This is a genomic window from Aeromicrobium sp. UBA7512 (assembly GCF_002476985.1).
Classification (GTDB): domain Bacteria; phylum Actinomycetota; class Actinomycetes; order Propionibacteriales; family Nocardioidaceae; genus Aeromicrobium; species Aeromicrobium phoceense.
Map to the genome: position 1 here is coordinate 701,218 of NZ_DLNK01000007.1, position 55,299 is coordinate 756,516.

General features: G+C 70.8%; 57 protein-coding genes and 3 tRNA genes (1 of these 60 only partly in view). 32 read left to right on the top strand and 28 right to left on the bottom strand.

What is annotated here, in order from left to right; genetic code table 11:
* Positions 1-136 precede the first annotated feature (136 nt).
* The 4 genes from purL to B2363_RS14265 all read left to right on the top strand — a co-directional run bounded on the left by purL (position 137) and on the right by B2363_RS14265 (position 5,981).
* Complete coding sequence (purL, locus tag B2363_RS14250) at positions 137-3,988, top strand: phosphoribosylformylglycinamidine synthase (protein WP_286930983.1); 3,852 nt, start codon at positions 137-139, stop codon at positions 3,986-3,988.
* A gap of 57 nt (positions 3,989-4,045) precedes the next feature.
* Positions 4,046-4,261, top strand: a complete 216-nt coding sequence (locus tag B2363_RS14255; protein ID WP_286930984.1) for a hypothetical protein — start codon at positions 4,046-4,048, stop codon at positions 4,259-4,261.
* A gap of 79 nt (positions 4,262-4,340) precedes the next feature.
* Complete coding sequence (locus tag B2363_RS14260) at positions 4,341-4,958, top strand: DUF47 domain-containing protein (protein WP_181753167.1); 618 nt, start codon at positions 4,341-4,343, stop codon at positions 4,956-4,958.
* A complete protein-coding gene (locus tag B2363_RS14265; RefSeq protein WP_286930986.1) occupies positions 4,959-5,981 on the top strand; it encodes an inorganic phosphate transporter in 1,023 nt (340 codons plus the stop codon). It begins immediately after the preceding gene.
* A 181-nt stretch (positions 5,982-6,162) separates the two neighbouring features.
* On the opposite strand, the gene pstB is transcribed toward B2363_RS14265, so the two are convergent.
* The 7 genes from pstB to B2363_RS14300 all read right to left on the bottom strand — a co-directional run bounded on the left by pstB (position 6,163) and on the right by B2363_RS14300 (position 13,530).
* The gene (gene pstB / locus B2363_RS14270) at positions 6,163-6,942 is read right to left on the bottom strand and encodes a phosphate ABC transporter ATP-binding protein PstB (RefSeq protein WP_078699403.1); all 780 of its coding nucleotides are present in this window, start codon (positions 6,940-6,942) and stop codon (positions 6,163-6,165) included.
* Positions 6,943-6,962: 20 nt separating this feature from the next.
* Entirely contained in the window at positions 6,963-8,030 is a 1,068-nt protein-coding gene (gene pstA, locus B2363_RS14275; RefSeq protein ID WP_181753165.1) for a phosphate ABC transporter permease PstA, read from the bottom strand.
* A 1-nt stretch (position 8,031) separates the two neighbouring features.
* A complete protein-coding gene (gene pstC, locus B2363_RS14280; RefSeq protein ID WP_181753163.1) occupies positions 8,032-8,964 on the bottom strand; it encodes a phosphate ABC transporter permease subunit PstC in 933 nt (310 codons plus the stop codon).
* A 76-nt stretch (positions 8,965-9,040) separates the two neighbouring features.
* The gene (gene pstS / locus B2363_RS14285) at positions 9,041-10,132 is read right to left on the bottom strand and encodes a phosphate ABC transporter substrate-binding protein PstS (RefSeq protein WP_286930989.1); all 1,092 of its coding nucleotides are present in this window, start codon (positions 10,130-10,132) and stop codon (positions 9,041-9,043) included.
* A gap of 147 nt (positions 10,133-10,279) precedes the next feature.
* Positions 10,280-11,152 (bottom strand): NUDIX hydrolase, encoded by an 873-nt coding sequence (locus B2363_RS14290; RefSeq protein ID WP_286930991.1) that lies wholly within the window; start codon positions 11,150-11,152, stop codon positions 10,280-10,282.
* Between the two features lie 17 nt (positions 11,153-11,169).
* Positions 11,170-13,302 carry an RNA degradosome polyphosphate kinase gene (locus B2363_RS14295; protein WP_286930993.1) on the bottom strand — a complete coding sequence of 711 codons (2,133 nt, stop codon included), beginning with the start codon at positions 13,300-13,302 and terminating at the stop codon, positions 11,170-11,172.
* A gap of 39 nt (positions 13,303-13,341) precedes the next feature.
* A complete protein-coding gene (locus tag B2363_RS14300) occupies positions 13,342-13,530 on the bottom strand; it encodes a hypothetical protein (RefSeq protein WP_286930995.1) in 189 nt (62 codons plus the stop codon).
* Between the two features lie 131 nt (positions 13,531-13,661).
* On the opposite strand from B2363_RS14300, the gene B2363_RS14305 reads away from it, so the two are divergent.
* Positions 13,662-14,693: an alpha/beta hydrolase gene (locus B2363_RS14305; protein ID WP_286930997.1), complete on the top strand. Its 1,032-nt coding sequence runs from the start codon at positions 13,662-13,664 to the stop codon at positions 14,691-14,693.
* Position 14,694: 1 nt separating this feature from the next.
* On the opposite strand, the gene mshD is transcribed toward B2363_RS14305, so the two are convergent.
* Positions 14,695-15,489 (bottom strand): mycothiol synthase, encoded by a 795-nt coding sequence (gene mshD / locus B2363_RS14310; protein WP_286930998.1) that lies wholly within the window; start codon positions 15,487-15,489, stop codon positions 14,695-14,697.
* Positions 15,486-16,913: a carboxyl transferase domain-containing protein gene (locus B2363_RS14315; protein WP_286930999.1), complete on the bottom strand. Its 1,428-nt coding sequence runs from the start codon at positions 16,911-16,913 to the stop codon at positions 15,486-15,488. Before B2363_RS14315 ends, mshD begins: the two co-directional genes overlap by 4 nt.
* Before the next feature lie 73 nt (positions 16,914-16,986).
* On the opposite strand from B2363_RS14315, the gene B2363_RS14320 reads away from it, so the two are divergent.
* Positions 16,987-18,039, top strand: a complete 1,053-nt coding sequence (locus B2363_RS14320; RefSeq protein WP_286931001.1) for a mannose-1-phosphate guanylyltransferase — start codon at positions 16,987-16,989, stop codon at positions 18,037-18,039.
* A gap of 3 nt (positions 18,040-18,042) precedes the next feature.
* On the opposite strand, the gene manA is transcribed toward B2363_RS14320, so the two are convergent.
* Positions 18,043-19,254, bottom strand: a complete 1,212-nt coding sequence (manA, locus tag B2363_RS14325) for a mannose-6-phosphate isomerase, class I (RefSeq protein WP_241732804.1) — start codon at positions 19,252-19,254, stop codon at positions 18,043-18,045.
* Between the two features lie 24 nt (positions 19,255-19,278).
* Here manA and B2363_RS14330 point away from each other — a divergent pair, with 24 nt between their 5' ends.
* Entirely contained in the window at positions 19,279-20,037 is a 759-nt protein-coding gene (locus B2363_RS14330; RefSeq protein ID WP_286931002.1) for an HAD-IIB family hydrolase, read from the top strand.
* A 27-nt stretch (positions 20,038-20,064) separates the two neighbouring features.
* On the opposite strand, the gene B2363_RS14335 is transcribed toward B2363_RS14330, so the two are convergent.
* Complete coding sequence (locus tag B2363_RS14335; RefSeq protein ID WP_181753144.1) at positions 20,065-20,820, bottom strand: winged helix-turn-helix transcriptional regulator; 756 nt, start codon at positions 20,818-20,820, stop codon at positions 20,065-20,067.
* A gap of 171 nt (positions 20,821-20,991) precedes the next feature.
* Between B2363_RS14335 and B2363_RS14340 the strand changes: the two genes are divergently transcribed.
* From B2363_RS14340 to B2363_RS14385, 10 genes are all read left to right on the top strand, one after another.
* A complete protein-coding gene (locus tag B2363_RS14340) occupies positions 20,992-21,411 on the top strand; it encodes a TlpA family protein disulfide reductase (RefSeq protein ID WP_286931003.1) in 420 nt (139 codons plus the stop codon).
* A gap of 209 nt (positions 21,412-21,620) precedes the next feature.
* Positions 21,621-22,061 (top strand): DUF4395 domain-containing protein, encoded by a 441-nt coding sequence (locus tag B2363_RS14345; RefSeq protein ID WP_286931004.1) that lies wholly within the window; start codon positions 21,621-21,623, stop codon positions 22,059-22,061.
* 52 nt (positions 22,062-22,113) lie between these two features.
* Positions 22,114-22,962, top strand: coding sequence for a sulfurtransferase (locus B2363_RS14350; protein WP_286931005.1), 849 nt, complete (start codon positions 22,114-22,116; stop codon positions 22,960-22,962).
* A gap of 2 nt (positions 22,963-22,964) precedes the next feature.
* Positions 22,965-23,261 (top strand): DUF1416 domain-containing protein, encoded by a 297-nt coding sequence (locus B2363_RS14355; RefSeq protein ID WP_154595992.1) that lies wholly within the window; start codon positions 22,965-22,967, stop codon positions 23,259-23,261.
* Positions 23,262-23,473: 212 nt separating this feature from the next.
* Entirely contained in the window at positions 23,474-24,010 is a 537-nt protein-coding gene (locus B2363_RS14360) for a TasA family protein (protein WP_181753136.1), read from the top strand.
* A 107-nt stretch (positions 24,011-24,117) separates the two neighbouring features.
* Positions 24,118-24,756, top strand: coding sequence for a signal peptidase I (locus B2363_RS14365; protein WP_286931006.1), 639 nt, complete (start codon positions 24,118-24,120; stop codon positions 24,754-24,756).
* An 88-nt stretch (positions 24,757-24,844) separates the two neighbouring features.
* Positions 24,845-26,701 carry an Ig-like domain-containing protein gene (locus B2363_RS14370; protein ID WP_286931007.1) on the top strand — a complete coding sequence of 619 codons (1,857 nt, stop codon included), beginning with the start codon at positions 24,845-24,847 and terminating at the stop codon, positions 26,699-26,701.
* On the top strand, positions 26,701-27,093 hold the full coding sequence (locus B2363_RS14375; protein WP_286931009.1) for a hypothetical protein: 393 nt from the start codon (positions 26,701-26,703) through the stop codon (positions 27,091-27,093). The genes B2363_RS14370 and B2363_RS14375 overlap by 1 nt, the downstream gene beginning before the upstream one ends.
* A 2-nt stretch (positions 27,094-27,095) precedes the next feature.
* Complete coding sequence (locus B2363_RS14380; RefSeq protein ID WP_286931011.1) at positions 27,096-27,800, top strand: response regulator transcription factor; 705 nt, start codon at positions 27,096-27,098, stop codon at positions 27,798-27,800.
* Positions 27,793-29,064: a histidine kinase dimerization/phospho-acceptor domain-containing protein gene (locus B2363_RS14385; RefSeq protein ID WP_286931012.1), complete on the top strand. Its 1,272-nt coding sequence runs from the start codon at positions 27,793-27,795 to the stop codon at positions 29,062-29,064. The genes B2363_RS14380 and B2363_RS14385 overlap by 8 nt, the downstream gene beginning before the upstream one ends.
* On the opposite strand, the gene B2363_RS14390 is transcribed toward B2363_RS14385, so the two are convergent.
* Complete coding sequence (locus B2363_RS14390; RefSeq protein WP_181753125.1) at positions 29,029-29,496, bottom strand: adenylyltransferase/cytidyltransferase family protein; 468 nt, start codon at positions 29,494-29,496, stop codon at positions 29,029-29,031. The genes B2363_RS14385 and B2363_RS14390 overlap by 36 nt on opposite strands.
* Before the next feature lie 72 nt (positions 29,497-29,568).
* Between B2363_RS14390 and B2363_RS14395 the strand changes: the two genes are divergently transcribed.
* Complete coding sequence (locus B2363_RS14395; protein WP_286931013.1) at positions 29,569-29,982, top strand: CoA-binding protein; 414 nt, start codon at positions 29,569-29,571, stop codon at positions 29,980-29,982.
* A 1-nt stretch (position 29,983) separates the two neighbouring features.
* Here the strand turns inward: B2363_RS14395 and B2363_RS14400 are convergent, their stop codons facing one another.
* Together B2363_RS14400 and dtd are read right to left on the bottom strand one after the other, a co-directional pair.
* The gene (locus tag B2363_RS14400) at positions 29,984-31,087 is read right to left on the bottom strand and encodes an LCP family protein (RefSeq protein ID WP_286931014.1); all 1,104 of its coding nucleotides are present in this window, start codon (positions 31,085-31,087) and stop codon (positions 29,984-29,986) included.
* 61 nt (positions 31,088-31,148) lie between these two features.
* Entirely contained in the window at positions 31,149-31,574 is a 426-nt protein-coding gene (dtd, locus tag B2363_RS14405) for a D-aminoacyl-tRNA deacylase (RefSeq protein ID WP_286931015.1), read from the bottom strand.
* Positions 31,575-31,622: 48 nt separating this feature from the next.
* On the opposite strand from dtd, the gene B2363_RS14410 reads away from it, so the two are divergent.
* Genes B2363_RS14410 through B2363_RS14420 form a run of 3 tightly spaced genes read left to right on the top strand, consistent with a single transcriptional unit; the run spans position 31,623 to position 34,760 of the window.
* Complete coding sequence (locus tag B2363_RS14410) at positions 31,623-32,117, top strand: FABP family protein (RefSeq protein ID WP_286931016.1); 495 nt, start codon at positions 31,623-31,625, stop codon at positions 32,115-32,117.
* The gene (locus tag B2363_RS14415; protein WP_286931018.1) at positions 32,110-33,036 is read left to right on the top strand and encodes a YgfZ/GcvT domain-containing protein; all 927 of its coding nucleotides are present in this window, start codon (positions 32,110-32,112) and stop codon (positions 33,034-33,036) included. The genes B2363_RS14410 and B2363_RS14415 overlap by 8 nt, the downstream gene beginning before the upstream one ends.
* A complete protein-coding gene (locus tag B2363_RS14420) occupies positions 33,036-34,760 on the top strand; it encodes a DEAD/DEAH box helicase (protein WP_286931019.1) in 1,725 nt (574 codons plus the stop codon). The genes B2363_RS14415 and B2363_RS14420 overlap by 1 nt, the downstream gene beginning before the upstream one ends.
* Positions 34,761-34,776: 16 nt before the next feature.
* Here the strand turns inward: B2363_RS14420 and B2363_RS14425 are convergent, their stop codons facing one another.
* From B2363_RS14425 to B2363_RS14435, 3 genes are all read right to left on the bottom strand, one after another.
* On the bottom strand, positions 34,777-36,054 hold the full coding sequence (locus tag B2363_RS14425; RefSeq protein ID WP_286931020.1) for an endonuclease/exonuclease/phosphatase family protein: 1,278 nt from the start codon (positions 36,052-36,054) through the stop codon (positions 34,777-34,779).
* Between the two features lie 68 nt (positions 36,055-36,122).
* Complete coding sequence (locus B2363_RS14430; RefSeq protein ID WP_286931021.1) at positions 36,123-37,631, bottom strand: endonuclease/exonuclease/phosphatase family protein; 1,509 nt, start codon at positions 37,629-37,631, stop codon at positions 36,123-36,125.
* Between the two features lie 9 nt (positions 37,632-37,640).
* Positions 37,641-39,158, bottom strand: a complete 1,518-nt coding sequence (locus B2363_RS14435; protein WP_286931022.1) for a hypothetical protein — start codon at positions 39,156-39,158, stop codon at positions 37,641-37,643.
* Positions 39,159-39,262: 104 nt separating this feature from the next.
* On the opposite strand from B2363_RS14435, the gene B2363_RS14440 reads away from it, so the two are divergent.
* The 3 genes from B2363_RS14440 to B2363_RS14450 all read left to right on the top strand — a co-directional run bounded on the left by B2363_RS14440 (position 39,263) and on the right by B2363_RS14450 (position 40,857).
* Positions 39,263-39,646, top strand: a complete 384-nt coding sequence (locus tag B2363_RS14440; protein WP_181753106.1) for a helix-turn-helix domain-containing protein — start codon at positions 39,263-39,265, stop codon at positions 39,644-39,646.
* Positions 39,643-40,539: a hypothetical protein gene (locus B2363_RS14445; RefSeq protein WP_286931023.1), complete on the top strand. Its 897-nt coding sequence runs from the start codon at positions 39,643-39,645 to the stop codon at positions 40,537-40,539. The genes B2363_RS14440 and B2363_RS14445 overlap by 4 nt, the downstream gene beginning before the upstream one ends.
* Before the next feature lie 66 nt (positions 40,540-40,605).
* Complete coding sequence (locus tag B2363_RS14450) at positions 40,606-40,857, top strand: DUF2516 family protein (RefSeq protein ID WP_181753104.1); 252 nt, start codon at positions 40,606-40,608, stop codon at positions 40,855-40,857.
* A gap of 18 nt (positions 40,858-40,875) precedes the next feature.
* Here the strand turns inward: B2363_RS14450 and B2363_RS14455 are convergent, their stop codons facing one another.
* From B2363_RS14455 to typA, 3 genes are all read right to left on the bottom strand, one after another.
* Positions 40,876-41,802, bottom strand: coding sequence for an HAAS signaling domain-containing protein (locus B2363_RS14455; RefSeq protein ID WP_286931024.1), 927 nt, complete (start codon positions 41,800-41,802; stop codon positions 40,876-40,878).
* Positions 41,802-42,134: a PadR family transcriptional regulator gene (locus B2363_RS14460; RefSeq protein WP_286931025.1), complete on the bottom strand. Its 333-nt coding sequence runs from the start codon at positions 42,132-42,134 to the stop codon at positions 41,802-41,804. The genes B2363_RS14455 and B2363_RS14460 overlap by 1 nt, the downstream gene beginning before the upstream one ends.
* Positions 42,135-42,256: 122 nt before the next feature.
* The gene (typA, locus tag B2363_RS14465; protein ID WP_181753098.1) at positions 42,257-44,134 is read right to left on the bottom strand and encodes a translational GTPase TypA; all 1,878 of its coding nucleotides are present in this window, start codon (positions 44,132-44,134) and stop codon (positions 42,257-42,259) included.
* Positions 44,135-44,235: 101 nt separating this feature from the next.
* Between typA and B2363_RS14470 the strand changes: the two genes are divergently transcribed.
* The 3 genes from B2363_RS14470 to B2363_RS14480 all read left to right on the top strand — a co-directional run bounded on the left by B2363_RS14470 (position 44,236) and on the right by B2363_RS14480 (position 47,012).
* The gene (locus tag B2363_RS14470; RefSeq protein ID WP_181753097.1) at positions 44,236-44,694 is read left to right on the top strand and encodes a MarR family winged helix-turn-helix transcriptional regulator; all 459 of its coding nucleotides are present in this window, start codon (positions 44,236-44,238) and stop codon (positions 44,692-44,694) included.
* Complete coding sequence (locus B2363_RS14475; protein ID WP_286931026.1) at positions 44,675-46,288, top strand: DHA2 family efflux MFS transporter permease subunit; 1,614 nt, start codon at positions 44,675-44,677, stop codon at positions 46,286-46,288. The genes B2363_RS14470 and B2363_RS14475 overlap by 20 nt, the downstream gene beginning before the upstream one ends.
* An 88-nt stretch (positions 46,289-46,376) precedes the next feature.
* Positions 46,377-47,012, top strand: a complete 636-nt coding sequence (locus B2363_RS14480) for a LysE family translocator (RefSeq protein WP_286931027.1) — start codon at positions 46,377-46,379, stop codon at positions 47,010-47,012.
* 4 nt (positions 47,013-47,016) lie between these two features.
* Here B2363_RS14480 and B2363_RS14485 read toward each other — a convergent pair whose 3' ends face one another.
* Together B2363_RS14485 and B2363_RS14490 are read right to left on the bottom strand one after the other, a co-directional pair.
* Complete coding sequence (locus B2363_RS14485; RefSeq protein WP_286931028.1) at positions 47,017-48,321, bottom strand: glycoside hydrolase domain-containing protein; 1,305 nt, start codon at positions 48,319-48,321, stop codon at positions 47,017-47,019.
* An 87-nt stretch (positions 48,322-48,408) separates the two neighbouring features.
* Positions 48,409-48,485 (bottom strand) — tRNA-Phe (locus B2363_RS14490).
* A 159-nt stretch (positions 48,486-48,644) separates the two neighbouring features.
* On the opposite strand from B2363_RS14490, the gene B2363_RS14495 reads away from it, so the two are divergent.
* Positions 48,645-49,355, top strand: a complete 711-nt coding sequence (locus B2363_RS14495; protein WP_286931029.1) for a hemerythrin domain-containing protein — start codon at positions 48,645-48,647, stop codon at positions 49,353-49,355.
* A gap of 54 nt (positions 49,356-49,409) precedes the next feature.
* Here B2363_RS14495 and B2363_RS14500 read toward each other — a convergent pair.
* The 3 genes from B2363_RS14500 to B2363_RS14510 form a co-directional block, all read right to left on the bottom strand.
* Positions 49,410-49,486, bottom strand: a tRNA-Asp gene (locus B2363_RS14500).
* A 70-nt stretch (positions 49,487-49,556) separates the two neighbouring features.
* Positions 49,557-50,423, bottom strand: coding sequence for a tRNA glutamyl-Q(34) synthetase GluQRS (gene gluQRS, locus B2363_RS14505; protein ID WP_286931030.1), 867 nt, complete (start codon positions 50,421-50,423; stop codon positions 49,557-49,559).
* A 9-nt stretch (positions 50,424-50,432) separates the two neighbouring features.
* Entirely contained in the window at positions 50,433-51,638 is a 1,206-nt protein-coding gene (locus tag B2363_RS14510; protein WP_286931031.1) for a cation:proton antiporter, read from the bottom strand.
* 170 nt (positions 51,639-51,808) lie between these two features.
* Between B2363_RS14510 and B2363_RS14515 the strand changes: the two genes are divergently transcribed.
* Positions 51,809-52,798, top strand: coding sequence for an MDR family oxidoreductase (locus B2363_RS14515; protein WP_286931032.1), 990 nt, complete (start codon positions 51,809-51,811; stop codon positions 52,796-52,798).
* 16 nt (positions 52,799-52,814) lie between these two features.
* On the opposite strand, the gene B2363_RS14520 is transcribed toward B2363_RS14515, so the two are convergent.
* From B2363_RS14520 to B2363_RS14530, 3 genes are all read right to left on the bottom strand, one after another.
* On the bottom strand, positions 52,815-53,288 hold the full coding sequence (locus B2363_RS14520; protein ID WP_286931033.1) for a nitroreductase/quinone reductase family protein: 474 nt from the start codon (positions 53,286-53,288) through the stop codon (positions 52,815-52,817).
* A 33-nt stretch (positions 53,289-53,321) separates the two neighbouring features.
* On the bottom strand, positions 53,322-53,933 hold the full coding sequence (locus B2363_RS14525; RefSeq protein ID WP_286931034.1) for a hypothetical protein: 612 nt from the start codon (positions 53,931-53,933) through the stop codon (positions 53,322-53,324).
* A 35-nt stretch (positions 53,934-53,968) separates the two neighbouring features.
* Positions 53,969-54,041: transfer RNA gene (locus B2363_RS14530), tRNA-Glu, on the bottom strand.
* A gap of 137 nt (positions 54,042-54,178) precedes the next feature.
* Here B2363_RS14530 and B2363_RS14535 point away from each other — a divergent pair.
* The 3 genes in view from B2363_RS14535 to B2363_RS14545 are tightly spaced (at most 9 nt apart) and all read left to right on the top strand, a layout consistent with a single transcriptional unit that may run on beyond the window.
* Positions 54,179-54,529 (top strand): metallopeptidase family protein, encoded by a 351-nt coding sequence (locus B2363_RS14535; RefSeq protein ID WP_078699288.1) that lies wholly within the window; start codon positions 54,179-54,181, stop codon positions 54,527-54,529.
* Complete coding sequence (locus B2363_RS14540; RefSeq protein WP_286931035.1) at positions 54,522-55,187, top strand: pirin family protein; 666 nt, start codon at positions 54,522-54,524, stop codon at positions 55,185-55,187. The genes B2363_RS14535 and B2363_RS14540 overlap by 8 nt, the downstream gene beginning before the upstream one ends.
* Before the next feature lie 9 nt (positions 55,188-55,196).
* On the top strand, positions 55,197-55,299 hold the 5' portion of the coding sequence (locus B2363_RS14545) for an FAD-binding oxidoreductase (protein WP_286931036.1). The gene runs 1,256 nt beyond the window's last position; the window shows 103 of its 1,359 coding nt (coding positions 1-103); its start codon is at positions 55,197-55,199; the stop codon falls past the right edge of the window.

A 55,299-nucleotide genomic window follows, 5' to 3' on the forward strand; every position in this document is an offset into this window, starting at 1 on the left:
CCCGCCACTCGCGACCCCGGAATGCGCCACTCGACGACCGCGGAGGTGCCCACCGCGGCGCCGTGCGGTCCCGGGTGCGGTCCCAGGGCTGATCCGCCCGGAAGACCGGGCCGGACGGGTCGTTAGGCTGGGGCGCGTGTCGCGCGACGTCGAACTCACCGTGGTCGAGGGCGGCAACGCCCTCTCGGCCTTCCGCTCCCGAGCCCTGCTGGCCCGCCTCCAGGAGGTGGCGCCCGGGCTGACCGACGTCCGTGCGCGGCACGTGCACTGGGTCGCCAGCGAACGACCCCTCGATGCCGCCACGACCGACACGGTGACCCGGATCCTCGACTACGGTGACCCGGCCCAGGACGGACCCGACGGCGCGCTCGTCGTGGTCGGGCCCCGGCTCGGCACGATCTCGCCGTGGTCGAGCAAGGCCACCGACATCGTCCACAACTGCGGGCTCGACGTGCGGCGGGTCGAGCGGGTCACCGAGTACACCCTCGTCGGCGCCGAGCCCACCCCCGAGCAGCTGGCCGCCTGCGCCGACGTGCTGCACGACCGCATGACCGAGGCCGCGCTCTACTCCCGTGAAGCGGCCGCCGACCTCTTCGACGAGCGCGAGGCCGAGCCGATGCAGCGGATCGACGTCCTCGGCGGTGGCCGCGAGGCGCTCGTCGCGGCCGACACCGAGTTCGGCCTGGCGCTGTCCCCGGACGAGATCGACTACCTCGTCAACGCCTTTACGGACCTGGACCGCAACCCCACCGACGTCGAGCTGATGATGTTCGCCCAGGCGAACTCCGAGCACTGCCGCCACAAGATCTTCAACGCCGACTTCGTGGTCGACGGCGAGCCGCAGGACCGGTCGCTGTTCGCGATGATCCGGCACACCGAGGCGATCGCGGGCCACGGCACCGTCGTGGCCTACAAGGACAACGCCTCGATCATGGAGGGCGGCCCGGCCACGCGCTGGCTGCCCGAGGCGGCCGACGGCCCCAGCCGCTACGCCCCCCGCGACGGCGAGGTGCACGTGCTGATGAAGGTCGAGACGCACAACCACCCCACGGCGATCTCGCCCTTCCCGGGCGCCGCCACCGGCGCCGGTGGCGAGATCCGCGACGAGGGCGCCACGGGCCGCGGCTCGCAGCCCAAGGCCGGCCTGACGGGCTTCGTCGTGTCGAACCTCCACCTGCCCGGCACCGACGAGCCGTGGGAGACCGAGCAGTACGGCCGCCCGGCCCACATCGCCAGCCCGCTGGACATCATGACCGAGGGCCCGATCGGCGCCGCGGCGTTCAACAACGAGTTCGGGCGTCCGGGCCTCGGTGGCTTCTTCCGCGTCTACGAGCAGACCGTCGACGGCGTCCGGCGCGGCTACCACAAGCCGATCATGAGCGCGGGCGGCCTGGGCTCGATCAGCGCTGAGATGACCGAGAAGATCCCCTTCCCCGCCGGCAGCCTGCTGGTGCAGCTGGGCGGTCCCGGCATGCGCATCGGCATGGGCGGCAGTGCGGCCTCGTCGCAGGCGGCCGGCGCCAACGCCGCCGAGCTCGACTTCGACTCGGTGCAGCGCGGCAACCCCGAGATCGAACGGCGCGCGCAGGAGGTCATCAACCACTGCTGGTCCCTCGGCGAGGAGAACCCGATCCTGTCGATCCACGACGTGGGAGCGGGCGGACTCTCGAACGCGTTCCCCGAGCTCGTCGACGACGCCGGGGTCGGTGCCACGTTCGAGCTGGGTGCGGTGCCGCTCGAGGAGAGCGGCCTGGCGCCCAAGGAGGCGTGGTGCAACGAGAGCCAGGAGCGCTACGTCCTGGCGATCGCGCCGGAGTCGCTGGAGCGGTTCGCCGCGCTGGCCGACCGCGAGCGCTGCCCGTTCGCCGTCGTGGGCGTGGCCCGTGACGACGCGCAGCTCGTGCTCGAGCCGGTCGACCCCGCCGACGAGACGCCGATCGACATGCCGCTGGAGGTCCTGCTCGGCAAGCCGCCGAAGATGACCCGCGACGCCACCCGCGTGGCCCGGTCGACGAGCGAGCTCGACCTCGCGGACGTCGACGTGGCCGAGGTGGCCCACGACGTCCTGCGTCACCCCTCGGTGGCTTCGAAGCGCTTCCTCGTCACGATCGGCGACCGCACGGTTGGGGGCCTCACCCACCGCGACCAGATGGTCGGTCCGTGGCAGGTGCCGGTGGCCGACGTCGCCGTGACGCTCTCGGACCACGTGGGATTCGCCGGTCAGGCGATGGCCAGCGGCGAGCGCACGCCGTTGGCCGCGGTCGACGGCCCGGCCTCCGGCCGGATGGCCGTGGGCGAGGCGATCACGAACCTGCTGGCCGCGCCGATCCACCTGCCGGGCGTCAAGCTCTCGTGCAACTGGATGGCTGCGTGCGGAGAGGACGGCGAGGACGCCGCCCTCTACGACACCGTGCACGCCGTCGCGATGGAGCTGTGCCCGGCCCTGGGGATCTCGGTCCCGGTGGGCAAGGACTCGCTGTCGATGCGCACGCGCTGGACCGAGGAGGACGGCACCGAGAAGCAGGTGACCGCGCCGGTGTCTCTCGTCGTCACGGCGTTCGCGTCGCTGCCCGACGTGCGCGGCACGGCCACTCCCGAGCTGCCCGCCGGAGCGGCGCTGCTGCTGGCCGACCTCGGTGCCGGCCGCAACCGCCTCGGCGGCTCGATGCTGGCCCAGGTGCGCGGGGAGTTCGGTGGCACGGTGCCCGACCTCGACGACCCGGCGCGCCTCGTCGCCCTGGTCGACGGCGTCAACGCGCTGCGCGACGCCGGCCTGCTGCTGGGGTACCACGATCGCTCCGACGGCGGCCTGTGGGCCGCGGTGTGCGAGATGGCGTTCGCCGGGGGTGTGGGCGTCGACCTCGACGTCGACGACCTGGCCGCCCTGTTCACCGAGGAGCTCGGCACCGTCCTGGCCGTGCCCGCCGAGCAGGCCGACGACGCCCTGGCGCTGCTGCGGCAGCACGGCCTGGCCGACCTTGTGCACCGTGTGGGAGCGTCCACGCCGGTCCGTCACGTCCGGGTGCCCGCCCTCGGGCTCGACGAGCCGCTCGAGGGCCTGGCCCAGACGTGGGACGAGGTCTCGTGGCGGATCTCGCGCCTGCGCGACAACCCCGAGTGCGCCGACGCCGAGCATGCCGCGATCGGCGCCGCCGTCCCGACGCTCACGGTGGAGCCCACCTTCGACCCCACCGACGACGTCGCCGCGCCGTACCTCGTGGGTCGCCGGCCGAAGGTGGCGATCCTGCGCGAGCAGGGCGTCAACTCCCACGTCGAGACCGCCTTCGGCTTCGACCGCGCCGGCTTCGACACGTACGACGTGCACATGACCGACCTGCAGTCGGGCCGCTTCGACCTCGCCGACGTGGTGGGCCTGGCGGCCTGCGGCGGGTTCTCCTATGGCGACACGCTGGGCGCCGGGGAGGGTTGGGCGCGATCGGTGCTGTTCAACCCCGCGCTCACCGACGCGTTCGCCGGGTTCTTCTCCCGCCCCGACACGTTCGGCATCGGCATCTGCAACGGCTGCCAGATGTTCGCCTCGCTGGCCGACATCATCCCGGGCGCCGAGGCATGGCCGCGGTTCACGCGCAACGCCTCGGAGCAGTACGAGGCGCGCCTGTCCCTCGTCGAGGTGCTCGACTCACCCTCGGTCTTCTTCTCCGGCATGGCCGGCTCGAAGGTGCCGATCGCGGTGGCCCACGGTGAGGGCTTCGCGAACTTCTCGGTGCGCGGCGACGCGGCCACCGTGCAGCGGACGGCGCGCTTCGTGGACGTGAGCGGTCAGGTGGCCACGGACTATCCGGCGAACCCCAACGGCTCACCCGACGGCCTCACCGCCGTCACGACGACCGACGGCCGGTTCACCGCGATGATGCCGCACGCCGAGCGCGTGCAGCGCAACGCGCAGCTGTCGTGGACCTCGGCCGACCCGTCGGTGGAGAGCCCGTGGCTGCGGATGTTCCGCAACGCCCGGGTCTGGGTCGGCTGACAAGACCCGCAGCGGCCATCGGCGTCTAGTCACAACGGACGGTTTTCGCTTCCGGGCTTGGGTGAGGGGCCCCTCACCCGCGTACTCTCGGTATGTGGCCCTGTACCCCCCGGCGAACGCACGAGCGAGCCGCTCGACGATCGGCTGCGCGACGATGCCGCGCTGGCCGAGATCGAGCTGACCTCTCGGCTGATGATCGCCGCCTCGGGAGCCGCCGAGCCACTCTCCCAGGAGGAGATCGACGGACTCCTGGGCATCGCCCCCGACGCCTGAACGGCCTCGGTTGGCGGCTGCGCTCGCCCAACACCTACCATGGGCAGAGTCTGCCCGCCCCATGCCGAGGAGTACCCGCGTGCGTTTTCGCATCCGACCGGTCGAGGCTTCGTTCTACGACCTCTTCACCGAGATGGCCAACCACCTGGTCATCGGGTCGGGCATCGTCGCCCGGCTGCTGGACCCCGAGGCGGACAAGGCTGCTCTCGCCGACCAGATGAGCGACGCCGAGCACGCGGCCGACGACACGACCCACGCGATCATCAAGCTGGTGAACAGCACGTTCATCACGCCGTTCGACCGTGAGGACATCTACGCGCTGGCCAGCAGCCTCGACGACGTCATGGACTACATGGAGGAGGTCGTTGACTGCGCGGCCCTCTACGGCATCACCGAGTTCCCCGAGGACTTCGCCGCCCAGGTGCAGGTGCTGCAGCGCGCGTCGAACCTCACCGCCGAGGCCATGCCGCGGCTGCGCACGATGAAGGACCTCGACGACTTCTGGATCGAGATCAACCGCCTCGAGAACGAGGGCGACCGCAACCACCGCCGCCTGCTCGCCGACCTGTTCGACGGCAACTACAAGGCGATGCAGGTGCTGAAGCTCAAGGACATCGTCGAGGCCGTCGAGTCGGCCATCGACGCGCTGGAGTCGGTGGCGAACACCGTCGAGCAGATCGCCGTCAAGGAGTCCTGAGTGGACTTGGTGATGGTCATGGTGGTCACGGTCGTCGTGATCGCCCTCGTCTTCGACTACACGAACGGCTTCCACGACGCCGCCAACGCCATCGCCACCTCGGTGTCGACGCGTGCCCTCACGCCTCGCGTCGCCCTCGCGATGGCCGCGATCCTGAACTTCGTGGGCGCGTGGCTGGGCGTCGAGGTCGCCAAGACCATCCAGGGCATCATCGACATCGACGGAGCCACCGGATCCAGTGCGGCCGACCGGGCCCACGCGCTGACGATCGTGCTGGCGGCCCTCGTCGGCGCGATCACCTGGAACCTCATCACGTGGTACTTCGGCATCCCGTCGTCGTCGTCGCACGCCCTGATCGGCGGCATCGTCGGCGCCGGCATCGCCTCGGCCACCACGGTCGAGTGGAGCACGCTCGTCGACAAGGTCGCGATCCCGATGGTGCTGAGCCCGGCGTTGGGCTTCTTCCTCGCGTTCGGGTTGATGACTGCCATCATGTGGATCTTCCGCCGCGCCAAGCCGGCCCGCGTGCAGCGCGGCTTCCGTGCGTCGCAGACCGTCTCGGCGGCCGCTATGGCGCTGGGCCACGGCCTGCAGGACGCGCAGAAGACGATGGGCATCATCGTCTTGGCGCTCACGGCCGGCGGCCTGCACACCACCGACGACGTCCCTCTGTGGGTCATCGTCGCCTCCGCCAGCGCGATCGCGGCTGGCACGTACTCCGGCGGCTTCCGGATCATGCGCACCCTCGGGCGCCGCATCATCGAGCTCGATCCGCCGAAGGGCTTCGCCGCCGAGGCCACCGCGGCCAGCGTCCTCTACGTCATGGCGATCGGCCTGCACGCGCCGGTCTCGACCACCCACACGATCACCTCGGCGATCATGGGCGCCGGCGCCACGAAGCGCTTCAGCGCCGTGCGCTGGGGTGTCGCGAAGGGCATCGTCATCGCGTGGATCATCACGATGCCGGCGGCCGCCGCCGTCGCCGCGGCCTTCTACTTCGTCGCCCGCCCGTTCCTGCCCTGAGTGGTCACGGCCGGTGATCGAGTGCCGGCGAGCTTGCGAGACGGTGTACCGAGATCAGGTGGCTGAGGAGATCCCGTGGCTGGGGCGGCCCGTCCGCCGACCGGGTCTCGATACGGTCGGCCGCTGAGCGGCCTCCCTGCTCGACCTGGGTTCGCACCTCGCTCGCAGAGCGAGCTCGGGCTCACCCGAACCGGCCCTGGATGTAGGCCTCGGTGGCCGGGTCCTCGGGGTTGGCGAACATCTTCTCGGTGGGACCGAGCTCCACGAGGCGTCCGGGCTGACCCACGCCGGCGAGGTTGAAGAACGCCGTCTGGTCCGAGACGCGCGCGGCCTGCTGCATGTTGTGGGTGACGATCACGATCGTGTAGTCGTTCTTGAGCTCGTGGATCAGGTCCTCGATGACGCTCGTCGAGATCGGGTCGAGCGCCGAGCACGGCTCGTCCATCAGCAGCACCTCGGGCTCCACGGCCACGGCGCGCGCGATGCACAGACGCTGCTGCTGCCCGCCGGACAGGCTCGAGCCGGGACGCTCGAGGCGGTCCTTGACCTCGGCCCACAGGCCAGCGCGGCGCAGCGAGCGCTCCACCACGTCGTCGGCCTCGGACTTCTTCATGCGCTTGCTGTTGAGGCGCTGGCCCGCGAGGACGTTCTCGGCGATCGACATCGTCGGGAACGGGTTGGGGCGCTGGAAGACCATGCCGATCTTGCGGCGAACGTTCACCGGGTCCATGTCGGAGGCGTAGAGATCCTGGCCGTCGACCAGCACCTTGCCCTCGACGCGGGCGCCGCGGATCACCTCGTGCATGCGGTTCAGCGACCGCAGGAACGTGGACTTGCCGCAGCCCGACGGGCCGATGAAGGCCGTCACGGCGCGGGCGGGGACGGCGATGTTCACGCCTTCGACGGCGAGGAAGTCGCCGTAGTAGATGTTCAGGTCCGAGACGTCGATGCTCTTGGCCATGGGGGTTTCCTTCCGGGAGGTCAGCGCTCGCCCTGGGGCGAGAAGAAGTGGGAGACGAGGCGGGCGACGAGGTTCAGCAGCATCACGATGAGCAGCAGCACGAGTGCCGCGCCCCAGGCCCGCTCGATGCTCGGCTCCGGCGGGACGCCGGGCTGCATGATGGAGGAGTAGGTGAAGACCGGCAGGGTCGCCATGCGGCCGTCGAACAGGTTGAAGTTCACCGAGTCGGTGGCTCCGGCGATCACCAGCAGGGGAGCGGTCTCGCCGATGACGCGGGCGATCGCCAGGGTGATGCCGGTGACGATGCCGGCCAGCGCGGTGGGCAGCACGACCTTCACGATGGTGCGCCACTTCGGCACCCCGAGCGCGTAGGAGGCCTCGCGCAGCTCGTTCGGGACGAGCTTGAGCATCTCCTCGCAGGAGCGCACCACGACCGGGACCATCAGCACCGAGAGCGCCACGGCGCCGCCGATGCCCATCCGGACGCCGTCGCCGAAGAACACCACGAACAGCGCGTAGGCGAACAGGCCGGCGACGATCGAGGGGATGCCGGTCATGACGTCCACCAGGAACCGGATCGAGCTCGAGAGCCGGCCGTCCTCGCCGTACTCGATCAGGTAGATCGCGGTGAACAGGCCGATCGGGACCGAGATGACGGTGGCGGCCGCCGTGATCAGCAGGGTGCCGACGATCGCGTGGTAGATGCCGCCGCCCTCGCCCACGACGTTGCGCATCGAGTAGGTGAAGAACTCGCTGCTCAGGACGGGCAGGCCACGCTCGAGAACGCTCCACATGATGCTGCCGAGCGGGATCAGCGCCAGCCCGAACGCGGAGGTGACCAGCAGGGTCACGAGCCGGTCGGTGGCCTTGCGGCGGCCCTCGACGAGCCACGACCAGATCGGGACGATCCACGCGAGGGCGTAGCCGACGAAGGCCAGGCGCAGGTCCACGAGGCCGAAGATGCCCGCGAGGACCAGCAGGAGCGCGGCAGCGTGAATCACCCGGGGTGCCGCGGTCGGCAGCGCGTGCGTGCGCAGCGAGTCGGCGAGGTCGCCGGACGGCGGGGCGGGGGAGAGAGTCGTGGTCATGTCAGTTCGCTCCGGAGAATTCCTTGTTGCGCTCGACGATGGCGCGGGCGGCGAAGTTCACGGCGAAGGTGATGACGAACAGCACCAGTCCGGTGGCGATCAGCACGTTCACGTTCAGGCCGCTGGCCTCGGGGAACGACTGCGCGATGTTCGCCGCGATCGTGTTGGGGTTGCTCGAGCTGATGACGTTGAAGCTGACGACGCCCGAGGCGCTCAGCACCATGGCGACGGCCATGGTCTCGCCCAGGGCCCGGCCCAGGGCGAGCATCGCCGCCGACACCATGCCGGAGCGGGCGTACGGGAAGACGGCCATCTTCGTCATCTCCCAGCGGGTGGCGCCGAGCGCCAGGGCGGCCTCCTCGTGCAGGCGCGGCGTCTGCAGGAAGATCTCGCGGCAGATCGCGGTCATGATCGGCAGCACCATGATCGCGAGCACGAGGGCGGCGGTCAGCAGCGTGCGCCCGGTGGCCGAGGCCGGCCCGGCGAACAGCGGGATGAAGCCGAGGTTCTCCTCGAGCCACACGTACAGCGGCTGGATCGCCGACGAGAGCGTGATGATCCCCCACGTGCCGTAGACGACGCTCGGCACGGCGGCGAGCAGGTCGATGAGGTAGCCGATCGGCTGCGCCAGGCGGCGCGGCGCGTAGTGCGAGATGAACAGCGCGACGCCGATGGCGACCGGCGTGGCGATCAGCAGCGCGATGAACGCGGCCCACAGCGTGCCGAAGACCAGCGGACCGACGTACTGCAGGAACGACTCGCCGCTCTTGACCTCGTCGGGCGACGCGGTGATGCCGGGGATCCCCTCGGCGGTCAGGAAGATGCCGACGCCGGCGAGCGTCGCCAGGATGACGACGGCCGCGCCCAGCGAGATGCCGCGGAAGACGCGATCTCCCGGGCGGGTCGCCGTGCGCGGTTCGGTGGAGGTGCTCACATGGTGTCCTTGATGGAGTTCGTCTGGTGCCCATGACCCGGGCGAGGGGTCAGCCCCCTCGCCCGGACCGAAGGCATCAGCTGATGGTGTCGATCGCGGCCTGCGCCTTGGCGGAGAAGTCCTCCGACAGGGGCGCGGAGCCGGCGGCCTCGGCGGAGGCGTCCTGGCCCTCGCTGCCGGCGACGTAGGTCAGCCACTCCTTGACGAGCTCGGCCTCGGCGGCGTCCTCGTACTTCTGGCAGGCGATCTGGTACGAGACCAGGACGATCGGGTAGACACCCGCGGCCTCGGTCTTGCGGTCGATCTCCAGGGCCAGGTCGGTCTCGGCGCGACCCTCCACCTGCGTGGCGGCGTCGAGGACCTTGGCGGCGGCCTCGGGGGTCGGCGCGACGAACTCCTCGCCGACCTTGACTGCGACGGTGCTCAGCTCGCCGGCCTGGCTGGCGTCGGCGTAGCCGATCGTGCCCTGGCCGCCGGAGACGGCCTGGATCACGCCGGAGGTCTGCTGGGCAGCCTCGCCACCCTTGACCGGCCACTCCTCGACCTCACCGTGCGTCCACGAGCCACCCGAGGCGGCGTCGAGGTAGGCGGTGAAGTTCTCGGTGGTGCCCGAGGCGTCGCCGCGGTGGACGGGCGTGATCGTGGAGTCGGGCAGCTCGGCGTCCGGGTTGTCCTCGGCGATCGCGTCGTCGTTCCACTTCGTGACGTCGCCGGCGAAGATCGCGCCGATGGTCTCCGGCGAGAGCTGGAGGCCGTCGACACCGTCGAGGTTGTAGACGACGGCGACGGGGCTGACGTAGACCGGCACGGTCACGACGTCGGAGCCGCAGCGCTCCTTCGCGGAGGTGACCTCCGCGTCGTCGAGGTAGGCGTCGGAGCCGGCGAACGAGACGCCACCGGCGATGAACTGCTCACGACCGCCGCCGGAGCCGATGGCGTCGTAGTTGACCGTGACATCGGCGTTGGCGGTCTGGAAGCCCTGCTTCCAGGCGTCGACTGCCGACTGCTGCGAGCTGGCGCCGGCGCCGTTGAGCGTGCCGCTGAGCGAGCTGTCGGAGGAATCGTCCGCGTTGGCGGACTCGTTGGCGGCACCACAGGCCGACAGGCCGAACAGCAGCGCGGAACCCGCCGCGGTGGCGGCCAGGGTGCGCATGGACTTGCGGTTCACGTGTGTTCCCTCTCTGGAGCGTGTGTGAGGCGACTGCCTCGAACACCGCCACGCTAGGAACCGCAGGTGTAGGGAACCCGCGACGAGGGTGAACGGAAGGTGAACCCTGGCGGAAGGCTGGGAGATCGATGCCGGGAATCCGGGGAATCAGACCAGCTCGGAGGCCAGCACCTTGCCCTTGCGGTGGTGGATCACCAGGGCGTGGCCGGGGGCGAGCACGGGTCCGCTGACGCCGAGCGCGGCGTAGACGTCGCGCAGCGTGGGCCGGTGCGTGCAGGCCACGGTGGGCCGCTTGGTGCCCAGCAGGGCCTCGACGGCCCGCTCGACCTTGGCCGGGGACGCGCCCTCCACGAGTCGGTCGTCGAGCTCGAGCAGCTCGTCGGTGGCGGCGACGTAGGGGTCCACCGTCTGCACCGTGCGGGTGGCCGGGCTGCTGACGATGCGCCGCACGCCGAAGGCACTGAGCAGCGGCACGAGCTCCTTCGCGCGGTCGTGACCTGCCGCGGCGAGGGGGCGGTCGCGGTCGCCACCGTCGAACGCGTCGCGGGGGACCGCCTTGGCGTGGCGCAGGACCACGAGCGTGCGCGCCTTGTGCGACTTCCTCGCCACGAGGTCCTCGAAGGACTCCAGCAGCCGGCGGTCGTGCTCGTAGGTGAGCTTCTTGCGGGCCGCGCGGGGCGCGAACCACCTCACGTCGTCGACCTCGCGGTTGGGGCGGAAGTCGCTCTGGTCGTCCAGCGGGCGGGCGACCCAGTAGGCGACCTGCTTGAGGCCGCCGCGGACGCGGTAGGTCACCTCAGGCAGGGGATGGATCAGCCGGACGCGGTAGCCGGTCTCCTCGAGGATCTCGCGGACGGCCGTGACGGGCAGCGGCTCCTCCGGGTCGGCCTTGCCCTTGGGGAAGGTCCAGTCGTCGTATCCCGGCCGGTGCACGAGCAGCACCTCGATGCCGCCGGACCCGCTCGGACCGGCCTTGCGCCAGACGATGCCGCCCGCGGCGGGGATGACCTTGCTCGCCATGGTGACAGTGTGCGCTCTCAGGCCCGTGACCGGCGAGAGCGTGCCCGCTCGATGAGGAGCTCCTGGACGTTCGCGCCGACGACGCGGGTCCATGCCCCGTCCGGGCCGAGGTGCCACGCGAGGGTCTCGTCCGACACCATCGTCTCCAGCAGGCCGGCCAGCTGGTCGACGTGGGCCTGCGACGGCACCCGCACGAGCACCTCGACGCGGCGGTCGAGGTTGCGGTGCATGAGGTCGGACGAGCCGATCCACACCTCGCGGTCGTCGCCCACGCCGAAGACGAACACGCGGCTGTGCTCCAGGAAGCGCCCCAGGACGCTGCGCACGCGGATGCGCTCGGACAGGCCCGGCACGCCGGGGCGCAGGGCGCAGATCCCGCGGATGATGAGATCGACGCCGACGCCGGCGCGGGACGCCTCGTAGAGCTTGTCGATGATCGCCTCGTCGACGAGGGAGTTGAGCTTGAACGCGATGTGCGCGGGCTTGCCCTCGCGGTGCCGCCGGATCTCGCGGTCGATGCGGTCGACCAGGCCCGACCGCAGCTCGCGCGGGGCGACGAGCAGGGAGTCGTAGTCGCTGGTCATCGCGAAGCCGGAGAGGCTGTTGAACAGCTCGGTGAGGTCGTGGGTGATCTCGCGGTTCGAGGTCAGCAGGCCGAAGTCCTCGTAGTGGCGGGCGGTCTTGGGGTTGTAATTGCCGGTGCCGATGTGGGCGTAGCGGCGCAGCCCGTCGGGCTCGTCGCGGATCACCAGGGCGAGCTTGCAGTGCGTCTTGAGGCCGACGAGCCCGTAGACGACGTGGCAGCCGGCGCGCTCCAGCTTGCGGGCCCAGCGGATGTTGGCCTGCTCGTCGAACCGCGCCTTGATCTCCACGAGCACCAGCACCTGCTTGCCCGAGCGGGCGGCGTCGACCAGCGAGTCGATGATCGGGGAGTCGCCCGAGGTGCGGTAGAGCGTCTGCTTGATCGCCAGCACGTGCGGGTCGGCGGCGGCCTGCTCGATGAACCGCTGCACGCTCGTGGCGAACGAGTCGTAGGGGTGGTGCACCAGCACGTCGCGCTTGCGCAGCGCGCTGAACATGTCGGCCGGGCTCGAGGTCTCCACCTCGGCGAGGTGCTCGTGCGTGCCCGGCACGAACGGCGGGAACTTCAGGTCGGGACGGTCGTTGTCGGCGATCTCGTTGAGGCTGCGCAGGTCGAGCGGGCCGCTCAGACGGAAGACCTCCTCGTCCGAGACGCCCAGCTCGCTGACGAGCAGCTCCAGGACGGCGTCGGACATGTTCTCGTCGACCTCGAGCCGCACCGGCGGGCCGAAGCGACGGCGCAGCAGCTCCTTCTCGAGCGCCTTCAGCAGGTTCTCCGCGTCGTCCTCCTCGACCTCCAGGTCCTCGTTGCGCGTGACGCGGAACGTGTGGTGGTCGATGATCTCCATGCCCGGGAACAGGCTGTCGAGGTTGGCGGCGATGACGTCCTCGAGGGCGACGTAGCGGCCGTCGGAGGCCTTGGTCCACCGCTGGATCACCGGGGGGACCTTGACCCTCGCGAAGTGCTCCTTGCCGGTGCGGGGGTTGCGCATCACGAGCGCGATGTTGAGCGACAGGCCCGAGATGTAGGGGAACGGGTGGGCCGGGTCGACCGCCAGCGGCGTCAGCACCGGGAAGACACGGTGGTGGTAGAACTCCGTGATCCGGGCGCGCTCCTCGTCGGTGAGCTCGTGCCAGCGCAGCAGGTGGATCTGCTCCTCGGCGAGCGCCGGCATGATCGAGTCGTGCAGCAGGCGCGCCTGGCGCTCCATCAGCACCCGGCTGGCCTGGAGGCTGGACGACAGGACGTCGCGGGGGTTCAGCCCGCTCGCGGAGGGGACGGCCACGCCGGCGGCGATGCGTCGCTTGAGGCCGGCGATCCGGACCATGAAGAACTCGTCGAGGTTGCTGCCGAAGATCGCCAGGAAGCGCGTGCGCTCCAGCAGCGGGAGGGAGTCGAGCTCGGCCAGCTCCAGCACGCGTGCGTTGAACGCGATCCACGACAGCTCGCGGTCGAGGAAGCGGTCGTCGGGCAGCCCGCCGTCGTGCGCGTCGTAGGGCGGATCGACGTCGAACTCGTCAGGGGAGGACGCGAGCGGCTCGGGGACCGTCAGGTCGGTGGTCTCCATGGGCTCACGATGACACGGGAAGGTGACGGGACGGTGAACTCAGCCGAGCGCCTGGACCATGAGGTAGGCGCCGCCGGCGATCGCGGCCCACAGCGGGACCGACAGCAGGACGAGGAAGAGCATGGAGCGGCGGAAGCCGGGGCGGGCCACCGGAGTCTCGCCCGAGGGCGCGGCCAGGCTGGGCTGCGGGTCCTTCTGGTCGACCTTGAGTGCTTTGGCAGTGCCCATCGACTTGTCCTCTCGTCGCCTACGAGACGTGGTGTCGTCCCCTTCATGATGCGCCATGTCCCAAGAAAAAGCGCGTCAATGGTCGGATCGGCGTGACTGACGTGACGGATGGGGCTGCTACGTTCGCCCCCATGAGCGTCTCAGGACGGGCCCGAAGGGCCGCTGTCGCCGCCGTCGGCGCGGCTCCCAGGCCGCTGAAGCGGGTCGCCTTCGGACGGCCGGTCCGGCACGGCGACCAGGTGCTGCACCCCGACATGCAGGCCCTGCTGGCGCTCCTGCGACTCGAGAATCCCGACCCCGCCGCCACCCCGATCAGCCGTCAGCGACGCGACCTGGTCCGCGCCGATCGGCTGCTCGGCGGCGCCCAGCCCATCGGCGCCGTCACCGAGCGCCAGATCGCCGGTCCGGCGGGCCCGCTCCGGCTCCGGTTCTACACGCCGCGGGACCTGCGTGGGCCCTCGCCCGCGCTGGTGTGGTTCCACGGCGGCGGGTTCACCCTCGGCGACCTGGACAGCCACGACGCGGTGTGCCGCTACCTGGCGGAGCAGGCGATGGTGCGCGTCGTCGCGGTGGACTACCGGCTCGCTCCCGAGCACCCGTTCCCCGCAGCCGTGGACGACTGCCTCGCGGCGTGGAGCTGGGTCTGCGAGAACGCGTCGGGCCTGGCGCTCGACCCCGACCGGATCGCGGTCGGCGGTGACAGCGCCGGGGGCAACCTGGCCACCGTCGTGGCCCAGGAGATGGTCCGCTCCGGCGGGCCGGTGCCGCGCTTCCAGCTGCTGGTCTACCCGGTCACGGACTTCACCACGATCACGCGCAGCCGGCGCGAGTTCGGCCACGGGTACTTCCTCACCGAGGACCTCATGGACGAGTTCTCCGGTGCGTACCTCGCCCGCGGCGAGGACCGCTCGGACCCACGGATCTCCCCGATCCGGGGCGACCTGCACGAGCTGCCGCCCGCGCACGTCGTCACCGCGGCCTTCGACCCGCTGCGCGACGAGGGCGAGGCCTACGCCGAGGCGCTGCGCGAGGCCGGGGTCCCAGTGACCGCCCAGCGTGAGGAAGGGCTGATCCACGGCTTCGCGACCATGGTCGGGTTCGGTACCGCCGCGCCGGCCGCCGTGCGCAGGATCGCCGCCGAGCTGCAGCGCGGCCTGGTCTGACTCAGTCCTGCGTGGCGTAGAGGGCGTCGCGGGCCTTCTCGGTGAACCCGAGGCGCCGGTACACCGCCAGCGCCGGGTCGTTGTCCCCCTCGACGTACAGGTCGATCGCCGCCACGTCCTGCGACCACAGGTGGCGCAGCCCGACGGCCGTGAGGGCGGTGCCCAGCCCGCCGCCGTGGGCGGACGGATCGACGCCCACCACGTAGACCTCGCCGACGCCGTCCTCGACCTTGGTCCAGTGGAATCCGACCACCGCGCCGTCGCGCTCGGCGACGAACAGGCCGGTGGGGTCGAACCACGCCTGGGCGCGGCGCCGGTCGAAGTCGACGCGGTCCATCGCCCCCTGCTCCGGGTGGTGCGCGAACGCGCGGGCGTTCACCGCGACGACGGCGTCGGCGTCGGCCTCCTCGAAGGGCCGGATCGAGAGACCCGCGGGCAGGCGCGGCTCCTCGACCTCGCGGTCGGAGGTGGTCAGAACGAGCAGCGTGCGCACGGCGTGCAGCCCGGCCGCCGCGGCGAGGGCCTGGGCGCCCGGCAGGTCACCATGGGCCCAGAACCGGGTCTCGCCGCGGGCGACCAGGTCGTCGACGAGCGCGCGGCCGCGGCCCTGGCGGCGGTAGCGCGGGTGGACGACGAACTCGACGGGGGCGTCGCCGACCGCGACGGCACCCACGACTTCGTCGTACCGATCCAGGCGCAGGGCAGTGCCATCGCGCAGCGCGATCGTGGTGGCCTCGTTGAAGGGGGCGACGCCGTCGGCCTCGAGGGCGGCCTCGGCCAGGTCGAGGAGCGTCATGCCTGCCCCCTCAGCTCACGCAGGTGATGGGCCACCTCGGCCGCCATCGCCCGGGCGAAGGACTCGGGGTCGTCGTCGTCCGGCTCGGGCACGAGGTGGTGCACCGCGCCGGACTCGTGGAGGTCGAAGGCGCTGATGCGCTGCTCGGCGGACAGCTGGGCGGCGTGGTCGACGTCGCCGAACACGATGGCGCTCGCACCCTCGGGCGGCAGCGGCGACAGCCACGAGTTCTCGGCCGCGATCGTGCGCGAGGCCGGCAGCAGCGCCAGCGCGCCGCCGCCGCAGCCCTGGCCCAGCAGCACCGAGACGGAGGGGACGCGCATCGTCGACATCGAGCTGATGCAGCGGGCGATCTCGCCCGCGATGGCACCCTGCTCGGCATCGGGGGACAGCTCGGCCCCCGGGGTGTCGATGAACGACACGAGCGGCAGGCCGAGCTCGTTCGCGAGCTTCATGCCGCGCCGCGCCTCACGCAGGGCCGCGGGGCCCATCGGCTTGATCCGGCTCTGGGTCGTGCGGTCCTGGCCGATCACGACGCAGGGCTCGCCGTCGATCCGGGCCAGCGCGACGATCATCGCGGCGTCGCGCTCGCCGCGCTCGGTGCCCTGCAGGCGGATGATCTCGTCGCAGCCCCAGCGCAGCACCTCACGGACGCCGGGGCGGTCGGGGGTGCGAGTGAGCAGCACCGAGTCCCACGTCTCGTGGCGGCGCTCCGTCGCGCCCGGACGCCGGGCCCGGGTGGACTCCCTCGGCGGGTCGATGAGGATCGACAGGGCCGTGTCCACCATGAACGGCAGCTCCTCGGGCATCACGACGGCGTCGATGATCCCGCGGTTCGCGAGGTTGTCCGAGGTCTGGATGCCGGGCGGGAAGGGGGCGCCGTTGAGCAGCTCGTAGACCTTCGGGCCGAGGAAGCCGATGAGGGCCCCGGGCTCGGCGATCGTGATGTGGCCGAGCGAGCCCCACGAGGCGAAGACGCCGCCGGTGGTGGGGTGGCGCAGGTAGATGAGGTAGGGCAGGCCGGCCGCCTTGTGGTCCATCAGCGCGCGGGAGATGTCGACCATGCGGACGAACGCGGGCGTGCCCTCCTGCATGCGCGTGCCGCCCGAGGCCGTGGTTGCCAGCACGGGGATCCCCTCGGCGGTGGCGCGTCGCACGGCGCGCACGATGCGCTCGGCCGCCACCTGCCCGATCGATCCGGCGAGGAACTTGAACTCGTTCACCAGGACGGCCACCGGCCGGCCTCGCATGAGGGCGCGACCGGTGATGATCGACTCGTCGGTGCCCGCGCGCTCGGCCGCGGCCAGCAGGTCGGTGCGGTAGGGCTCGGGGTGCACGGTGTGGTCGACCGGCTCGTCCCACGACTCCCAGGATCCGGGGTCGAGGACGAGGTCGATCAGTTCACGGGCGGTGAGGCGGGACACGGCACCCAGTATGGCTGGCCCGCGCGCTGTCGACCCGTTACGCCGTCCCTCGTGGACCACTACAGTGACCGCCGTGTCCACGTTCCACGCCATCATCCCGGCCGGCGGCGCCGGAACCCGCCTGTGGCCGCTGTCGCGGAAGGCCCGGCCGAAGTTCCTGCTCGATCTCGAGGGCACCGGCCGCACGCTGATCCAGCAGACCTGGGACCGGATGCTGCCGCTCGCGTCAGTCGAGCACATCCACGTGGTCTCCGGCGCCGCGCACGGCAGCGCGATCGCCGCGCAGCTGCCCGAGCTGGTGAACCTGCTGCTCGAGCCGTCGCCGCGCGAGTCGATGCCGGCGATCGGCCTCGCCGCCGCGATCATCGAGCGCGCCGACCCCGACGCCGTCGTGGGCTCGTTCGCCGCCGACCACCGCATCCCCGACCCCGACCGCTTCCCCGACGCCGTGCGCGAGGCGATCGCCGTGGCCGAGCAGGGTCACATCGTCACGATCGGGATCGAGCCCACCGAGCCGTCCACCGCGTTCGGCTACATCGCGTCGGGCGACCCGCTCGAGGGGTTCGGATCGGCCCGGGCGGTGCGCAGCTTCGTGGAGAAGCCCGACGAGGCGACCGCGCGCGGCTACCTGGCCTCGGGCGACCACGTGTGGAACGCCGGGATGTTCGTGGCCCGCGCGTCGGTCCTGCTCGACTCGCTCGCGCGCTTCCGGCCCGAGCTCGCCGCCGGCCTCCGGGCGGTCGCGGCCGCGTGGGGCACCCCGGCCTTCGTGGCCGAGCTCGGTCGCACCTGGCCGACGCTGGAGAAGATCGCCATCGACCACGCCGTCGCCGAGCCGGTGGCCGCGGAGGGTGGCATGGCGGTCGTCCCGGCCACCTTCGGGTGGGACGACCTAGGCGACTTCGCCTCGATCGCGCCGCTCGGCTCGTCCCCCGACGTGCTCTGGGTGGACGCCGACGGCGTGGCCCGCGGGCAGGAGGGCGTGCAGATCGCCGTGCTCGGCCTGCGCAACGTGGCCGTCGTGCAGACCGACGACGCCGTGCTGGTGCTCGACCTCGCCCAGTCGCAGCGGGTCAAGGAGATCGTGGCGCAGCTGCCCGGGCTCGACCGCGCCGACCTGCTCTGATCCTCAGGGGATCGCGCGCACGGGCCGGTGGCCCACCAGGTCCTTGAGCTCGGAGTCGGGCGTGCCGGGACCGGGCAGGTAGATCTGGGCGATCTCGCCCGTGCCCACGAGGGTGAGGTCGCCGTCCTCGGCGTCGGTGTAGACCGTCTCGCCGCGGCTCAGCGGGACCTTCTCGCCGCGCGAGTTCAGCAGCTGCACGGCACCGCCGATGCACATGACGATCGAGTGCGCGGCGGCGATGATCGAGACGCCGTCGGGGTCGGCGGGGGACACCTGGGTGACCGCGAGCGCGAACTCCTCGACCTCCGGGTGGTAGACCTCCGTGGAGAACGAGGGGTACCCCGGCTCGACCCGAGCGACGCGGGCCATGCCGGCCTCGAGGCAGCGGATGAGCCCCTCGGGGTCGAGCGCCTTGCGGGTGAGTCCGGCGCGCATGACGTTGTCGGAGTTGACCATGGCCTCCAGGCACAGGCCCGACAGGTGCGCGTGGATGACGCCCGTGCCCAGGAACATCGCCTCGCCCGGCTGGAGCGTGAAGCGGTTGAGCAGCAGCGAGACCACGATGCCCACGTCGTCGGGATGGTGCCGGGCGATCATCGCCGCGGTGCTGTAGGCGCGCTTGATGTCGACGCCGTCGTGCACGAGCGCCTTGCACTGGATGACGACCTGGGCGATCTCGGCCGGCGGCGGGGGCGCGATCAGCAGGTTCTCCAGGACGCGGACGATGCCCTTGAAGCCCGTCTTCGCGCGCAGGGTGGCGGACGCGGCGTTGATCGTGGGGGTGTCGAGCTGGGAGAAGACGCGCAGGATCTCGGCGGTGGGGCGGAAGCCCACGAGGGTGTCGAAGGTGCTGAGCGCGTAGACCATCTCGGGCTTGTGGTTCGGGTCCTTGAACACGCGCTGCGGCGAGTCCAGCGGCACGCCGGCCGCCTCCTCGCGCGCGAATCCCTCCCTGGCCTCGGCCTGGCCGGGGTGCACCTGGATCGACAGCGGCTGCTCGGCCGCGAGGATCTTCAGCATGAAGGGGATCTCGCCGGCCACGTCGGACAGCGGGCGCAGGCCCTCGGGCGTCTCGACCTGCGAGGGGGCCAGGGGATGGGTGCCCAGCCACATCTCGGCGACCGGTTCCCCCGATCCCGTGCGCCCCAGGAATCGAGGAATGTCACTCGTGGAGCCCCAGTCGTACGCCTGGGTCATGTTGTGCAGACGGCGCATGTACTCAACAGTAGACTCCCTCGCGTGTCCGGACCCCGACTCGTCGCCTTCGATCTCGACGACACGCTCGCCCCGTCGAAGTGCGCGATCCCCGAGGCCATCGGCGACCAGCTCGTCCGGCTCGCCGAACGCGTCGAGGTCGCGATCATCTCCGGTGGCCAGCTGGAGCAGTTCCGCAAGCAGGTCGTGGAGCAGCTGCCGCCCGCTCCGGCCGAGGTCCTGGAGCGGATCCACCTGCTGCCCACGTGCGGCACCCAGTACTACCGGCTGCGCGGCGACGAGATCGTCACGGTCTACGCGCACGCCCTGACCGAGGACGAGCGCGATCGCGCGCTCGCCGCGGTCGAGCAGGAGGCGAAGCGCCTCGGCCTGTGGGAGTCGCAGACCTGGGGCGACATCCTGGAGGACCGCGGCTCGCAGATCACCTTCTCCGCGCTCGGCCAAAGGGCGCCGATCGAGGCGAAGATGGCGTGGGACCCCGACGGGAGGAAGAAGGGCGCGCTGCGCGACGCCGTCGCCGCCGTGCTGCCCGATCTCGAGGTGCGCTCGGGCGGCTCCACCTCGGTCGACATCACCCACCGCGGGATCGACAAGGCCTACGGGATGAAGCAACTGGCGGACGCCACCGGCATCAGCCTCGACGACATGCTGTTCGTCGGCGACCGGCTCGACCCCGAGGGCAACGACTACCCGGTGCTGGCGCTCGGCGTCCCGTGCCACGCGGTCGAGGGCTGGCCGGACACGGTGGAGTACCTCGACGAGCTCATCCCCACGCTGGGCTGAGCCACGCTCACTCGCCGGGGGCGCGGATCAGGCGCGGCCCGCGACCTGACGGCGCGCGGACTCCTGGCGCTCGGCGGCGCGCTCGGCCGCGACCTCGCCGGACTCGCGGCGTGAGACGAACCGGTAGCCCACGTTGCGGACGGTGCCGATGAGCGTCTCGTTCTCGGGGCCCAGCTTGGCGCGCAGGCGGCGGACGTGGACGTCGACGGTGCGGGTGCCGCCGAAGTAGTCGTAGCCCCACACCTCCTGCAGCAGCTGCTGACGGGTGAACACGCGGCCCGGGTGCTGGGCCAGGAACTTGAGGAGCTCGAACTCCTTGAACGTCAGGTCCAGGACCCGGCCGTCGAGCTTGGCGGTGTACGTGACGTCGTCGACGACGAGGCCGCTGGCACTGATGATGTGGCTGTCGTCCTCGGACTTGTCGCCGTCGGCGGCGACGCGGCCCATGGCCAGGCGCAGGCGGGCCTCCAGCTCGGCCGGGCCGGCGGTGGTGAGGATGACGTCGTCCATGCCCCAGTCGGCGGCGGCGACGGTGAGTCCGCCCTCGGTGAGGATGAGGACGAGCGGGCACTCGATGCCGGTCGTGCGGATCACGCGGGTGAGGCTGCGGACCTGCGCCAGGTCGTGGCGGCCGTCGACCAGGACGGCGTCGCACGGGGGCGCGTCGATGAGGGCGCTGGCCTCCGCGGGCAGGATCTTGACGTGGTGGGGGAGCAGCGCGAGTGAGGGCAGGACCTCGACCGAGGACTGCGAGCTCTTGGTCAGCAGCAACAGGTGGGACACGTGGTTGGCCTCCTATACACGTCGAGGCCCCGACGAACGCACCGTGTTCATCGAAGCCTCATTGCCTCGTCGACCATACTTCATGTCACGGGGCTGTGACGAGCGGCGCTCCATCAGTGAGAACCACGTCACACCGATGTCACACGCGGAACGAACCGAGGAGGAGAGCCGGTGGACGGAGTCGAGGTGCTCCTGGTGGCCGTCGTCGTGGCGGTCGTGCTGGCCGCCGCGATGCGGTGGAAGAACGGCCGGTTCGCCGGATCGGCGGGCGACGAGGAGGACGGGCGGCTGAGCCCGCACGACCTCGGTGTGCCGCTGGGGGAGCGGGCCACGCTGGTCCAGTTCTCCAGCGCCTTCTGCGCCCCGTGCCGTGCCACCCGGCAGGTCCTGGGTCAGGTGACCGCCCTCGTCCCGGGCGTCTCCGCGGTGGAGATCGACGCCGAGTCCGAGCTCGATCTCGTCCGGCGGGTGGGCGTGCTGCGGACGCCCACGGTGCTGGTGCTCGACGCGTCGGGCCGCATCGTGGAACGCGCGTCGGGGGCCCCGACGCGCGACCAGGTGCTGGTGGCGTTGGACCGCGCTCTCGCCTGAGTCGTCTCACTTGACGGACGCCAGTCTCGCTGAATGAGATTCAACGGAGGTCGGGTGTGCCCTACCGCCTACTGTGGGCGCATGTTCACGACACACCTCACCCGACGCCGCGCAGTGGACAACTGCCGCACGCGTTCGGCGCTGTGTCGTCTGCGCTGACACCTCCGCCCGTACGTTCGTCAGCCCTCACTCCTGTTCGGAGAACCTCCATGCCTCACGACACCTCAGTCGTCGATCCGCGCGCGCTCCGCTTCACGGCCGCGATCACCGCCGCCGTCCTGGCGCTGGTGCTCGTGCTGCCGTCGCCGTGGCGCGAGGTGCTGCTGGCCGTCCAGGTCGGCGTCTTCGCCCTCGGTGTGTTCGTGTCGCTGTCGGCGTCGCCGTGGGCGTGGCTGTTCCGCACCGCCGTCCGGCCGCGGATCGGGGCTCCTGCCCGGACCGAGGACTCCCGCCCCCCGCGCTTCGCGCAGGCGGTCGGCCTGGCCTTCACCCTGATCGGCCTCGTCGCCCTCGCGACCGGCCTGACCACCGTCGGACTCGTCGCCGTGGGCTTCGCCCTCGTCGCCGCCCTGCTCAACGCCACCACGGGCTTCTGCCTGGGCTGCGAGCTCTACCTGACCACCCGCCGCCTCGCCAGGCCACTGGCATGAGCGCCTGAACCACACGTCGCAACCACCACTCCGCAGAGGAAAAGGAACCACCATGAGCCGCGAGACCGCACTCGTCACCGCCGACTGGGTCGAGGAACACCTGAACGACGAGAACGTCGTCCTCATCGAGGTCGACGAGGACGTCGAGGCCTACGACAAGGGCCACATCCCCGGCGCCATCAAGCTGGACTGGAAGAAGGACCTGCAGGACGGGGTCCGCCACGACTTCATCAGCAAGGACCGCCTCGAGGCCCTGCTGAGCGAGAAGGGCGTGTCGAACGACGACACGGTCGTCTTCTACGGCGGCAACAACAACTGGTTCGCGGCCTACGCGTACTGGTACCTCAAGTACTACGGCCACACCGACCTGCGCCTGCTCGACGGCGGCCGCAAGAAATGGGAGCTCGACAGCCGTGAGCTGACCGACGAGACCCCCGCCCGCGCGGCCACCACCTACACGGCGCAGGAGCCCAATGAGGACATCCGCGCCTACCGCGAGGAGGTCGTCGAGGCCATCGGCACCAAGAACCTCATCGACGTGCGCAGCCCCGACGAGTTCGCCGGTCGCCTGCTCGCCCCGGCGCACCTGCCCCAGGAGGCCGCGCAGATCGGTGGCCACATCCCCACCGCCGGCAACGTGCCGTGGAGCAAGGCCGCGAACGATGACGGCACGTTCCGCAAGGACGAGGAGCTCTCGGCGCTGTACGCAGGCGCCGGCCTCGACGAGGGCAAGGACACCATCGCGTACTGCCGCATCGGCGAGCGCAGCTCGCACACGTGGTTCGTGCTGAGCGAGATCCTCGGCTACCCCAACGTCAAGAACTACGACGGCTCGTGGAGCGAGTACGGCTCGCTGCGCGGCGTGCCGGTCGCCCTCGGCGACGAGCCCGGAAAGGCCTGACCATGTGTGGAGCGATCAAGGGCGGACCGAGCCTCGAGGGCGTCGACGTGACGAACCAGGCCGTGATCCAGGGAGTCGTGCTGCGCGACGAGCAGCCGGTGGGCAACGCCTACGTGCGCCTGCTCGACCGCAACGGTGAGTTCACCGCCGAGGTGCCGACGTCGGCGACCGGCCAGTTCCGGTTCTTCGCCGCGCCCGGCACCTGGACGCTGCGCACGCTGGCGCCGCGAGCGGAGGTGGTCGACTCGCAGGTGGTCGCCGCCAAGGGCTCGGTCGCGGACGTGGCCGTCGCCATCTGACCCAGCAGCACCGAAGGGCCCCGGGAGTGATCTCCCGGGGCCCTTCGTCATGCGTGTGGACCTGGTGGCGCAGCGGTGGACAAACGGTGCCGAAGTGGGGACCGGCGGTGGATTCCACGTGGACATCGTGTGGATCTGGCCTCCGTAGCGTTCTTCTTGTCAACCCAGCCAGACCGCAGAGTGCGGCCGGCACCCGAACACAGGAGAAGCACATGCGCACCAGCCGTTCCACCAAGGTCCTCGTCCCCCTCGCCACGCTGCTGGCCGCCGGCGTCATCGCCGTGGGCTCGGGCGCGACCTTCAGCTCGACCACGGGCAACACCATCAGCGCCGCCACCTCCGGCACGCTGACGCAGAGCAACTCCAAGGCCGGCCAGGCGGTCTTCAACCTCGACAACCTCAAGCCGGGCGACGTCCTCAACGGCTCGCTCAAGCTGACCAACACCGGCACGCTGCCCGCGAACTTCTCGCTGACCGAGGTGGCCTCCACCAACGGCTTCGACGGTGAGAACCTCAAGCTCGTCATCAAGAACACGACGAAGAACACGACCGTCTACTCGGGCACCTTCGGCGGCCTGGCCGACGGCACCAAGAACACGCTCGGCACGTGGGCCGCCGGCGAGGCGAACGACTACACCTTCACGGTCACCCTCGACCAGGCCGCGTCCAACACGCAGCAGGGCAAGGCCGCGACCGCCACGTACACCTGGGACGCCGTCCAGCTGGACGGGACCACCACGAACCAGTGACGCCCCGCTCCGGGGAACTGGGTTGACGGCAGGGCGTCGTTCGGGCGCCCTGCCACCCAGCCCGGAGCACACCGACCCACCAGTACCGACCGACGAAGGAGACCCCGATGAAGCACCTCACGCGAGCAGCCCGCCTCCTCGGCCGTGGCGTCACCACGCTGCTCCTCCTCGTCGTCACCGTCGCCAGCGTGGCCTACATCACCCCCAGCCTCTTCGGCTTCGAGCGCTACGTGATCACCGGCGGCTCGATGTCCGGCACGTTCGAGAAGGGCTCGATCGCCTTCGAGCGCCCCGTGCCCGTGGCCGACCTCGCCGTCGGCGACGTCATCACCTACCTCCCCCCGGCCGACAGCGGCGTCTCGACGCTCGTCACGCACCGCATCACGCAGATCGAGCCCGGCGAGAGCGGCGCCCGCCTCTTCACGACCCAGGGCGACGCCAACCCCGACCCAGACCCGTGGGAGTTCAGCCTCCTCTCGGGCACCCAGCCGGTCGTGGAGCAGACCGTCCCGTACGTCGGGTACGCCTTCATGGCCCTGGCCGACCGCGAGACCCGCATGCTCGTCATCGGCGTGCCGGCCGGACTCATCGCCCTGATCGCCCTGGTCGATCTCGGCCGCGCCCTGCGTCGCCCCGAGGACGACGACGCGCCCGCGCCGCTGACGCCCACCGCCGGCGCCCCGGCGAAGAAGGCCGGCGCCCGGGCCATCCCCGTGGCCGTCGCCGGCCGCCACGCGCTCACCTGAGCCGTCCCCCGCGTCCACTGCGAAGTGTGGAACTCCCGAGGATCTCGTGTGGATCGCCCGTGGAGCGCTGCTCCGTAGCGTTGACCACATGAACCGGAACCAGAAGGCAGGTGGACCCGTGCGCATCGACTCCGCGCGTCGTTCCCTGACCCTGCTGGCCGTTCTGGCCCTGCTCGCGGTGGCCGCCTTCATCTCCCCGGGCTTCTCGTCCGCGACCTTCACCTCCACCACGCAGGGCACCGCCACCGTGCGCGCCGCCGCGGACTGGACGCCTCCGACCGTCGCCGTGACGTCCCCCGGCACGGCGGTCCAGGGCACCGTGACGATCGAGGCGCAGGCCTCCGACTCCGGGCTCGGCGTCAAGGACGTCACGGTCGAGTACAGCCCCGTCGGATCCGGCACCTGGACCGCGCTGTGCACCGACGCGACCGCCCCGTACTCCTGCGCATGGACCACCACCGCACTCGCCGACGGCCGCTACGATCTCCGGGCCCGTGCGACCGACCTGGCCGGGTACGAGACCACGTCCGACGCCGTCCGCACGGCGGTCGCGAACAAGCTGCTCGTCGTGATGAACGACCCGGGCGACACGGTCCGCGGCACGGTGCAGCTCTCCGCGGGCGCCTTCAACACCGGCACGCTCAGCCACACGGTGCGCCTCCAGTACCGCCTGGTGGGCGCCTCCACCTGGTCCACCGCCTGCTCGAACCTCGTCTCTCCCTACACGTGCTCGTGGAACTCGGCCGGCGTCGCGTCGGGTGACTACGAGTTCCGCGCCCAGCTCACGGCCGGCTCGACCACCACCACGTCGGAGGTCGTCACCGACGTCACCGTCGACAACGTCGCCCCGACCGTCACGATGATCGACCCCGGCACGCCGCTGAGCGGCACGCGCACCTTCGCCGCCACGGCCGCCGACGCCCACTCCGGCGTCGCCACCGTGGAGCTCCAGTACGCGGCTTCCGGCACCTCCACCTGGAAGTCGCTGTGCACGATCGAGGCCGAGCCGTGGTCCTGCCGCGCCGGCACCTCGGCCCTGGCGAACGGCACGTACTCGTTCCGCGCGGTCGCCACCGACGAGGCCGGCAACACGACGACCTCGGCCACCGTGGCGAACCGCGTCGTCGACAACACGGTGTCCTCGGTGTCGCTCGACGATCCCGGCGCCCTGCTGAGCCGCACGGCCACCCTCACCGCCGTCGCCAGCTCCACCGCCGGCGTCACGTCGGTGCGCATCCAGTACGCCCCGACCGGCGGCACCACCTGGACCGACGTCTGCACCGACACCACGTCGCCCTACACCTGCGCGTGGGACACGACGAAGGTCGCCAGCGCCGTGTACGACCTGCGCGCCGCCCTGCTCGACGGCTCCGGCCGGACGACGGTCTCGGCTCTCGAGACGGTGCCGGTGGACAACAGCCCCCTCGCGGGAGCCGACGTCCAGACCGCCAACGGCTCGGGCAGCACCGCCGGCCTGCCGGGCGCGAACGACACGATCACCTTCACGTACACCGCACAGGTCAACCCGGCCTCGGTCATGGCGGGCTGGAACGGGTCGGCCACGAACGTGCAGGTCCGGCTCCGTGACGGCAACCTGCCGGCGCTGCTCCGCGGCAGCAAGGGCGACACGCTCGACGTCCTCAACGGCAGCACCGTGCTGGGCCTGGGCTCGGTCAACCTCAAGGGCGACTACGTCCGGCTGCTGCGCACCGTCAGCCTGAACGCGACGATGACCGCCAGCACCACCACGGTGAACGGCCTGGACCGCACCGTCGTCACGCTGAAGCTCGGCACCTTCGCCAGTGGCAAGGCGAGCGACCTGCGGACGAACACCACCGCCGCCGCGATGGTGTGGACCCCGAGCAGTGCGGCCACCGATCTGTCGGGCATCCGTTCCTCCACCGCCAACGTCACCGAATCCGGCACCGCCGACAAGGACTTCTGATGCAACGCCTGCGCACGACCGCCTCTCGTTGGGCCGCGGCCGCCTGCCTCGCGATCGGCCTGGTCTACCTGACCCTGCTCCCGGCCGCACCGTCACGCGTCTACGTCGTGATGGAGATCGTGATCGCCGCGGTCGCCGGTCTCACCGCCGTGAAGATGTGGATGCACAACTGCTTCGAGTCGCACCTGGGCGCCGGCGCGCTCGTGGCCGCGACGGCGGGCAGCAGCCTGCTGGCCATGACGGTGGGACTCCCCGGCGACGGTGGTGGAGACTTCTCGGCCACCCGGCTGGCGCTGATCGCGCTCAGCGCGGCGGTCGTGGTGCTGCTGGTGCAGGACGGGCGAGTGAGACGGGAGCACGCTCTCCGCACCCGCCGGCCCTATGCTCGGTGACCGTGGCCACTCACGTGCTCGTCGTCGAGGACGACGACAAGATCGCCCCGCCCCTGGTCCGCACGCTCGAGCGTGAGGGCTACACCGTCGAGCGGGTGGCGGAGGGCCTCACGGCCGTCGAGCGGATCAGGGCCGGAGGCGTCGACCTCGTGCTGCTCGACCTGGGCCTGCCGGACATCGACGGGCTCGAGGTCTGCCGCCAGGTCCGCGAGGGCGGCTACCTCGGCGGCATCATCATCCTGACGGCGCGCGGCGGTGAGCTCGATCGCGTGGTCGGCCTCGACGTGGGGGCCGACGACTATCTCTCCAAGCCCTTCGCCCTGGCCGAGCTCCTCGCGCGGGCACGGGCGCTGCTGCGCCGCAGCGCGGCGGTCGAGCCCGTCGAGCCCGCGGTGGCCGCGGCACCCGCCTCCTCCGGCCTGCGCGTGGACCCGGCGTCGCGCCGGATCTGGGTGGGCATCACGGAGGTGGCCGTGACGTCGAAGGAGTTCGACGTCCTCGTCCTGCTCGACGAGGTGCGCGGAGCGGTGGTGACCCGCGAGCGCCTGACCAGCGACGTCTGGGACGAGAACTGGTTCGGCTCGACGAAGATGGTCGACGCCACGGTGGGCCGCCTGCGTCAGAAGCTCGAGGACGCCGGGGCGCCGGTGCAGATCACGAACGTCCGCGGCGTGGGCTTCCGGCTGGAGGACCAGGCCGATGCGTGAGCGGCTGGTCGTGGCCCTCGTGGGCATGACCGCGGCGATGCTCGCCCTCTACGGCATCCCGCGCGCCTACATGCTCGCCGACCTCGTCACCTCGTACGAGGAGCGCAAGATCGAGCGGGCCGCCGACCAGCTGGCCGCCGTCGTCGACGAGCGGCGCAAGAACGACTCCGCGGTCGACGTGGAGTTCCTCAGCGGCTTCCTCAGCGAGGCCGAGACACTGACCTACGAGCCCGAGACCGGGGCTCCCGTCGTCGCCGGGCCCGAGGTCGACCCCGCGGACGACATCGTGGAGACGCGCGACCTGGAGGACGGCGGGACGCTCACTCTGTCGCGGTCGCGCGACCTCATCGAGGAGCGGATCTCCGACGCGCTCGTGCCGCTGATCCTCATCGGCCTCAGCCTCGTGGCGATCGCCGCGGCCTTCGGCTACGTCCTGGCGCGGCGGCTGTCGCGGCCCTTCGACGAGCTCGCCGAGGCGGCCGACCGGTTGGGCCTCGGACGCTTCGACGTGGATCCCCCGCACTACTCGATCCCCGAGGCCGAGGCGATCGGCGCCGCTCTGCGGACGAGCTCCGCCCGGCTGGGCGAGCTCGTGCGACGGGAGCGCGAGTTCGCGGCCAACGCCTCGCACCAGCTGCGGACGCCGATCACGGCGCTGCGCCTCGAGCTGGAGGACCTCTCGATGTGGCCGCAGACGCCGCCCGAGGTCGCCGAGGAGCTCAATCGCTACCTGCCTGAGCTCGACCGGCTGAGCAGCGCGATCGACGAGCTGCTGGGCCTGGCCCGGGGTCAACGACTCGGCGACGCCTCCGACGTCGACCTGAGCGAGCTGGTGAGCGACGTGGTCGCTCGCTGGAAGCCCATCGTCGCGCCCGACAACTACATGGTGCACCAGATCGAGCGGGGCCAGGTCTTCGCTCGCGTCGTCCCGGGGCCGGTGGTGCAGATCCTCGACGTGCTCATCGAGAACGCGTCGAGCCACGGCGTCAGCCCGGTCACCGTCGAGGCCAAGGACACCGGCTCCTACGTGGAGATCGTGGTGGCCGACCGCGGGCGCCGCACCTTCGGGAATGAGATCTTCAACCGCGGTGCCAGTCGCAAGCAGGGCGACGTGGGAGGTCTCGGACTGACGATCGCCGCCGACCTCGCGAGCACGATGGGCGGCTACCTCGAGCTCGTCGAGGCCGAGCACACCACCTTCCGGCTGCTGCTGCCGGGCCTCGGCGACTCAGGTGAGGTCGCGGTAGTGGTCGAGGAGGCGTGAGAGGACGCCCAGCGCGTCCTGCATCTCCTCGATGTGCGCCGGGTCCAGCACCCGCAGCATCTCCTTGAGGCCCGTCGTGGAGATGCCCTTCGTGCGCGGCAGGTACTCCACCCGGCACAGGTCGGACAGGTCGTCGAACTTGCCCGTCCAGTCGTCGCCCATCACGAACACGTCGACCTCCTGCTCGACGATGTCGCGGCGCTTCTGCTCCCACGACTCCTCGGGCAGGACCAGGTCGACGCCCTTGATCGCGCCCACGATGGCGGCGCGATCGGCGTAGGGGACCACCGTGCTCTTGCCCTTCCCGGCGTTGAAGTCGTCGGTGGAGACCCCGACCACGAGCCGGTCGCCCATCGAGGACAGGCGCTCCAGCAGGCGCAGGTGGCCGATGTGGAAGAGGTCGAAGGTTCCGTAGGTCAGGACGGTCGTCACGAGTTCAGGATACGGACGCCGCGGGGCCGCTCCCGACCGGCGCGCACGGGCGGTCGAGGTTACGGTCGGAGCATGACCGACTGGCAGGATCCCGCCGCCGTTTCCCTCATGCTCGACGACCTCGACACGTGGGCCGTCGTGGGGTTGTCGAACAACACCTCGCGCACCGCCTACTCGATCGCGCAGCTGCTCCAGCGGCGCGGCAAGCGCATCGTGCCCATCCACCCCGACGCGCCGGTGGTGCTGGGGGAGCAGGGCTACGCGACGCTGGCCGACGTGCCGTTCCCGATCGACGTCGTCGACGTCTTCCGCCGCTCCGAGGAGGCCGGGCCGTTCGCCGACCAGGCCGTGGAGATCGGCGCGCAGGCGGTCTGGTTCCAGCTGGGGGTCATCGACCAGGCCGCCTTCGAGCGCACGATCGACGCCGGACTGGCCATGGTGATGGACACGTGCCCGGCGATCGAGTGGAACCGCCGGGGCGCCTAGGTCAGGAGACCTCTTCGGGGTCGGGCAGGACGTCGTCGGGGTACTTCTGCAGGTACTCCGCCATGCGGTCCTTGCTCAGCGCGGTGAACAGCTCCTCCATCTTGTCCGGCTGGAGCACCACGACGCTGCCGTAGGTGGGGTCGGTCTGGGTGCCCTGCACCGGGGCCGTCATGAAGGTGACGTCATCAGTGCGGATGCCGCGGAGCGACAGCGCCAGCTTGGCCATCGCCGTGCCCGACCAGCCCTCGTCGACCGTGAGGTTCTTGGTCAGCGCCGAGACCGTCTTGGTGAGCTTCGTCGGGCTCGTGGTGACGCCCGAGCTGAGCATCTTGCCCATGAGGGAGCGCATGAAGTTCTGCTGGCGCTTGATCCGGTCGAAGTCGCCACCGGCGAGTCCGTACCGCGTGCGGACGTAGTCGAGCGCCTTCTTGCCCTCCAGCGTCTGCGTGCCCGAGTCCCACTGGATCTTCTGCTGGGGGTCGTAGAACGACTCCGGGATCGTCACCTCGACGCCGCCGACGGCGGACGACAGGTCCTTGAAGCCCTCCCAGTCGATGATCGTCAGGTGGTCCATCTTCAGGCCGGTGAGGTTCTCCACTGTGTTGATCGCCGCGCGCGGCCCGCCGGCGCTGAACGCGGCGTTGATCTTCTCGGAGTGGTCGGTCTCGCCCTTCTCGTCGTAGATCGGGACGAACGAGTCGCGGGGCAGCGAGACGAGGTAGACCTTCTTCCGGTCCGCCGGGATGTGCACCACCATGAGCGTGTCGCTGCGGTACTTGCCGGTGGGCCAGTCGCCCGAGGCGGCGTCCTCGGCGATCGTGGTCTTCTTGGACTGGCCCTCCTGGGGCTCGCCCTTGTCAGAGCCCAGCAGCAGGATGTTGAGCGCGCGGCCCTCGTCGGGGTCGGGCTGCTCCTCGATGACCTTCACCTTGTCGACGTCGTCGAGCTTGCGCTTGAGGTTCCAGGCGTAGGCCGAACCTCCCACGAGCGGCAGCAGCACGATCAGCACGGCCGCCCAGACGATGGCAGGGTGGCGCTGGCGGAAGGAACGACGGTTCGACGCGCGCGATCCGGGTCGCCGGACCGCTTCGGGTGCGTCTGTCACCGCTCACTCCTCATGGTTGTCACAACCTTTCCAGTATGACGGCCGTTGCTGAGAGGAGTTTTCAGGAATCCAACACGATCGTCACGGGGCCGTCATTGACCAGCTCGACCGCCATGTCGGCGCCGAAGACGCCGCGCTCCACGGGCATGCCGGCGCTCTCGACGGCGGCACAGAACGCGTCGTAGAGCGGCTCGGCCACGGGGCCGGGAGCCGCTGCGCCCCACGAGGGCCGGCGTCCCTTGCGGGTGTCGGCGTACAGCGTGAACTGGCTGATCGCCAGGACCCCGCCACCGATCTCGTCCACCGACCGCTCTCCGGCCATGATGCGGAGCCGGGCGATCTTGGCGGCCAGCTGCCGTGCGTCCTCGGCGGTGTCCTCGTGGGTGACGCCCAGCAGCACCACGAGCCCCGGCCCGTCGAGGCGGCCCACGGCCTCGCCGTCGACACGGACTTCGGCCCGGCTCACCCGCTGCACCACCGCACGCATGGCAGGAGCGTAGCGGCGCCTTCTCCGGCGGCCGATAGCATGGAACCCATGGCCTTCCAGATTCCCACCGACCTGCACCCCGAGCTGATGCCCGTGGCGTGGCTCCTCGGGACCTGGCACGGCAACGGCCGCGGCGACTACCCCACCATCGAGGCGTTCGGCTACGAGCAGGAGGTGGCCTTCGCCCATGACGGCCGGCCGTTCCTGCACTACTTCAGCCGCACCTGGATCACCGACGAGGCGGGGGAGCGCGTTCGCCCCGGCGCCCTCGAGACCGGCTTCCTGCGTCCCTCGGAGGAGGGCAGGGTCGAGCTGGTCCTGGCGCACCCCACCGGGTACGCCGAGATCTGGTACGGCGAGGTGGACGGCGCCCGGATCACCCTGGCCACCGACGTCGTGGCCCGTACCGTGACCGCCAAGGAGTACACCGCGGGACAGCGGATGTACGGACTCGTCGAGGGCGCGCTGATGTACGCCTACGACATGGCCGCCGAGGGTCAGCCCATGCAGTCGCACCTCTGGGGAAAGCTCGAGCGTGCGTAGCCCGCTGCTGGACCGCCAGGGCGCCGTCGACTCCGAGGGTCTCGACGCGGGCGTCGCGGCGCACTACGGCTCCACCTTCGCCGCCGAGCAGCGCGCGCTGCTGTCGGGCGAGGGCTTCGTCGACCTCTCGAACCGCGACGTCCTGCGGATCACCGGTCCCGACCGGCTGACGTGGTTGCACTCGCTCACCACGCAGTACCTCGAGGGCCTGGCCGCCGGTCGCTGGACCGACGTGCTGCTGCTCTCGCCGCAGGGCCGGATCGAGCACGACTTCAGCGGCGTCGACGACGGCGAGACCTTCTGGGCCCACACCGAGCCCGGTGCGGGCGCGGCGCTGGTGCAGTTCCTCGACCGGATGCGCTTCATGTCGCGCGTCGAGGTCGCGGCGGTCGACGACCGCTTCGTCGTCGGCCGGTACGCCGACGGCCTCGTCACCGAGCTCACCGACGACCTGACCTCCGTGCCGGGCACGCCCGTGGGCGTGCTGGCCTGGGAGGCGCTGCGGATCGAGGCGGGACGGCCCCGCTTCGGCCTCGACACCGACGAGCGCACGATCCCCAACGAGGTCGGGCTGCTCGGCTCGGCCGTCCACCTCGACAAGGGCTGCTACCGGGGCCAGGAGACGGTGGCCCGCGTCTACAACCTCGGCCGCCCGCCCCGCCGGCTGACCCTGCTCCACGTCGACGGCTCCGTCGACCACCTCCCGGCGCACGGTGCCGACGTCCTCCTCGGCGACAAGGTCGTCGGGCAGGTCGGCAGTGCCGCACGCCACCACGAGCTCGGGCCCATCGCGCTCGCGCTGATCAAGCGGAACACCCCGGTCGACGCCACGCTCCTCGCCGACGGCGTCGCCGCCGCCCAGGAACCGATCGTCGACCCCGACGCAGGCCTGCACGTGCGGGCCGGATTGAACCTGTGATGACCGAAGAGACCTCTTTCGACCACCTCGGCCTGGACGACTCGCTCGTCGCCGTGGTGCGCGGGCTCGGCTACGAGACGCCCAGCCCGATCCAGGCGCAGGCGATCCCCGCGCTGCTCAAGGGCGGCGACGTCGTGGGCCTGGCCCAGACCGGCACCGGCAAGACCGCCGCGTTCGCGCTGCCCATGGTCCAGCGCCTCGACCCCGGCTCGCCGCGCACCCAGGCGCTCGTCCTGGCGCCCACGCGCGAGCTCGCGCTGCAGGTCAGCGAGGCGATCCAGAGCTACTCCGCCGGCACGGGCCTGAAGGTGCTGCCGGTCTACGGCGGCCAGAGCTACGGCGCCCAGCTGCAGGGCCTCAAGCGCGGTGCGCAGGTCGTCGTCGGCACGCCCGGTCGCGTGATCGACCACCTCGACCGCGGCTCGCTCGACCTGTCGCACCTGGAGATGCTCGTCCTCGACGAGGCCGACGAGATGCTCAACATGGGCTTCGCCGAGGACGTCGAGCGCATCCTGGCCGACACCCCCGAGTACAAGCAGGTCGCCCTCTTCTCCGCGACGATGCCCCCGGGCATCCGCCGGCTCGCGAAGCGGTACCTGCACGACCCGCAGGACATCTCGACCCCCGAGGCCAAGCGCAGCACCACCAGCGTGCGCCAGCGCTGGATGCCGGTCTCGCACCACAACAAGCTCGACGCGCTGACGCGCGTGCTCGAGGTCGAGCAGGGCGACGCGATGCTGATCTTCGTGCGCACGAAGTCGGCCACCGAGGAGCTCGCCGAGAAGCTCCGCAGCCGCGGCTACACCGTGGCCGCGCTCAACGGCGACCTCGCCCAGGCCCAGCGCGAGCGCACCGTCGGCCAGCTCAAGAGCGGCGCGATCGACATCGTGGTGGCCACCGACGTGGCCGCACGCGGGCTCGACGTGGACCGCATCACCCACGTGGTCAACTACGACATCCCGCACGACCCCGAGGCCTACGTTCACCGCATCGGCCGCACGGGCCGCGCCGGCCGCTCGGGCGACGCCATCGTGTTCGTCACCCCGCGCGAGCGCCGGATGCTCGAGTCCCTCGAGCGGGTCTCGGGCCGGCCGGTGGAGCAGATGCCGGTGCCGACGCCCGACGAGGTCAACGCCCGCCGCGCCGACCGGTTCGCCAGCTCGATCACCAACGCCATGGGCGACCCGCAGTTCAGCGTGTACCGCGGGCTCGTGGAGCAGTACGCGCAGGAGCACGACGTCGACATGACCGACATCGCGGCCGCACTCGCCGTGATGGGTCAGGACGACAAGGAGTTCTTCCTGCGTCCCGACCCGCCGCAGGAGAAGCGGGCCCCGCGCGAGCGCAGTGAGCGCGCTCCGCGTCCCACCTCCGACGGCATGGCCACCTACCGGCTGGCGGTGGGCAAGCGCCACAAGATCCGGCCCGCGATGGTCGTCGGCGCGCTCGCCAACGAGGGCGGCCTGAAGCGCTCGGACTTCGGCAAGATCACGATCGGGCTCGAGCACACGATCGTGGAGCTGCCGGCCGACCTGCCCGACGCGGTGTTCGACCAGCTGGCCGGCACCCGCATCTCGGGCCGCAAGATCGACATCCAGCCCGACGCGGGCCGTCCCGGCGGCGACCGCAAGCGTCCGCCGTCGAAGCCCTACGCCAAGGGCGCGGGCAAGCCGTACTCCAAGCCCGACGCGAAGGACAAGAAGCCCCGCCACAAGAAGGGCTGAGGCCGGCGCGCCCGGGTCAGGAGATCTGGGCGCGCACCAGCAGCGGGTGGTGGTCCGAGGGCAGCGGGGCCACGAAGCGGCCGCCGGACATCAGGCCGACGTTGGCCCACTGCACCACGCGCGACCGGCCGGGGCGCACCCAGACCTTGTCCACGTGGTCGCCCCACGTCACACCGACGACGGGCTGCGTGGACCAGCGCGGGTTGGCGGTGTTGAAGTGCTGGCGCGACACCGAGCGGGCCTGCTCGTAGGCGTCGTAGAAGCCGTTCGCGTGCATCACGGACTCGAGCCGGCTGTTGCCGGCGCGGCTGCGGTTCGTGTTGAAGTCGCCGATCAGGACGACGGGCAGGTTGTGCATCCGCTTGCCCCACCACGCGAGCTGGCCGTTGAGGTCGGAGAAGATCTTCGAGGTCTGGGAGGCGCGGACGCCGGCGTTGGAGCGGGCCTCGTCGACCTTGAGGTGGACGCCCACGAAGACGGCGGCCTGGCCGCTGGCCCGGTGGCGCAGGACCGTCCAGGGTGCGTCCTTGCCCTCGGGCTCGGCAACGCCGTCGAGCGGCAGCACGCACGGCTCGACCCGCACGTCCTTCCTGGCGACTGGGTCCCACGTGGTCTCGCACTCGGACGACTGCTGGGTGGCCGACAGGCGCTGCGTCACCTGCTCGAAGGCGGCGGTGCGGTAGAAGATGCGGTTGTCCTTGCCACCGAGGGTCTCGGTGTAGCCGGGGATCTGGGCGCCCTTCCACTGGCTGGCCTCCTGGACGGCCAGGACGTCGGGCCTGATCCGCTGGACCTCCCGGACCACGAGGGGCATCCGCGAGCTCCAGCGGCTGCACGCGTTCGAGCAGACGTTGTAGCTCATCAGCTTGTAGGCGGGGTACCGCTTGGTGCTGAGGGACTTCGAGGCTGCGGGGGTCACGCGGGCGATGCGGGCCGACCGCTTGCCGGCCTTGGAGCCGTTCACGGCACGCACCTGGATCCAGACGGTGCGGTTGCGGCGCAGCTTCGTGATCGTCGCCCGCCGGGACTTCGTGGTGACGCGGGCCTTCTTGGCCTTCAGGACTCCGGCGCGGGAGCCCGCGGCGAAGACCTGGTACTTCTTGGCTCGCGTGGCCTTCGGCCAGGTGATCGAGACCTTGGCGTACTTCTTGCCACCGGACTCGTAGGTGGCGGCGCCGGTGACCGACACCAGGCCGACCCCGCCGGGCTTCTTGGAGGCCGCCTCCGCGGGCGTGCCGAGCGTCGCCGCGGTGAGGACGGCGATCACGGAACAGGCGAGCAGGCGAAGACGCATGGTCGAGAGCCTAACCGCCGGATGTCACTTCAGTCACATCGTTTTCAGCAGGAGGACAGGGCCGGACGTCAGTTGAGCGTGCCCGGTGCGACGTCCTCGTCGATCTCCGCGGGCACGGTGACGACCTCGCTGGGCTCCTTCACGAGCTCCTCGTCCTCGCGCTCGAGGGCCACGGTGGCGCCGATCATGTTGTGGTCGGACAGCCACGGTCCGACGTAGGTGGTGCCGCTCAGGCTGGCCCACTGCTTCCAGGCCGGGACGGCCCACTGGTCGGATACGTAGATGTGGTCGACGTGGTCGGCGGACATGATCGCCGAGTCGCCGCGGCGGCTGCCGGTGTTGACCTGGGCGTTCTCGGTGTCCTCGGCGACTTCCACAGAGTCGCGGTACCCGTTCGCGCGCACGATCGGGCCGACGGTGTCGCCGTTGCGGTGCGTTCCCGAGTTGAAGTCGCCGGCCAGCACGACCGGATCGCCCGCGGGATTGACCGAGGCGAGGCCACCCATCAGGGTGCGCATCTCGGAGGCGCGCTGACCGGTCTTGTTGTGGCCGCTGAGGAGGTGGACGCTGACGACGACGAACGGCCGCTCGGTCTCCTTGTCCTCCAGGCGCGCCCACGTGGCCCAGCGGCCGTGGCCCAGCGACCAGCGACCGCCGGCGAGCTGCTCGAACTTCTCCGGCGAGTAGAAGAGGTAGCGCGAGTTGCCGCCGCCCTGGGCCATCACGAGCCCGCGCGGTCCTCCGCTGAAGGCGGCGTTCGTGGTCGGGCCGACCCGCTTCCCGCCCGCCTCCTGGACGGCCATGATGTCGACCTCGGCCGCGTGGACCTGCGCGGCCTGCGGCCCGCGGCGGCCGCCGAAGCCCGAGCACGCCTCGGCGCAGATGTTCCACGAGCCGATCGTGAACTCCGACGCCTCGGGGGGAGTGGTGACCTTGATCGGCGGCCCGAACTCGCTGACGCCGGCCTCGCCGACGGCACGGACGCGCACGTAGTAGGTCTTCTCGGGCTTGAGCGAGGTGGTGGCGAAGGCGGTGCCACCCTCCTTCAGGCGCCGGACCTTGCGCGGCAGCTCGCGCTTGGAATGGGACACCGCGACGTCGTAGGTGGTGGCGTAGGCGGCGCGCTTCCACTTCAGCACGGCGCCGTCGGGCGCCGTGAGCTTCACCTTAGGCTTCGCCGGCACGTGGGGCAGCAGCGTGACGGTGCCCTCGACCGCCATCTCGGTGTCTCCCTCGTCGACGGCCTCGACGCGGTAGCTCACGCGGCCCTTGGGGTCGGCGGCGTCCGGCGCGGGCAGGACCGCCTGCGGCTGGGTGGTGATGAGGGTGCGCGTGGGCTTGGTCAGGTCCTCGCCGAGGCTGACCCGGTACTCGCTGCCGTTGCCCGCCCACGCGAGCGACACCTCGCGGGGATCGACGTCGACCGAGGTGACCTTGAGATAGGGCTCCTCGAGCCCCGCCAGCTCGACGACCGGGCCGCGGCCCTCGGAGTCGGTGGTGGCGGCCAGCAGGCCGGCGAACCCGGTCAGCGCGACGCCCGCGCCCACCAGGCACACTGAGCGAAAAAGACCGGCCACGTGGGCATCCTACGGGGTCGCGACGACCAGCCTCGCGACGACGGGATTGTGGTCGGACGGGAACGGCGTGGAGTACTCGCGGCCGGTCTCGGTCTGGATGAAGTTCGCCGGCATCGACCAAGCCTCCACCGTGATTCCCGAGCTCGGGACGAAGATCGCGTCGACGTGGTGACCGTTCGACTTCGGCACCGGCACACCGGCGTTCGCGCTGTTCAGCTCGGCGTTGATCGCCGAGCCGGCGAGGCCGAGCGAGTTCACGATGCCGTGGCGCGCGAAGCGCTGGGTGGGGGCGTCGAAGCCACCGGGGTAGTTGTCCTGGTTCGCGTTCGACTCGTTCGAGTTGAAGTCCCCGCCCCACACCACCGGGAGGCGGTGCGGGTTGAGGGCGTTGACCTTGGAGATCAGCCGCGCGGTCTGCTTGAGGCGTAGCTCGTCACGAGCGGCGCCCTTGTGCGGCTCGAGGTGGGCGTTGGTGACGATGAAGGCGGTCCCCGTCTTCCGGTCGCGCAGCAGGTTCCACGTGGCGTACCGGCCGGTGGCGGAGTCCAGCGTGAGGCCGCCACCGCCGAGGGCGGTGAACCGCGACGACCGGAAGTAGATCGTCTTGGCGCTCTTGTAGGCGCCGCGGGTGAAGCCGGGCAGCTGCGTGTGGAAGGCGGTCCGGGTCGCCGACTCCTGCGTCACCACGACGTCGGGGGAGCCCGACCGGACGACCGCGCCGGCCAGCGGCTTGCGCACGGCCCAGGTCGGCACGTTGCGCAGGAACCACGCGCCGCTGTCGGCGCTGCGGCACTTGTCCTCGCCGCACAGGTTGTACGTCGCGACGGTGACCCGCGAGGGGACGGCGGCCAGCTTGGTGCGCGTGACGGGACCCCACGCGCCCTTGACCTTCCCGTTCACGCCACGGACCCGGGCGTGGTAGGTCATGCCGCCGTTGAGGTCGTCGATTCTGGCGCCGAGGCCCTTGCGGCCCGCCTGGACGACCCGGCCGCTGAAGCGATGGTTGGTCGACAGCTGGATCTCATAGCTCGAGGCGCTCCTGACCTTCGACCAGTGGTACGACAGGTAGTGCCCACGGCCGCCCACGACGCGGTTCGCGGTGCCCTTGCCGACGCGCAGGTTCGCCTTCTTCCAGCGCGTGGCGGCCTTGTACTTCCCGCGGTAGGAGGTGAGGCGGTAGTAGAAGTCGGTGCCGGAGTTGGGCCGCAGCGCCCGGAACGTGATGGAGTTCCGGCGCGTCTTGACCTTGCGGATGCAGGACCTCGCGCGTGGAGCCGTCTTGACGCAGATCGCGACCTTCTTGGCGCGGGCAGGACGCGCCCAGTGGATCGTGAGCGTCGACGTGCTGGTCTTCGCTCGGATCTTCGTGACCTTGGCGGGCTTCTTCGGGGCGGCGTCCGCAGCGGCGGCGGGGGCGATGAGGAAGGTGCCGGTGAGGGCGAACGCGAGCAGGGCCCGGTGGAGCAAGGAGGTCATGGAGAAGCGGGCTGGGTCGAAGGTGCGGCCGCCCGAGAGCACATCGGCCACCACAGGCTAACGCGAGCCCCACCCGTTTCACGTCTTTTCACCCCGTCGTGTCCGTTGCATCACACTTGCTTGCAAATGCTAACTTTTGCAAGCACGCTGGAGACATGGGAAAGCTGAACGTGTCGGGAAGCGTCGGGTCGGCCGTGGGGTCGCTCGGCGAGTACCTGCGCGACCAGCGCACCCAGGCGCAGATGTCGCTGCGACAGCTGGCCGAGCTCGCGGACGTCTCGAATCCGTACCTCAGCCAGATCGAGCGAGGTCTGCGCAAACCGTCCGCCGAGGTGCTGCAGCAGATCGCGAAGGCACTGAGGATCTCGGCCGAGTCGCTCTACGTCCGCGCCGGCATCCTCGATGCCGAGCAGTCGGGAGCGCCCCTGGTCGAGGACGCCATCGACCGCGATCCGCGGTTGACCGCACGCCAGAAGACGGCGCTGCGGGACATCTACCGTTCGTTCGTCGGAACCGCAGACCTCGAGGAGAACCCATGAGCATCACCGACACCATCAACGCCCAGATCAAGTCCATCCTGGACGACATCGCCGCCCTGCCGTCCACGGTCAAGGGCTTCGACGTGAGCACCCTGCAGAAGAAGGCCGAGACCCTCGCGCAGACCGCGCTCGGCTCCGCCACGGCCGCCTACTCCGACCTCGTGAAGAAGAGCGACGACTTCCGCGTCCTGGCCAAGAGCCTGACCGTCGACGACGTCCGCACGGCCGCCGAGGACTTCTCGGCCCGCGCCGAGGCCTTCGTCGCCGAGCTGCGCGGCAAGGTCGAGGACGTCAAGGTCGACGACCTCAAGAGCGCCGTCGACGACTTCCGCGAGAAGGCCGACGACCTGGTCGACGACCTCAAGGGCAAGGCCGAGGAGATCATCGACGAGCTCACCGCCAAGGCCGAGGACCTGACCGGCAAGGCCGCCGAGGCCGTCGAGGACGCCACCGAGAGCGCCGGTGCGGCTGCCGCGTCGTTCGCCAGCTCGGCCCGCATCCGCAAGGCCACGGCGCCGACCGGCACGAAGAAGGCCACGCCGGCCAAGAAGTCGAGCACCTCCGCCGCGACCGCCGCGAAGAAGGAGTCGGCGGCGAAGAAGACCGCCGCCAAGAAGTCGACGGCGAAGTCCACCGCGGCGAAGAAGTCGACGGCGAAGTCCACCACCGCCAAGAAGGCCTCGACCGCGAAGTCCACGACGGCCAAGAAGGCGCCGGCCACGAAGTCCGCTTCCACCGCGACCGCCAAGAAGACCTCCGCGGCCAAGAAGACGACGCCGGCCAAGAAGGCCACGGCGACGAAGTCCGCCGCCGCGAAGAAGGCGCCGGCGAAGAAGGCCTCGACCTCGTCGACGACCACGTCGTCCACGGGTGCGCCGAGCACCTCGGCCTGACCTCGTCCCCCAGGGAATCCACGGTGGGCACCACCTCAGGGTGGTGCCCACCGTAGTCTTCCCCCCATGGGTTTCGTGACCGGACTGATCTGGTGGGTCTTGATGTGCACCAAGGTCTTCGCCCTGGTCGACTGCGTCCGCCGCAAGCCGTACGACTTCGAGATGGCCGGCACGCTGCCCAAGAACATCTGGCTGGTGATCCTGCCGCTGTCGATCTTCGTCGACATCGTCGTGCGCCAGCCGATCAGCATCCTGCCGCTGCTGGGCACCGTCGCCGCGCTGGTCTACCTCGCGCAGACGCGGGGCTCGGGCTACTGACCCTCGCCCCGCGCACGCTCACCCGCGGCTGCGGGCGTACGCCTTGCGGAAGCCGTCGAACGCCTCCCACAGGCTGACCAGGCCCACGCCGACCGCGATCCCGTTCATCGCCTTCTGGGTGACGTCGGCGTCCCACCCCAGGTGGGTGATCAGGTCGGGGTTCACGATGGCCCCGTCGAGCAGCAGCACGATGGTGGGCACGGCGAACAGCAGGGTGAGCGCGAGGTTCGCCCAGGCCGCCGGCCAGGTCCAGCCGGTGCGGTGGATCCACAGCAGGTGACCCAGCTCGAGCGCCAGGGTCAGCAGCACGAGCGGCAGGTACCAGGACCACAGGTCCGGGTCGGCCATCGGGATCCGCTCGCCGTCGGCGAAGAACGGCGAGCCGAAGTGCTGCCACACGATCAGGACCGCGAAGATCGGCAGGAAGACCAGCCCGGCGACGAGGTCGGCGGTGCCGGTGCCCGCGTCGGTCTCGGGCAGCTGGTCGACCGACCAGGTCTCGACCTCGGCCTTCGTCCCCGTCCACTCCAGGACCACGAACACGAGGGTCGTCCAGAAGACCAGGTGCACGATCATCTCGAGCATCATCCACACGCCGCCGCCGATGATCGACCCGATCGAGTCGCCGTCGAATGCGTCGACGAGGACGACGACCGCGGTGACGATCGGTGCCACGACCGCGACGAGGATCGTCGTGAGACGCAGCCACGGGAAGAACAGTCGAGGGCCGATGAGCACGGGCTCGCGCCCCGTGTAGTCGACGGCCACGCGCAGCGGGTCGCCGAGCTCCTCGAGGGCCTCGCGCTCCGCGTCAGGCGTGCCGCCGCGGGCGGCGACGGTGTCGCCGATCCGCTCGCGCAGCTCGGCGGCGACCTCGGTGCGGGTGCTGCCCGGCAGCCAGCGGGTGGCTGCGTGGACGTACCGGTCGGTCAGGGTGGTGGTCATCAGCTTCCTCCGGAGGTGAGCCGCCCCAGGGCGGTGTCGATCTCGTGCCAGTCGGCCAGCAGGGCCTCGGTGAGGCGCTCCCCGGCTTCACTCGTGCGGTAGAACTTCCGCGGCCGTGCCTCGTCGGTGTTCCACGCGCTGGTGAGCAGTCCCTGCTTCTCGAGGCGTCGCAGCAGGGGGTAGAGCGTGTTGCCGTCCACGGCGATGCCCGCCGCGGCCAGCGACTCGAGCAGGCCGTAGCCGTACCCCGGCTCGCGCAGGCTGAGCAGTGACGCGAGCACGACGGTGCCCCGGCGCAGCTCCTGCAGATGTTGCTGGGTCAACTCGTCCATGCGTCACACCATAGTGTGCGTCACACACTATACGCAAGACGCACAGGTTAGCGGCGGGCTTGGAAACGACGAACCCCTCCCCGGCGAGGCCGGGGAGGGGTTCGGGTGGAGCGGGGGTCAGCTCACTTGCGCTTGCGGGCGGTGCGGGAGCGCTCGCCGGCGTCCAGGACCACCTTGCGGATGCGCACGTTGGCCGGGGTGACCTCGACGCACTCGTCCTCGCGGCAGAACTCCAGGCACTGCTCGAGCGAGAGCTTCTTCGGCGGGATGACCTTCTCGAAGTTGTCCGAGGTGGCCGAGCGGATGTTGGTCTGCTTCTTCTCCTTGGTGATGTTGACGTCCATGTCGTCATCACGGGAGTTCTCGCCGACGATCATGCCCTCGTACACCTCGGTGGCGGGCTCGACGAAGAGCGTGCCGCGCTCCTGGAGGTTGGTCATGGCGAACGAGGTGACGGCGCCGGCGCGGTCGGCCACCAGCGAGCCCGAGGGGCGCGTGGAGATCTCGCCGAACCAGGGCTCGTAGCCCTCGGAGATGTGGTGGGCGATGCCGGTGCCGCGGGTGTCGGTGAGGAACTCGGTGCGGAAGCCGATCAGGCCACGCGCCGGGACCAGGAACTCCATGCGGACCCAGCCGGTGCCGTGGTTGACCATCTGCTCCATGCGGCCCTTGCGGACGGCCAGCAGCTGGGTGATCGTGCCGAGGTACTCCTCGGGCGCGTCGATGGTGAGGCGCTCGACGGGCTCGTGCAGCTTGCCGTTGATCTCGCGCGTGACCACCTGCGGCTTGCCGACGGTCAGCTCGTAGCCCTCGCGACGCATCTGCTCGACGAGGATGGCCAGCGCCAGCTCGCCGCGGCCCTGGACCTCCCACGCGTCGGGACGCTCGGTGGGCAGCACGCGGATCGAGACGTTGCCGATCAGCTCGGACTCGAGGCGGTCCTTGACGAGGCGGGCGGTGACCTTCGTGCCCTTCTCGCGACCGGCCAGCGGCGAGGTGTTGGTGCCGATGGTCATCGAGATCGCGGGCTCGTCGACGTGGATGAGCGGCAGCGCGACCGGGTTCTCGGGGTCGGCCAGGGTCTCGCCGATGTTGATGTCGCTGATGCCCGCGATGGCGACAATGTCGCCGGGGCCGGCCTTCTCGCCCGGCTTGCGGTCGAGGGCCTCGGTGATGAGCAGCTCGGTGATCTTGACGCGGTCGACCGAGCCGTCGCGCTTCATCCACGCGACCTGCTGGCCCTTCTTGAGCTCGCCCTCCTCGACCCGCACGAGCGCCAAGCGGCCCAGGAAGGGGGAGGAGTCGAGGTTGGTGACGTGCGCCTGCAGCGGCGCGCCCTCGGTGTACTCGGGGGCCGGGACGTGCTCCATGATCGTCTGGAACAGCGGGATGAGGTTCTCGCCCGCGGGCAGCGTGCCGTCCTCGGGCTTCTCCAGCGAGGCGATGCCGGCCTTGCCGGAGGCGTAGACGACGGGGAAGTCGAGCGCGTCGTCGGCGGCGTCCTCGGGCAGCAGGTCCATGAAGAGGTCGTACGTCTCGTCGACGACCTCGGCGATGCGGGCGTCGGGACGGTCGACCTTGTTCACGACCAGGATGACGGGCATCTTCGCCAGCAGCGCCTTGCGCAGCACGAAGCGGGTCTGGGGCAGCGGGCCCTCGGAGGCGTCGACCAGCAGCACGACGGCGTCGACCATCGACAGGCCGCGCTCGACCTCGCCACCGAAGTCGGCGTGGCCGGGGGTGTCGATGATGTTGATCGTGACGGCGTTGCCGGGGATGTCCTCGGTGCCGGGTCCGTAGTACTTGACCGCGGTGTTCTTCGCGAGGATCGTGATGCCCTTCTCGCGCTCGAGATCACCCGAGTCCATGACCCGATCGGTCACTTCCTGGTGGTCGGAGTACGCGCCCTGCTGTTGCAGCATCGCGTCGACGAGAGTGGTCTTGCCATGGTCGACGTGGGCGACGATGGCGACATTGCGCAGATCAGAGCGTGTAGGCACTCGCGCAATTCTACGGCAGGTTCTGAAACTCCCGGTCCACGCAGGGCGTAACGAAGGTCACGCCCTCGCAATAGTTGCAGGTGCGTTAGTATTCTCGAGCCATGAACGACTCACCCCACGCCTGCGCGTTCGACGCCGTCCGAGGATTCCTCGGGCAGGTCTTCACGACGGCCGAGGGCGAGTCGCTGGAGACGGTCGCAGGCCTGAAACTGTCCTTCACGCAGGCCAGACTGGTCTTCGCGCTCGCCCATCACGACCATCCGGTCGCCATCGGCGACCTCGCCGAGGCGGTGGGGTTGTCGGCGGCCTCGGCCGGTCGCAACGTCGAGCAGCTGGTGCGCAAGAAGCTTCTCGTGCGCACCGAGAACCCGGAGGACCGAAGGGTCAAGCTCGTCGCCGTCACCGATCGCGGTCGGAGTCTGGCGCAGAGCCACCTCAAGTCGAAGGAGGACGCCGTGCGCACGCTGCTCGACGACCTCGACACCGCACAGTGCCTCGCTCTCGTCGAGGCCCTCAAGCCACTTTCGAAGGAAGAACCAGATGTCAGCCAGTCCTCCTGAAGACGTCGTCATCGACGACGACAAGATCACCCCGGAGATCCTCAAGGTCGCCGGGGTGGTGGTGCTCGGCGCGATCATGTCCATCCTGGACGTCACGGTCGTGAACGTCGCGCTGCCCACGTTCCAGACCGAGCTGTCCACCGACGGCGAGCCGCTCGCGTACGCGACCGTCGCCTGGACGGCCACCGCGTACATGCTGGCGCTCGCGGCCGTCATCCCGCTCACCGGCTGGGCCGCCGACCGCTTCGGCACCAAGCGCCTCTACATGACCGCGATCGCGCTGTTCACGCTCGGCTCCGTCCTGTGCGCCGCGGCGTGGAACATCGAGTCGCTCATCGCCTTCCGCGTGCTCCAGGGCCTCGGCGGCGGCATGCTGATGCCGCTGGGCATGACGATCATGACCCGGGCTGCCGGGCCGCACCGCATGGGTCGCCTCATGGCGATCCTGGGCATTCCGATGCTGCTCGGCCCCATCCTCGGCCCGATCATCGGCGGCATCCTCATCGACGCCGCGTCCTGGCACTGGGTGTTCCTCATCAACCTGCCGATCGGCGCGATCGGCTTGGTCTACGCCGCCCGCGTGCTGCCGAAGGACGCCCCCGAGCCGAGCGAGTCGCTCGACGTCGTCGGCATGCTGCTGATGTCGCCCGGCCTGGCGCTGCTGCTGTACGGCATCTCGTCCATCCCCGGCGAGGGCACGGCGCTCGCCAGCAAGGTGATCGTCCCGACCGTCATCGGCCTGCTGCTGATCGGTGCGTTCGTCGTCTGGTCGTTCAAGCCCAAGCACCCGCTGCTCGACCTGCGGCTGCTCGGCAACCGCAACCTGCGCGTGTCGCTCATCGTGATGTTCCTGTTCGCGAGCGCCTTCTTCGGCGCGCTGCTGCTGGTGCCCACGTACTTCCAGCAGGTGCACGGGGAGTCGGTCATGATGGCCGGCATCCTGGTGGCCCCGCAGGGCATCGGCGCGATGCTGACGATGCCGATCGCCGGTGCGCTCGTCGACCGGATCCCGGTCGGGCGGATCGTCCCGTTCGGCTTCATCGGCATCCTCGTCGGCATGTTCGGCGTGGCGATGAGCACCGAGCCCAGCACCCCCTACTGGCAGATCATCCTGTGGCTGTTCGTCATGGGGCTGGGCATGGGCGCCACGATGATGCCGATCTTCACCTCGGCGCTCAAGACCCTCACCTCCCACGAGGTGGCGCGCGGCTCGACGTTGCTGAACGTCGTGCAGCAGGTCGCCAGCGCCTCGGGCATCGCGGTCATCTCGGTCGTGCTGACCAACGGCATGCAGAAGGGCTCGATCATCCCCGGCTCGGAGAAGATTCCCGGTGTCGAGGAGGGCCTCACGCCCGCCCAGCTGGCGGCCGGTTCGCACACCGACCGTGGCGCGGAGCTCGTCTCGCTGCTGGGCGTCACGCCCGACCAGTTGCAGGCCGGGTTCAACGACCTGGCCCAGGCGTTCGAGCAGTCCTACTGGGTCGCGTTCGCCGTGCTCCTGGTGACGCTGATCCCGGTCGCGTTCCTGCCTCGCAAGAGCGAGCCGGTCCGGCTGCTCGACGACCAGGGCCAGCCCCCGGTCGTCATGCACTGATCGACCGACCACGCGAACGGCCCACCCGGACTCCGGGTGGGCCGTTCGTCGTCCCCGGGGTGCGCGCCTGCAGGACTACTGTTCATCCATGCCCAGTCCCGAGACCCTGCTGGCGTTCTCCCTCGCGTCGCTGGTCCTGATCCTCGTGCCCGGCCCGAGCGTCCTGTTCGTCATCGGGCGGTCGCTGGCGCACGGACGCCGCGCCGGGATCCTCAGCGTGGTGGGGAACGGACTCGGCGGCCTGCCGATCGTCGCGGCCGTGGCGCTCGGGCTCGGCGCGATCGTCGCCGGCTCGGCCGTGGTGTTCACCGTCGTGAAGGTGCTCGGCGCCGCCTACCTCGTCCACCTGGGGATCCAGGCCATCCGTCACGGGAGGATCGACCTGGCGGCCGCCGAGGACGGCGGCACCACCGACTCGCCGTGGCGCAGCCTCGCCGAGGGCTTCGTCGTCGGCGTCACCAACCCCAAGACGATCGTCTTCTTCGTCGCCGTGCTGCCGCAGTTCGTGGACTTCGGGGCCGGGGCCATCGGTGCGCAGATGCTCGTGCTCGGCGTGCTCTTCCTGCTCATCGCGATCGTGTGCGACTCGGGCTGGGCGCTGCTGGCGGGCACGGCGCGCGCCTGGTTCGTGCGGTCGCCCCGCCGGCTCACCGCGGTGCGGCGCACCGGTGGGGCGATGCTCGTCGGGCTGGGCGGCATCATGCTGACCGCGCCGCGCACCTGAGCCGTCAGCGGCGACCGGCCTGCAGCGCGGCCCACACGCGACGGTCGGCCGTCTGGTAGCCCGGCAGCCCCACGTTCTTGCGGTACGCGCGCACGGCGCCGGCGGTGCGGGCGTCGTAGATGCCCGTCACCGAGACCGAGTGGCCCGCGGCGCGCAGCGTGCGCTGGAGCCGGTGCACGGGCTCGCCCACCTTGCCCCGCTTGAGCGCGATCGGCGTCTTGCCGCGCGACAGCAGGGCGGTCCACAGCGGACGCGACACCGACGAGGTCTGCTTCCAGCCCAGCGAGGCACGGTAGGAGTTGACGGCCTTCGTGGTCCGCGCGTTCCAGCGGCCGGTGACGGTGGCCTGGTGTCCGGCGCGCTTGAGCAGGCACTGCAGCAGCTTCACGTCGCCACCGCGCGAGCCCGCCTTGAGACCGCGGTAGCGCTTCAGCGTGGGCGTGATGCCACAGACCTTCTGCTCCTTCTTGGCCCTGGACCCACCGCCCACGGTGAGGACGTTCTTGTCGATCGTGACCTTGCGTCCGCCGTAGGAGACCGCCACGTTGTTGTGGTACTGGTGCAGCCGGTCGCGCCTCCAGAACGTGTGGGAGAGGTAGGGCCGGCCGTCGGTGTTGGCCTTCCGGTTGGTCCAGGCGAACCACATCTGGTCGGGGAAGTCGAAGCCGCTGCGCTTCGCGTGGCGCGCCTCGTCGACGGCCTGGATCGCGGCGGAGGCGCTGGAGTAGAGGCCCACCTTGTAGTCGCGCTGGTGGACGCGCTGGACGAAGGCGTCGATGAAGGTCATCACGGAGGCGCTGCACCGCGCGTTGGTGCGGTCGTACCACTCGATGTCGAGGTAGACCGCGTTCCCCTTCGCGAAGCCGTAGCGTGCGGCGCTGCGCACCGCCTCGTCGGCGTCGGCGCGGGCCTGGGCGCGGGCCCTCGTCAGGTCGTACGACATGCGCTTCTTCGAGGACTTCGAGTCGAAGCAGGGCGCCTGGTAGCCCACGTGGATCGGCAGGAACAGCCAGCCGCGGGACGCCTGGCGCTGGACCCAGGTCGGGCTGAGGTGCGGCTGCTTCGACTCGTCGCAGTAGCGCGAGTTGCCCGACGTGTAGATGCCGACGACCGTGTAGGGCGACGCCACGTTCCACGCGTCCATCACCTCGTTGGAGGGGGACACGCAGGTGTCGAACGCGTAGCCGCCGAAGCGCTTCGGCGAGCTGGGCTTCGCCGCGTGGGCGGGGGCCGCCAGCATCGAGGCGACGAGGAGGAGTCCGAGCACCACGCCCAGGCGGCGGGCGATCGGGACGAGGCGGGAGCGCATCGTTCCAGCCTAAGCGGAGGCGGCCGCTCCTCCAACGGATTTGCGACGAACGAGAGAATCCCCGGTCGGGGACCGGGGATCTCAAGGTGGTGGCCAGGGCCGGGGTCGAACCGGCGACCTTCCGCTTTTCAGGCGGACGCTCGTACCAACTGAGCTACCTGGCCGTGCTCTGACGAGCGACGTTCACCCTACCGCACCCGCCGGGACGCGCAGAAATCGGCCGGACGTATCAGCGGCGGCGGTCGCGTCTCCCTCCCTGCGTACCGGCTCGCACGGACGACAGCCGTGCCACCGGTCGCCGTACCCGAGACGAGAGAAGAACCATGACCCCCGCTCCCTTGTTGCTCCCCGGCCAGGCCGCCGCTCCGGAAGGGCCTGCCGACATGACGATGATGTACGTCCTGCACCACGCTTTCCGCCGCGACCTGCGCGACTTCGACCGCGCGGCCGCGACGACGGCGACGGGTGACAGTGCCCGGTGGACCCTGCTGGCGCAACGCTGGCAGCGGTTCACGCACGAGCTGCACCAGCACCACACGAAGGAGGACGAGATCCTCTGGCCGCTGCTGCTCGAGCGCGTCCGCGCGGCCTCCGACACGGCGTCGGAGCGTGTCCTGCAGGAGATGGAGGCCGAGCACGCCGTGCTGGACCCGCTGCTCACCGCCGCGACCACCGAGCTGGAGCGGCTGTCGCAGGCGGCCGACCAGCGCGCCCACGACCTGCTGTGCGACACCCTCGGGGACCTCGTCGAGGTGCTGGGGTTCCACCTGGCCCACGAGGAGTCGGCGGCGGTCGCAATCCTCCAGCGGTACCTCGGCGGCGACGAGTGGGAGGAGCTCGAGCGCACCCGCTTCCGCTCGAAGCAGAGCCTCGCGGAGGCGCGCTTCTTCGTGCCGTGGGCGCTCAAGGGCCTGCCGGCTCACGCCGAGCACCGGGTGCTGAACCTGGGCGGGCCGCCGCTGCGCGTCGTCCACGCGCTCTCGCGCCGGAAGTTCGCCGCGCTGGAGGCCGAGGTGTTCGGTCAGCCCGGCTGAGCACGGGTGCGGGAATGACGAGAGCCCCGCCCATTCGGGCGGGGCTCTCAGCACTGGCGACCCCGACGGGACTCGAACCCGCGACCTCCGCCGTGACAGGGCGGCGCGCTAACCAACTGCGCCACGGGGCCTCATGCTGTGCGGTTGAACCGCGACCGCAAGCCTACCCGACGGTTCTCCGAGTCTCCAAAACGGGGTCCCTCACAGCGTGACGACCCACGGCTCGCGCGGGAGGGATGCGAGGTCGAGCTCGTCGAGCAGCGCCTCGGGCGACCTGGCACCGACCCCGAGGGAGGCGCCGATGAGGTCCCAGGCCCGCTCGGGGGAGAGGTCGCGCAGGGTCACCGGGCCGTCGCGCTTCGCCAGCCGCCGGCCCTCGGCGTTGAGGGCGAGGGACACGTGCGCGTAGGTCGGCGGCGCGACTCCCAGCTCGTGGGTGAGGTACGCCTGCGCCGGGGCGGCGTGCAGCAGGTCGTCGCCGCGCACGACCTGGTCGACGCCCTGGTCCGCGTCGTCCACGACCACCGCGAGGTTGTAGGCGTGGGCGCCGTCGCCACGGCGCAGCACGAGGTCGTCCACGTGTCCGGTGATCTCGCCGTGGAGCGCGTCCCGGATCGTCCACGTGCGCTCGCGGGCGCGCAGCCGCACGGCCGGCGGGCGCTCGGCCCGGCGCGCTGCGCGCTCGGCCTCGTCGAGGTCGCGGCACGTCCCGGGGTAGGAGCCGGGCGGCGCGTGCGGGGCGCTGACGGCCTCCGCGATCTCGCGCCGGGTGCAGAAGCACTCGAAGGTCAGGCCCTCCGCGGTCAGCCGCTCGAGCGCCGCGGCGTACAGCGGGTCGCGCTCGGACTGCCGCACGACCGGCTCCTCCCACGCGAGGCCCAGCGCCGCGAGGTCGGCCAGTTGGCTGGCCTCGAACTCCGGACGCGAGCGCTGCCGGTCGAGGTCCTCCACGCGCACCAGGAACGGGCGGCCGGTCGACCGGGCGAACCACCACGCCAGGATCGCCGTGCGCAGGTTCCCCAGGTGCAGGTCGCCCGAGGGCGAGGGTGCGAAGCGTCCGGCGGGCACGATCCGACCCTAGCGACCCGGCTCCTCGGGGGCGGTCACCCGCGGTGCGCCGACGAGCCGGGCGAGCAACGGGCAGATCAGGACGGTGACGGCGCCGGCAGCGACCAGCAGCGAGGCGTCGGCCGTGGACATGAGGTCCCTGTCGACCGCCACCGAGGTCACGGCCACGATGATGGGCAGGCCGGTGGCGGCGTAGAAGCCGATCGAGAGCGCGTCGCGGTTCTCGAAGCGCTCGTCGGCGGGACCCGTGAACCGCGAGGCGAGGAAGACGGGCACGCCGCGGACGAGCAGGATCAGCGCGATCACCGTCGCGAACGTCGCGGGGGCCGCCACGATCGCACCCGGGTCGATCGCCATCCCCGAGGTGACGAAGAAGATCGGGATGAGGAATCCGTAGGCGATCCCGTCGAGCTTGTGCTCGATGAGCTCCCACCCCTCCGGGATCGCGAAGCGCAGCAGGAAGCCGGCGGCGAAGGCGGCCAGGACGATGTCGAGCTCGAACGCGACGGCCACGGCCCCCAGCGACACGAGCAGCAGCATCGTCAGGCGGATCGGCAGCTGGGACGTGGTCTCGGCGCCCTCCTGGAGCGCTGCGCGCAGACGGCTCTCGCCGACGCGCAGTCGTCGCACGACGACCGCGAGGAAGCCCACGATGGCCACGAAAACGGTGAGGACCACGAGCGACGCCACCGAGCCGCGGGCACCGAGCGCCACCGCGATGGCGACGATCGGACCCAGCTCGCCGAACGCGCCGTGACGGAGCACCGACGCGCCGACCGGGGTCGAGAGCATCCCCCCGTCACGCAGGATCGGCAGCAGCGTGCCCAGGGCCGTTGAGGTGAGGGCGATCGCCAACGCGATGTCCTTCTCCCCGGAGCCGCGATCGCCCAGCAGCAGCGCCACGGCGCCGAAGGCGAGAGCCAGACAGAGGCACCACGTGAGCATGGCGCGGCGGCCCGCGCCACCGGTGAGCTCCGCGATGTCGATCTCGTAGCCGGCGAGCAGGAACAGCATCGCCAGGCCGAGCTCGCGCAGCATGCCGATCGCCGGGTCCATCCCGGCCAGGTCCAGGGCGAAGGGGCCGATCACCAGTCCCAGCCCCAGCAGCAGGACGACCTCCGGCACCAGACGACCGCGGACGAGCCGGGCCAGCAGCGGCGCGGCGACCATCGCGAGGCTGATCCAGAACAGCGAAGTCGCTGCCTCCTGCTCCATGGGCACCTCCGTCGGTGAGCGCTGCGCCCGAGCAGCGTGCACTCATCATGGCCCGGCCGCGCCCAGGAACCGAGCCCACTGCGCGAGGACGCCGCGAGCCTGCCAGTGTGGGACGGGAAGCAGTTCCGTCCTCACCGTCCACGCCGTCGTTCGCCCCAGGAGACATCCCGATGCCCGAGACCACCTTCCAGGCCTACCAGGTCACCGCGCCCAAGCAGCCCGCCGAGCTCGTGACGCTGAGCCGGGACGACCTCGGCGAGGGCGACCTGCTCGTGCGGGTCACCCACTCGTCGCTCAACTACAAGGACGGCCTGGCGATGCTCGGCAAGCCGGGCGTCGTCCGGACGTTTCCGCTGACGTGCGGCATCGACCTGGCCGGCGAGGTGGTCGAGGCCGGCGGTGGCTTCGCCGAGGGCGACCAGGTCGTGCTGACAGGCGCCGAGCTGTCCGAGACCCGCCCGGGCGGCTACTCGCAGTACCAGCGCGTCGAGGCGGAGTCGGTCGTGGCGGCGCCCGAGCGGCTCGGGCCGTGGGGCGCGATGGCCGTCGGCACGGGCGGCCTGACGGCCATGCTGTGCGTGCTGCGGCTCGAGGCGGCCGGCGTGAAGCCCGAGGACGGTCCGGTGCTGGTCACCGGCGCGACCGGCGGCGTCGGCAGCTTCGCGGTGTCGATCCTGTCCCGCCTCGGGTACGAGGTCCACGCGGCCACAGGCAAGGACAGCGAGCACCCGTACCTGACGAGCCTCGGCGCCGCGCAGATCATCGCGCGCGACGAGCTCTCCGGCGAGCCGCGCCCGCTCGCCAAGGAGCGCTGGGCCGCCGCGGTCGACAGCGTCGGCGGCACGACGCTGGCGAACGTGCTGTCGCAGATCTCGTACGGCGGGTCGGTGGCCGCGTGCGGACTGGCCGGCGGTCACGGGCTGCCCGCCACGGTGATGCCGTTCATCCTGCGCAACGTCGCGTTGCTGGGCGTCGACAGCGTCCACGCGACGCCCGAGGCTCGGGCGCAGGCCTGGGCTCGCCTCGACGAGCTCTTCACGGCGGACGACCTCCGTGAGGTGGCCGTGGACGCCGCGTTCACCGACCTGCCCGAGCTCAGCGAGAAGATCCTCGCCGGCCAGGTGCGCGGCCGCTACGTGATCGACGTCGCAGGCGCCTGACGCCTCGTCGGGCGCCTCAGCCCTGCGGGGCGGGGCGCTCGGTGAGCCGGATGACCGGGATCTCGCGATCCGTCTTGTCGTTGTACGAGGCGAAGTTCGGCGCCGTGGCGATGATCGAGGCCAGGGCGTCGGCGCGCTCCTGGCCGTGCAGCTGCTCGGCCGTCACGTCGATCTTGCGGTCGCCGATCTCGATCGTCACGTTCCCCGGGTGCGCGGCGATGTTGTGGTACCAGGCTGGATTCCTGGCGGCGCCGTTGGCCGAGGCCACGACGAGCCACGAGCCGTCGCCACCCGGGAACCACGCGACGGGCACCTCGCGCCGCTCGCCGCTCTTCGCGCCGACCGTGGTCAGCGCAAGGATCCTCATCGGGCCGAGCTTCGCGGACTCCGATCGCCGGGCCTTGCGCACCATGAACCGGTTGACCAGACGGACGACGGGGTTGCTCGTGCTCTTCTTGCCGCGTGTTCCGCGGGGAGTGTCGAAGCTCATGGTGGTGCCTTCCGCAGGTCGGTTCCCTCGAACCTAGCGGGGCTGCGGCTCCGGGGCGGTGACACTCGCGACGTCGGCCGGGGTGCGCAGCCAGCGCCAGTAGATCGCGATGCCGATTGCGGACCCGGTGGAGTTGAGGATCATGTCGAGCATCGTGTCGGCGTAGCCGCGCGAGTGGTGGGTCGACTGCAGTTGGTCCGAGGCCCACTCGCCGATCTCCCACAGCGAGCCGATGCCGAGCCACGACAGCCACAGCGCGACCAGCAGCAGCGCGGCCGTGTCGGCGCGGTACCGATGCAGCACCAGCCGGGCGATCCCCATCGTGCTCACGAGCGAGAAGGTGAAGTGCGCGAAATCGTCGTACCACCAGATGCGGTCGTAGAAGTCCAGGCCCCAGCCCAGGACGGCACCCAGGATCACGATGGTCAGGCCCGTCAGCACCACCGGGTCGCGCAGGGTCTGCCACAGCGCGATGCACCCGACGACGCTCGCGGCCATCGTGAGCCGGGTGAAGTGGTCGTCCGCGGTGAGCCCGACGACGGCGGCGCCGATCATCACGAGGATCGTGAAGGTCATGGCGGCCCAGTGCAGGCGGGGGGACTCGTCCTCCGCGGGTGCGGCGGGAGGCAAGGTGCGTGAAGGCATGGCAGCAGATCGGGTCGGGGACGGTGCGTCGGAAGTACCCCCTACGGGATTCGAACCCGCGCTACCGCCTTGAAAGGGCGGCGTCCTAGGCCGCTAGACGAAGGGGGCCGGACAACCAGACCAGCATAGGGCAACCTGTCGCTCCGGTCCGACGCGGTGGCCGTGACGTTTCAGGGGCTCACGCCGGCGTGTCGCCCCCGCGAACGTCGCTGCCAGCGCTGCGGGGCGCCTCCTAGACTCGGGGCGTGATCGACCTCGACGCGGACCGGTTCGAGCAGCTGGTGACCGCCGCGCTGGCCGAGGTGCCCGCCGAACTGGCCGACCTGCTCGACAACGTGGTGCTGTTCATCGAGGACGACGCGCCGCCGCACGACCCCCACCTGCTGGGGCTCTACGACGGCATCCCGCTGACCGAGCGCGACTCCACGTACGCGGGCGTCGTGCCCGACCGCATCTTCGTCTACCGCCACCCCACGCTCGCGATCTGCGACACGGAGGAGGACGTGGTGGAGGAGGTCCGCATCACCGTGGTCCACGAGATCGCGCACTTCTTCGGCATCGACGACGCCCGACTGCACGAGCTCGGCTATGCCTGAGCGCGTCGTCCGGAGGGCCGCAGAGCGCTACCGCACCGTCGCCGACGGCACCGAGACGCTCCACTCGTTCTCCTACGGCAGGCACTACGACGCCGCGAACGTCGCCTTCGGCCCGATCGTCGCGATCAACGAGGAGCGGCTCGCGCCGGGCGCCGGCTACGACGAGCACCACCACGCCGACGCCGACATCGTCACGTGGGTCCTCGACGGGGTGCTCGCCCACGAGGACTCCACGGGACAGCGCGGCGAGGTCGCCCCGGGCCTGGCCCAGCGGCTCAGCGCGGGCTCGGGCGTCACCCACGCCGAGCGCAACGCGAGCGACTCCGCGCCGCTGCGCTTCGTCCAGATGATGCTGCGCAGCCGCAACGGGGACGCTCCCGAGTACGCCCAGGTGCAGGTCCCCGACGGCCCGGGACTGCACGAGACGGTGCCCGTCCACGCCGACGCCCGGCTGCTCGTGGCGCGTCCCGCCGAGGCCCCGATCGAGGTCGTCGCCGACGGTGGCGCGCTCCTGCACGTCACCCGGGGCCCGGCCACGGTCGACGGCACCCGACTCGACGCCGGCGACGAGCTGCGTGTCGACGGCGCAACGACGCTCCGACTCGCCGGGGAGGGCGCCGAGATCTTGGTCTGGCGGCTCGTCGGTCCGCAGCGCTAGCCTGCTTGCATGCGAGGGTGGACGAAGCACGCGAACGCCGTCGCCGCACTCCGCGCCTCGTGGGACGCGATTCCGCCCGACCAGCCGGTCCGCCTCGCGAAGCGCACGTCGA

Excerpts from the sequence above, each read along its gene's own strand:
- B2363_RS14540 (WP_286931035.1), top strand. The coding sequence starts at position 54,522 with ATGCCTGAGCGCGTCGTCCGGAGGGCCGCAGAGCGCTACCGCACCGTC.
- B2363_RS14520 (WP_286931033.1), bottom strand. The coding sequence starts at position 53,288 with ATGAGCTTCGACACTCCCCGCGGAACACGCGGCAAGAAGAGCACGAGC.
- B2363_RS14300 (WP_286930995.1), bottom strand. The coding sequence starts at position 13,530 with ATGGGCACTGCCAAAGCACTCAAGGTCGACCAGAAGGACCCGCAGCCC.
- B2363_RS14440 (WP_181753106.1), top strand. The coding sequence starts at position 39,263 with ATGGGAAAGCTGAACGTGTCGGGAAGCGTCGGGTCGGCCGTGGGGTCG.
- B2363_RS14455 (WP_286931024.1), bottom strand. The coding sequence starts at position 41,802 with ATGACCACCACCCTGACCGACCGGTACGTCCACGCAGCCACCCGCTGG.
- B2363_RS14410 (WP_286931016.1), top strand. The coding sequence starts at position 31,623 with ATGGCCTTCCAGATTCCCACCGACCTGCACCCCGAGCTGATGCCCGTG.
- B2363_RS14510 (WP_286931031.1), bottom strand. The coding sequence starts at position 51,638 with ATGGAGCAGGAGGCAGCGACTTCGCTGTTCTGGATCAGCCTCGCGATG.
- B2363_RS14370 (WP_286931007.1), top strand. The coding sequence starts at position 24,845 with ATGAACCGGAACCAGAAGGCAGGTGGACCCGTGCGCATCGACTCCGCG.
- B2363_RS14305 (WP_286930997.1), top strand. The coding sequence starts at position 13,662 with ATGAGCGTCTCAGGACGGGCCCGAAGGGCCGCTGTCGCCGCCGTCGGC.
- B2363_RS14445 (WP_286931023.1), top strand. The coding sequence starts at position 39,643 with ATGAGCATCACCGACACCATCAACGCCCAGATCAAGTCCATCCTGGAC.
- B2363_RS14470 (WP_181753097.1), top strand. The coding sequence starts at position 44,236 with ATGAACGACTCACCCCACGCCTGCGCGTTCGACGCCGTCCGAGGATTC.
- manA (WP_241732804.1), bottom strand. The coding sequence starts at position 19,254 with ATGCGCCGTCTGCACAACATGACCCAGGCGTACGACTGGGGCTCCACG.
- B2363_RS14375 (WP_286931009.1), top strand. The coding sequence starts at position 26,701 with ATGCAACGCCTGCGCACGACCGCCTCTCGTTGGGCCGCGGCCGCCTGC.
- B2363_RS14345 (WP_286931004.1), top strand. The coding sequence starts at position 21,621 with ATGCCTCACGACACCTCAGTCGTCGATCCGCGCGCGCTCCGCTTCACG.
- B2363_RS14495 (WP_286931029.1), top strand. The coding sequence starts at position 48,645 with ATGACCCCCGCTCCCTTGTTGCTCCCCGGCCAGGCCGCCGCTCCGGAA.
- B2363_RS14350 (WP_286931005.1), top strand. The coding sequence starts at position 22,114 with ATGAGCCGCGAGACCGCACTCGTCACCGCCGACTGGGTCGAGGAACAC.
- B2363_RS14475 (WP_286931026.1), top strand. The coding sequence starts at position 44,675 with ATGTCAGCCAGTCCTCCTGAAGACGTCGTCATCGACGACGACAAGATC.
- B2363_RS14480 (WP_286931027.1), top strand. The coding sequence starts at position 46,377 with ATGCCCAGTCCCGAGACCCTGCTGGCGTTCTCCCTCGCGTCGCTGGTC.
- pstA (WP_181753165.1), bottom strand. The coding sequence starts at position 8,030 with ATGACCACGACTCTCTCCCCCGCCCCGCCGTCCGGCGACCTCGCCGAC.
- B2363_RS14485 (WP_286931028.1), bottom strand. The coding sequence starts at position 48,321 with ATGCGCTCCCGCCTCGTCCCGATCGCCCGCCGCCTGGGCGTGGTGCTC.
- B2363_RS14365 (WP_286931006.1), top strand. The coding sequence starts at position 24,118 with ATGAAGCACCTCACGCGAGCAGCCCGCCTCCTCGGCCGTGGCGTCACC.
- mshD (WP_286930998.1), bottom strand. The coding sequence starts at position 15,489 with ATGACGCTCCTCGACCTGGCCGAGGCCGCCCTCGAGGCCGACGGCGTC.
- pstB (WP_078699403.1), bottom strand. The coding sequence starts at position 6,942 with ATGGCCAAGAGCATCGACGTCTCGGACCTGAACATCTACTACGGCGAC.
- B2363_RS14290 (WP_286930991.1), bottom strand. The coding sequence starts at position 11,152 with ATGGCGAGCAAGGTCATCCCCGCCGCGGGCGGCATCGTCTGGCGCAAG.
- B2363_RS14460 (WP_286931025.1), bottom strand. The coding sequence starts at position 42,134 with ATGGACGAGTTGACCCAGCAACATCTGCAGGAGCTGCGCCGGGGCACC.
- B2363_RS14395 (WP_286931013.1), top strand. The coding sequence starts at position 29,569 with ATGACCGACTGGCAGGATCCCGCCGCCGTTTCCCTCATGCTCGACGAC.
- B2363_RS14450 (WP_181753104.1), top strand. The coding sequence starts at position 40,606 with ATGGGTTTCGTGACCGGACTGATCTGGTGGGTCTTGATGTGCACCAAG.
- B2363_RS14420 (WP_286931019.1), top strand. The coding sequence starts at position 33,036 with ATGACCGAAGAGACCTCTTTCGACCACCTCGGCCTGGACGACTCGCTC.
- B2363_RS14525 (WP_286931034.1), bottom strand. The coding sequence starts at position 53,933 with ATGCCTTCACGCACCTTGCCTCCCGCCGCACCCGCGGAGGACGAGTCC.
- B2363_RS14425 (WP_286931020.1), bottom strand. The coding sequence starts at position 36,054 with ATGCGTCTTCGCCTGCTCGCCTGTTCCGTGATCGCCGTCCTCACCGCG.
- dtd (WP_286931015.1), bottom strand. The coding sequence starts at position 31,574 with ATGCGTGCGGTGGTGCAGCGGGTGAGCCGGGCCGAAGTCCGTGTCGAC.
- B2363_RS14360 (WP_181753136.1), top strand. The coding sequence starts at position 23,474 with ATGCGCACCAGCCGTTCCACCAAGGTCCTCGTCCCCCTCGCCACGCTG.
- B2363_RS14515 (WP_286931032.1), top strand. The coding sequence starts at position 51,809 with ATGCCCGAGACCACCTTCCAGGCCTACCAGGTCACCGCGCCCAAGCAG.
- B2363_RS14385 (WP_286931012.1), top strand. The coding sequence starts at position 27,793 with ATGCGTGAGCGGCTGGTCGTGGCCCTCGTGGGCATGACCGCGGCGATG.
- B2363_RS14295 (WP_286930993.1), bottom strand. The coding sequence starts at position 13,302 with ATGGAGACCACCGACCTGACGGTCCCCGAGCCGCTCGCGTCCTCCCCT.
- B2363_RS14355 (WP_154595992.1), top strand. The coding sequence starts at position 22,965 with ATGTGTGGAGCGATCAAGGGCGGACCGAGCCTCGAGGGCGTCGACGTG.